50 protein-coding genes (2 of these 50 running past the window's edge) are annotated in these 57,671 nt (G+C 44.4%); 20 read left to right on the forward strand and 30 right to left on the reverse strand.

Annotation, left to right across the window (positions count from 1 at the left end):
- Positions 1-497, forward strand: the 3' portion of a protein-coding gene (locus tag ACLD71_RS03040; protein WP_137673447.1) for a divergent polysaccharide deacetylase family protein. The gene continues 295 nt to the left of window position 1, outside the view; 497 of the gene's 792 nt are visible here — the last part of the coding sequence; its start codon lies off the left edge, out of view; it ends in the stop codon at positions 495-497.
- 251 nt (positions 498-748) lie between these two features.
- Here ACLD71_RS03040 and ACLD71_RS03045 read toward each other — a convergent pair whose 3' ends face one another.
- The 8 genes from ACLD71_RS03045 to ACLD71_RS03080 form a co-directional block, all read right to left on the reverse strand.
- Entirely contained in the window at positions 749-982 is a 234-nt protein-coding gene (locus ACLD71_RS03045) for a YkgJ family cysteine cluster protein (RefSeq protein ID WP_137673446.1), read from the reverse strand.
- A 124-nt stretch (positions 983-1,106) separates the two neighbouring features.
- Positions 1,107-5,537, reverse strand: a complete 4,431-nt coding sequence (locus tag ACLD71_RS03050; RefSeq protein ID WP_411992909.1) for a pilus assembly protein — start codon at positions 5,535-5,537, stop codon at positions 1,107-1,109.
- Between the two features lie 288 nt (positions 5,538-5,825).
- Complete coding sequence (locus ACLD71_RS03055; protein ID WP_137673444.1) at positions 5,826-10,298, reverse strand: pilus assembly protein; 4,473 nt, start codon at positions 10,296-10,298, stop codon at positions 5,826-5,828.
- The gene (locus tag ACLD71_RS03060; protein ID WP_411992911.1) at positions 10,298-10,696 is read right to left on the reverse strand and encodes a type IV pilin protein; all 399 of its coding nucleotides are present in this window, start codon (positions 10,694-10,696) and stop codon (positions 10,298-10,300) included. The genes ACLD71_RS03055 and ACLD71_RS03060 overlap by 1 nt, the downstream gene beginning before the upstream one ends.
- A gap of 4 nt (positions 10,697-10,700) precedes the next feature.
- On the reverse strand, positions 10,701-11,240 hold the full coding sequence (locus ACLD71_RS03065) for a hypothetical protein (protein WP_137673442.1): 540 nt from the start codon (positions 11,238-11,240) through the stop codon (positions 10,701-10,703).
- Positions 11,241-11,242: 2 nt separating this feature from the next.
- Positions 11,243-12,019 (reverse strand): PilW family protein, encoded by a 777-nt coding sequence (locus ACLD71_RS03070; protein ID WP_161985149.1) that lies wholly within the window; start codon positions 12,017-12,019, stop codon positions 11,243-11,245.
- Positions 12,007-12,519 (reverse strand): type IV pilus modification protein PilV, encoded by a 513-nt coding sequence (gene pilV / locus ACLD71_RS03075; RefSeq protein ID WP_161985148.1) that lies wholly within the window; start codon positions 12,517-12,519, stop codon positions 12,007-12,009. Before pilV ends, ACLD71_RS03070 begins: the two co-directional genes overlap by 13 nt.
- Complete coding sequence (locus tag ACLD71_RS03080) at positions 12,488-13,036, reverse strand: GspH/FimT family pseudopilin (RefSeq protein ID WP_137673460.1); 549 nt, start codon at positions 13,034-13,036, stop codon at positions 12,488-12,490. The genes pilV and ACLD71_RS03080 overlap by 32 nt, the downstream gene beginning before the upstream one ends.
- A 359-nt stretch (positions 13,037-13,395) precedes the next feature.
- On the opposite strand from ACLD71_RS03080, the gene ACLD71_RS03085 reads away from it, so the two are divergent.
- Together ACLD71_RS03085 and ACLD71_RS03090 are read left to right on the forward strand one after the other, a co-directional pair.
- On the forward strand, positions 13,396-13,818 hold the full coding sequence (locus tag ACLD71_RS03085; protein WP_411992914.1) for a hypothetical protein: 423 nt from the start codon (positions 13,396-13,398) through the stop codon (positions 13,816-13,818).
- Between the two features lie 20 nt (positions 13,819-13,838).
- Positions 13,839-14,213, forward strand: coding sequence for an acetyl-CoA sensor PanZ family protein (locus ACLD71_RS03090; protein WP_411992916.1), 375 nt, complete (start codon positions 13,839-13,841; stop codon positions 14,211-14,213).
- Positions 14,214-14,259: 46 nt separating this feature from the next.
- On the opposite strand, the gene glpX is transcribed toward ACLD71_RS03090, so the two are convergent.
- Together glpX and ACLD71_RS03100 are read right to left on the reverse strand one after the other, a co-directional pair.
- A complete protein-coding gene (gene glpX, locus ACLD71_RS03095; protein WP_137673438.1) occupies positions 14,260-15,267 on the reverse strand; it encodes a class II fructose-bisphosphatase in 1,008 nt (335 codons plus the stop codon).
- Positions 15,268-15,337: 70 nt separating this feature from the next.
- A complete protein-coding gene (locus ACLD71_RS03100) occupies positions 15,338-15,943 on the reverse strand; it encodes a DUF4202 domain-containing protein (protein ID WP_303511748.1) in 606 nt (201 codons plus the stop codon).
- Between the two features lie 169 nt (positions 15,944-16,112).
- Here ACLD71_RS03100 and ald point away from each other — a divergent pair, with 169 nt between their 5' ends.
- Positions 16,113-17,228, forward strand: a complete 1,116-nt coding sequence (gene ald / locus ACLD71_RS03105; protein ID WP_411992918.1) for an alanine dehydrogenase — start codon at positions 16,113-16,115, stop codon at positions 17,226-17,228.
- A 59-nt stretch (positions 17,229-17,287) separates the two neighbouring features.
- Here ald and ACLD71_RS03110 read toward each other — a convergent pair whose 3' ends face one another.
- Both ACLD71_RS03110 and rpoH read right to left on the reverse strand, forming a co-directional pair.
- Complete coding sequence (locus tag ACLD71_RS03110) at positions 17,288-17,770, reverse strand: DUF4357 domain-containing protein (RefSeq protein WP_137673436.1); 483 nt, start codon at positions 17,768-17,770, stop codon at positions 17,288-17,290.
- A 98-nt stretch (positions 17,771-17,868) separates the two neighbouring features.
- The gene (rpoH, locus tag ACLD71_RS03115) at positions 17,869-18,717 is read right to left on the reverse strand and encodes an RNA polymerase sigma factor RpoH (protein ID WP_137673435.1); all 849 of its coding nucleotides are present in this window, start codon (positions 18,715-18,717) and stop codon (positions 17,869-17,871) included.
- 345 nt (positions 18,718-19,062) lie between these two features.
- Here rpoH and cobA point away from each other — a divergent pair, with 345 nt between their 5' ends.
- The 6 genes from cobA (at position 19,063) to ACLD71_RS03145 (ending at position 27,691) form a co-directional block, all read left to right on the forward strand.
- On the forward strand, positions 19,063-19,911 hold the full coding sequence (cobA, locus tag ACLD71_RS03120) for a uroporphyrinogen-III C-methyltransferase (protein ID WP_137673434.1): 849 nt from the start codon (positions 19,063-19,065) through the stop codon (positions 19,909-19,911).
- 10 nt (positions 19,912-19,921) lie between these two features.
- Positions 19,922-22,471 (forward strand): nitrite reductase large subunit NirB, encoded by a 2,550-nt coding sequence (gene nirB / locus ACLD71_RS03125; protein ID WP_303511743.1) that lies wholly within the window; start codon positions 19,922-19,924, stop codon positions 22,469-22,471.
- 11 nt (positions 22,472-22,482) lie between these two features.
- Positions 22,483-22,827, forward strand: coding sequence for a nitrite reductase small subunit NirD (gene nirD / locus ACLD71_RS03130; RefSeq protein ID WP_411992920.1), 345 nt, complete (start codon positions 22,483-22,485; stop codon positions 22,825-22,827).
- A gap of 84 nt (positions 22,828-22,911) precedes the next feature.
- Positions 22,912-24,378, forward strand: coding sequence for a NarK family nitrate/nitrite MFS transporter (locus tag ACLD71_RS03135; RefSeq protein ID WP_411992922.1), 1,467 nt, complete (start codon positions 22,912-22,914; stop codon positions 24,376-24,378).
- A gap of 67 nt (positions 24,379-24,445) precedes the next feature.
- A complete protein-coding gene (locus tag ACLD71_RS03140) occupies positions 24,446-26,251 on the forward strand; it encodes a protein kinase domain-containing protein (RefSeq protein ID WP_411992924.1) in 1,806 nt (601 codons plus the stop codon).
- Positions 26,252-26,341: 90 nt separating this feature from the next.
- A complete protein-coding gene (locus tag ACLD71_RS03145; protein ID WP_411992925.1) occupies positions 26,342-27,691 on the forward strand; it encodes an MATE family efflux transporter in 1,350 nt (449 codons plus the stop codon).
- Between the two features lie 299 nt (positions 27,692-27,990).
- Here ACLD71_RS03145 and ACLD71_RS03150 read toward each other — a convergent pair whose 3' ends face one another.
- From ACLD71_RS03150 to ftsY, 5 genes are all read right to left on the reverse strand, one after another.
- Positions 27,991-29,145: a lipase family protein gene (locus tag ACLD71_RS03150; RefSeq protein ID WP_411992927.1), complete on the reverse strand. Its 1,155-nt coding sequence runs from the start codon at positions 29,143-29,145 to the stop codon at positions 27,991-27,993.
- 2 nt (positions 29,146-29,147) lie between these two features.
- Positions 29,148-29,774, reverse strand: coding sequence for a DUF6795 domain-containing protein (locus ACLD71_RS03155; protein ID WP_411992929.1), 627 nt, complete (start codon positions 29,772-29,774; stop codon positions 29,148-29,150).
- 428 nt (positions 29,775-30,202) lie between these two features.
- Entirely contained in the window at positions 30,203-31,162 is a 960-nt protein-coding gene (gene ftsX, locus ACLD71_RS03160) for a permease-like cell division protein FtsX (protein WP_137673425.1), read from the reverse strand.
- The gene (ftsE, locus tag ACLD71_RS03165) at positions 31,162-31,842 is read right to left on the reverse strand and encodes a cell division ATP-binding protein FtsE (protein ID WP_137673424.1); all 681 of its coding nucleotides are present in this window, start codon (positions 31,840-31,842) and stop codon (positions 31,162-31,164) included. Before ftsE ends, ftsX begins: the two co-directional genes overlap by 1 nt.
- Before the next feature lie 36 nt (positions 31,843-31,878).
- Positions 31,879-33,240: a signal recognition particle-docking protein FtsY gene (gene ftsY, locus ACLD71_RS03170; RefSeq protein WP_411992931.1), complete on the reverse strand. Its 1,362-nt coding sequence runs from the start codon at positions 33,238-33,240 to the stop codon at positions 31,879-31,881.
- Positions 33,241-33,344: 104 nt separating this feature from the next.
- Here ftsY and rsmD point away from each other — a divergent pair, with 104 nt between their 5' ends.
- The 3 genes from rsmD to ACLD71_RS03185 are packed head-to-tail and all read left to right on the forward strand — an operon-like array spanning position 33,345 to position 35,527.
- Positions 33,345-33,959, forward strand: coding sequence for a 16S rRNA (guanine(966)-N(2))-methyltransferase RsmD (rsmD, locus tag ACLD71_RS03175; protein ID WP_411992933.1), 615 nt, complete (start codon positions 33,345-33,347; stop codon positions 33,957-33,959).
- Between the two features lie 12 nt (positions 33,960-33,971).
- Entirely contained in the window at positions 33,972-34,238 is a 267-nt protein-coding gene (locus ACLD71_RS03180; protein ID WP_303511728.1) for a DUF1145 domain-containing protein, read from the forward strand.
- Positions 34,199-35,527: a BamA/TamA family outer membrane protein gene (locus ACLD71_RS03185; RefSeq protein WP_411992935.1), complete on the forward strand. Its 1,329-nt coding sequence runs from the start codon at positions 34,199-34,201 to the stop codon at positions 35,525-35,527. The genes ACLD71_RS03180 and ACLD71_RS03185 overlap by 40 nt, the downstream gene beginning before the upstream one ends.
- A gap of 72 nt (positions 35,528-35,599) precedes the next feature.
- Here ACLD71_RS03185 and ACLD71_RS03190 read toward each other — a convergent pair whose 3' ends face one another.
- The 7 genes from ACLD71_RS03190 to ACLD71_RS03220 all read right to left on the reverse strand — a co-directional run bounded on the left by ACLD71_RS03190 (position 35,600) and on the right by ACLD71_RS03220 (position 41,326).
- The gene (locus ACLD71_RS03190) at positions 35,600-36,190 is read right to left on the reverse strand and encodes a YhgN family NAAT transporter (RefSeq protein ID WP_137673418.1); all 591 of its coding nucleotides are present in this window, start codon (positions 36,188-36,190) and stop codon (positions 35,600-35,602) included.
- Positions 36,191-36,280: 90 nt separating this feature from the next.
- Complete coding sequence (locus ACLD71_RS03195; protein ID WP_411992937.1) at positions 36,281-36,691, reverse strand: phosphate ABC transporter substrate-binding protein; 411 nt, start codon at positions 36,689-36,691, stop codon at positions 36,281-36,283.
- Positions 36,692-36,702: 11 nt separating this feature from the next.
- Positions 36,703-37,911, reverse strand: coding sequence for a hypothetical protein (locus ACLD71_RS03200; RefSeq protein WP_411992939.1), 1,209 nt, complete (start codon positions 37,909-37,911; stop codon positions 36,703-36,705).
- Between the two features lie 42 nt (positions 37,912-37,953).
- Positions 37,954-39,573, reverse strand: coding sequence for a methyl-accepting chemotaxis protein (locus ACLD71_RS03205; RefSeq protein ID WP_303511722.1), 1,620 nt, complete (start codon positions 39,571-39,573; stop codon positions 37,954-37,956).
- A gap of 346 nt (positions 39,574-39,919) precedes the next feature.
- Positions 39,920-40,165 carry a YecH family metal-binding protein gene (locus ACLD71_RS03210; protein WP_411992941.1) on the reverse strand — a complete coding sequence of 82 codons (246 nt, stop codon included), beginning with the start codon at positions 40,163-40,165 and terminating at the stop codon, positions 39,920-39,922.
- A 70-nt stretch (positions 40,166-40,235) separates the two neighbouring features.
- Complete coding sequence (locus ACLD71_RS03215) at positions 40,236-40,916, reverse strand: flagellin (protein ID WP_137673413.1); 681 nt, start codon at positions 40,914-40,916, stop codon at positions 40,236-40,238.
- Positions 40,917-41,011: 95 nt separating this feature from the next.
- Positions 41,012-41,326, reverse strand: a complete 315-nt coding sequence (locus tag ACLD71_RS03220; protein WP_137673412.1) for a DUF2007 domain-containing protein — start codon at positions 41,324-41,326, stop codon at positions 41,012-41,014.
- A 497-nt stretch (positions 41,327-41,823) separates the two neighbouring features.
- Here ACLD71_RS03220 and ACLD71_RS03225 point away from each other — a divergent pair, with 497 nt between their 5' ends.
- The gene (locus tag ACLD71_RS03225; RefSeq protein WP_137673411.1) at positions 41,824-43,026 is read left to right on the forward strand and encodes an ammonium transporter; all 1,203 of its coding nucleotides are present in this window, start codon (positions 41,824-41,826) and stop codon (positions 43,024-43,026) included.
- Between the two features lie 42 nt (positions 43,027-43,068).
- Here ACLD71_RS03225 and ACLD71_RS03230 read toward each other — a convergent pair whose 3' ends face one another.
- The gene (locus ACLD71_RS03230) at positions 43,069-44,574 is read right to left on the reverse strand and encodes an exopolyphosphatase (protein WP_411992943.1); all 1,506 of its coding nucleotides are present in this window, start codon (positions 44,572-44,574) and stop codon (positions 43,069-43,071) included.
- Positions 44,575-44,627: 53 nt separating this feature from the next.
- A complete protein-coding gene (locus ACLD71_RS03235) occupies positions 44,628-46,655 on the reverse strand; it encodes a methyl-accepting chemotaxis protein (protein ID WP_137673409.1) in 2,028 nt (675 codons plus the stop codon).
- Between the two features lie 230 nt (positions 46,656-46,885).
- Here ACLD71_RS03235 and ACLD71_RS03240 point away from each other — a divergent pair, with 230 nt between their 5' ends.
- The 3 genes from ACLD71_RS03240 to ACLD71_RS03250 all read left to right on the forward strand — a co-directional run bounded on the left by ACLD71_RS03240 (position 46,886) and on the right by ACLD71_RS03250 (position 50,787).
- A complete protein-coding gene (locus ACLD71_RS03240; protein ID WP_411992945.1) occupies positions 46,886-48,151 on the forward strand; it encodes an esterase-like activity of phytase family protein in 1,266 nt (421 codons plus the stop codon).
- A 135-nt stretch (positions 48,152-48,286) separates the two neighbouring features.
- Positions 48,287-49,447: a GGDEF domain-containing protein gene (locus ACLD71_RS03245; RefSeq protein WP_411992947.1), complete on the forward strand. Its 1,161-nt coding sequence runs from the start codon at positions 48,287-48,289 to the stop codon at positions 49,445-49,447.
- Positions 49,448-49,572: 125 nt separating this feature from the next.
- Positions 49,573-50,787: a M24 family metallopeptidase gene (locus ACLD71_RS03250; RefSeq protein WP_411992949.1), complete on the forward strand. Its 1,215-nt coding sequence runs from the start codon at positions 49,573-49,575 to the stop codon at positions 50,785-50,787.
- A 71-nt stretch (positions 50,788-50,858) separates the two neighbouring features.
- On the opposite strand, the gene ACLD71_RS03255 is transcribed toward ACLD71_RS03250, so the two are convergent.
- Positions 50,859-52,472: an HD domain-containing phosphohydrolase gene (locus ACLD71_RS03255; protein WP_411992951.1), complete on the reverse strand. Its 1,614-nt coding sequence runs from the start codon at positions 52,470-52,472 to the stop codon at positions 50,859-50,861.
- A gap of 154 nt (positions 52,473-52,626) precedes the next feature.
- On the opposite strand from ACLD71_RS03255, the gene ACLD71_RS03260 reads away from it, so the two are divergent.
- Positions 52,627-53,157 (forward strand): NUDIX hydrolase, encoded by a 531-nt coding sequence (locus tag ACLD71_RS03260; RefSeq protein WP_411992953.1) that lies wholly within the window; start codon positions 52,627-52,629, stop codon positions 53,155-53,157.
- On the opposite strand, the gene ACLD71_RS03265 is transcribed toward ACLD71_RS03260, so the two are convergent.
- Entirely contained in the window at positions 53,149-53,589 is a 441-nt protein-coding gene (locus ACLD71_RS03265; RefSeq protein ID WP_137673403.1) for a PACE efflux transporter, read from the reverse strand. The two genes, ACLD71_RS03260 and ACLD71_RS03265, sit on opposite strands and share 9 nt — an antisense overlap.
- A gap of 98 nt (positions 53,590-53,687) precedes the next feature.
- On the opposite strand from ACLD71_RS03265, the gene ACLD71_RS03270 reads away from it, so the two are divergent.
- Both ACLD71_RS03270 and ACLD71_RS03275 read left to right on the forward strand, forming a co-directional pair.
- Positions 53,688-54,116, forward strand: coding sequence for an XRE family transcriptional regulator (locus ACLD71_RS03270; protein WP_411992955.1), 429 nt, complete (start codon positions 53,688-53,690; stop codon positions 54,114-54,116).
- 224 nt (positions 54,117-54,340) lie between these two features.
- On the forward strand, positions 54,341-55,081 hold the full coding sequence (locus ACLD71_RS03275; RefSeq protein ID WP_411994820.1) for an HNH endonuclease: 741 nt from the start codon (positions 54,341-54,343) through the stop codon (positions 55,079-55,081).
- A gap of 4 nt (positions 55,082-55,085) precedes the next feature.
- Here ACLD71_RS03275 and recD read toward each other — a convergent pair whose 3' ends face one another.
- Both recD and recB read right to left on the reverse strand, forming a co-directional pair.
- The gene (gene recD / locus ACLD71_RS03280; protein WP_411992957.1) at positions 55,086-57,143 is read right to left on the reverse strand and encodes an exodeoxyribonuclease V subunit alpha; all 2,058 of its coding nucleotides are present in this window, start codon (positions 57,141-57,143) and stop codon (positions 55,086-55,088) included.
- Positions 57,136-57,671: the 3' portion of an exodeoxyribonuclease V subunit beta gene (gene recB / locus ACLD71_RS03285; RefSeq protein WP_411992958.1), read on the reverse strand. 3,190 nt of this gene lie beyond the right edge of the window; 536 of the gene's 3,726 nt are visible here — the last part of the coding sequence; its start codon lies off the right edge, out of view; the stop codon is at positions 57,136-57,138. Before recB ends, recD begins: the two co-directional genes overlap by 8 nt.

Genomic DNA, 57,671 nt, shown 5'->3' on the forward strand with positions numbered 1-57,671 from the left:
AACAGCGAGTACAAGCCGCGATTAATGACTACCCCGAAGCCACCGGTTTAAACAACCATATGGGTAGCCAGTTAACCCAACTTCCCACTGAGATGCACTGGCTAATGCAAGTATTGGCAAAACAGCAATTGTTTTTTGTGGACAGTCGTACTCATTTAGCCAGCATTGGCAATAAAGTTGCCAGCCATTACCAAGTGCCCAACCTGCGCAGACATGTATTTCTAGATCACCAAGATAATCCCGCTGCAATAGAAAAACAGTGGCAGCAGGCAATTAACATTGCGCGTAAATACGGCCATGCTGTGCTTATTGCTCACCCAAGACCACATTCGGTAAATCAACTGGCTAAACTTGCGCTACCAGAAGATGTACAGCTAGTTGGTGTGGCCCAGCGATTAGCGCTCAATAACATTCCCAAAACAGAATCACCACTGCTCCAACTAGTGGATGCCACAAGCTTACAAACTGCTGAAGATATTGAAACATCCACCTATTAGTAAACATAGTATTAAGCGCTTAGCCAAGGTTCATGACTGCGTAGTTCGTATCTTCCTTTTCCTTGAAGCGCTCTCTTGTTGCTAGGCTTTGGGGCGGCTTCTATCTGCTCATGCCTGTTCACAATTATTATACGGCACTGGTTTGGCACTTGTGCTGTGATTTTTGTATTACTACACCAAGTCATAGATTCGAAATAGAAAGCAAACGACACTAATCTGCGACTACGTAATTGATGACTGAACCTTAGGATTTAAGCCGTTTGCTGCTCGAGGTGAATAAGATTATCCAAAGCTTGCTGCTGGGTATCACCACATAGCCACTTAGCGGCTTTAAAATCACTACATACTTGTGGCCGCTTGGCTTGACCAAAAATTTTGCACAAGTTATCAGCATTGAGATGCACACAGCGCTCACCGGCAGGTTTGTGTAAAGAACTAATCGAAGGCGCAATACAACAAGCACCGCAACCGATTCGGCATTGCATAGTCAGTGCTCACGAAATTGAAGGGGCGCTAGTGTAGCAAAAAACATCTATAAATATATGAGTAAAACAGCAACAAAAAATGGCAGCCAAAAGGCTGCCATTTTTATCTTTTTAAGCCAAAGGTTTAGTGAAGCCTGCGTAAGCTTAGTCGCCCTGTTGGCGAGAGGAAATCATCAAAACACAGCATCGTTCCGTTACTCAGGGTAATACAGTTTTTCTGATTCACTGACCCATCATGCTCTGAACCATCACTAGGTAAGTTAGGATCAATAATCACGCCTGGCGAAGAAGGTATACCGTCTTCCACTTTTTGGTGTGAACTGTCGTTGTTAATGGTGTCGCTATCATCGTTAGGATCGGTGTTTCCATCAGTACCGGTATTCCAAGTTCGACCAGAGTGCAGGTTAAGCTCCATATACCAACCGCTACCACCTGATGCGCATGTATCAGTATTGGGTAGCATGGTAGTAAAACTTAACTTGTTTGATAGCAACAAGCTATGACTCACCTGCCGCTCTCCATAGTTGTTAGTATTTTTGTTTTGAGTGTTAACAAAGTCTAAATACCAACCACTTTGACTAAACCAATCAATCGGGTAGTCAGTTAATAGGCGATTGCGGGCGTCTTCTTCAATTATCGCTTGGCGCAATAAATTTGAATCATAAACCTCTTGGCCATCTACCCGTGAGCGAGAGCTCTCTACTGCAGTACCGTTTAAACGGTCCCAAATAACGTAAATACTCTGAGTATCTTGATTATCAGCATCGTTGTCATCCACCTCAATGTACTTGCCTGTGCCAAAGGCCACCAATACCCCTTTACCTATACCCTCGGGGTGGACACCCACAGATGGCTTAGTCGTAATGGGCTGAGCTTGATACTGGTAACTGGTTCCCACCACCTTTTTACTAGGGCTTACAGCACTAAATAGAGGCGGTTGTTTACCGCCGCTGCTGGTTGTAGCTAAGCCCCAGTCACTGGTAGATTTACTTGAGACATCAAACACCCACATGTTGCCGAATAAGTCGCCTGCATAAATCCTATCGGCTACGCCATCACCAGTTAAATCAACTACCGCAGGAGACGCTAAGCCATTTGGTCTCGCTTTACCAGTGGGGTCTTGTTCACTACCTATCCCTGTTTTTAAGCTCGCAATTAAACTGCCGTCTTTTAAATCAGCAATGAATAACATCCCTTCATCTTCAGAAGCGTTATAGCCATTAGAAAATATGACTCCAGTTTTACCATTAGGTAACTTAGCTATTGTAGGTTGTTCTCGGCTATAACCTAAGCCTTCGAAGCCCCTAGTGTTGCTATCAATTTCCCACTTGATATTGTTTTTAGATGGCCAGTTCATATTAGTAACATCAATGGCATACAAGCCTTTAACGCCAGTGCCTAAAGTGCCAACTACCGTGGTTTTGTCTGAATCGTCGGTATAAGCGCTAATGGCTCCATCAACAAAGTATTTATGGGTATAAGTGCTTCTACTTAGGCTGTTAAGGTGTTGGTAAACTTGGCTTGGGATATAGGCCATTAGTTCTTTGCCCGTCTTCGCATCGATAACATGTACCATGCCGTCATTAGCACCAAAGACTAATACTGGTTTATTCACCTTATGACCTGTTGCCACATCAACGTAATAGGGAATGGAGTTGATCACATCGCCCAGCGCGGTAGAGCGTTTACGCATGGCGTAGGCTAAGTCACTTTGCTCATAGGTTCGATCACCGCGAAGGTAATTAACCACGGCCTCCAGATAAGCAACCTTGGTAGCTTCAGAGCCGTTTTGCCCACCAAGTAAACTATTGATTTGCGCCAGGCTTAAGCCATCGCTGTCACCACCCAAGTTATTTGGCGCAACAAAGTCTACGATTCGATTCGATTCTGGGTTGCGCGTAAAAATCGTTCTATTTTCTGGCAACATAGCGTCTAATTCTTTAGCCGCGCTCCACGTTTCAGTTGAGCTAAAGCCGCCGCCACTGGCAGCTTTATAAGCTTTCACATCACCACTCCAGTATTCCCCATCAAAAGCAGATTGATATAGAAACGAGCTACTGGTTAAAAAGTTATTGTTAAATACCGGTGGACTCGCTGATTGACTGCCACTGGCGATTTTCTCTAAAGCTTTACCAATTTGAGCTCCCAATTGACCCGCATTTGTCACAGGAAAGTAGTTATCCGGTGAGCCGGGTACTTCTTCATCCCATTCACCGTCATCAGGTATACCGTTATTGTTGGTATCGGTGAAGCCCCCCCACTTCGCCGCGTACCACAGTGGCGATGGTAGTAGGGTGGCGGCAGCAGAATCAGAGCTAGGGAAGAAGTTTCGCTTACGGATGAGCGGTAAATCATTGGCGTTATTGCTCACTTCGCGCGAGTTATATGGAAATGCCGCTTCGTTTTCTAAAGGCGTATCTAAATAGTACTCACGTTTGCTACCACTTTTGTCTTTCACGTCGAGGTAGATACCGTCTTTATCAGTACCCGAGATAACGTATCCAGCATGTTGATCGATACTGCCCGCGGCATACAGCGAGTCTAAGGTTAACTGCACACCTTTGCGCTTTGTACAGGTAGCTTCGTTGTCATAAGCACTGTTGCAAAGCTCTTTCACTTCATAGTGATACTTAACGATCATGTCCATTTCATGGTCGGCACCTTGCTCAACATCCTCAAAATTGATCCTAAAGGTGCCTTTCGTTGGTGAGAACTCTTCTACGTAATAATCCACAATGGTATTGGTAGGCTGAAAATCGCCTTTTTTGGTGCTAATACATTTTCCACCCACACAGCCGCCTACTGATTTAGCAAAGGGCACAATAATGATTTTTTCACCCGCAACCTCTACTTCAACCTCAGGCAAAGGGGAAGATACAGCCACTACGGTAGTTTGGATGTTTTGCTTACCGGGTTTCGTTGGGAACATATCTGTTTTATGCCCATAATGCGCTACTGCGGCGACGGAATAACTACCTTCTTTAGTCGGCTCCTGTGGAGACAAACCACGAATTTCCGATAAGCTAGTCACCATTTTTGCGGTTGGCGCACTCGTTGTGCCAGAGTTATCACCGACCGATTCACCAATAAAGTAATCTCCTTTAATGTTCTCGTGAGTAGAAATATTATCGAGTAAGTTCTTTAAGTGAAAACCATCTAGCGTGGACCCCGAATAGCTACTCGCAAAACTCGGATGTGCGTTCGGTAATTCGTCTGAATCGTAAGAAGGGCTAATATCACTAATCACCAAATTAAACGGAGCAGCGCAGTAATCCCGATTTTCGTAAGGGTCATCCCAGGTAGCAAAAGGTAAGCCTAAATAACCATCTATCGTGCCTTTACCACTTGAATATGAGCCGCTGGCTGAGCCTTCCCCGTGAAAATACCGCAAACTCTCATAAAGCATTTCACCAATGGGGTTGCCCCAAGAGGTACATTCGCCATTGCGAATAGCTCGGTCTGTGATCCAACCGCAGCCATACTCATAGCTGCCATATTTAAACCCATAAATCCGCAGCTTATTAATGGTGCTAACAATACCGTCAGTGTTAGTTTTAAACTGACCGCTGTTGGTAATAATCTCATCGCCAAAATGAGACACCGCTTTGCGCAACACGCCACCGGAGAGGTTTTTATCATAACTGCCTGTGAGTAAGCCAAACTCTATGCTGCCATCTTCGCCGTAATCATGTAGCAGACCGGTAGGTTTAAATTGCTTATTGGGGTATTCCTTACAGTTAGCCTCGAGCTTGTCTTTCACACATACTTCAACACGGATCTCATAAGACTCGCTAACATTACCAGCTAATACCGGACGCTCGGTTGTGGCCCACTCCCAAATCTCTTTGTTCATATTCTTTTTAATGCGGAGCTCTGGTGCACCGCCATCAGACCAAGAAGCGCTACCAAAAAAGTGTTTTCTATTTGAATTTGGTTGAGACAAAGGGGTGTAGCTATCGATACGATAACCGTTTACAGCCTCAGAGGTATAACTCTTCCCCCAAGAGTGAGCGTCTTGAGGAATGAAAACTCGCTCAAGTACCGTTAAGCCTTCGCTATCCACTGTGCGATAGCCGCCGTATAACACCGTGCGTAAAACATCCATGCGCGACATGGTTAAGTAGTTAAGGAAATCTCCACTCCATTCACCAGAACCGCTACACGTTTTGGTAGTCGCTTTTGCGCCCACGCCCGGTGAAAAGCGTTTTTGCGCAGTATTGTAGGTATAACAGCGTTGGCTGTTAAAGTAGCCAGCATAATCAACAGCAAGAGGATTATAGTTAATGTCTAAATCATCGTTACCGGTTAAGTCGGTAGCGTCATTATAAGCTTCATAATAAAGCGTATGATCCCGCCCCATCACCAACATCACCATTGGTGCTGGCGTGGTAGCCACATATAAAGGGCTATCGGCTAAGTTAAGGTTTGCCGCTGATAAGGCAGGGGCAACGCAACAGCTAATAAAACTAAAACTAAGTAAACGGCGTTTTATATCACTATCGGTTTTAGATAATAAACGCCATCGCATTTGATGTATAAACACAGAGAATTTCATTAACGCTTCGCTTCCAACAACATAGCTCGCCAGTCTTTTTCAAACCCTTTGAAAAAGTAATAAACGACCATAGAAAACCTGTTGGAATTTTAAGCTGAAAAGGATGAAATTTCAGTGAAGTCTTAGACAATTTATTTTAGTAATATCTATTAAAAACATATATTTAAATAAATATCTCACCAAAAGAAATACACCACATATAAAAATAATAAACCAGCAAAGAGAGGCTGACCATAAACAAAAAAGGGAGCTGCAAGCAGCTCCCTTTCATCATCTATCATCTTACGTTTAGTGTAAGGTTCTTAAGCTTAAACGACCCGTTGGGGATTGGTAGTCGTCATAGCAAAACATAGAGCCATTACTTAAGGTAATACAGTTTTTCTGGATAATACCGTCTTCACCGACCACACCTTCATTAGTCAAATTAGGGTCAATAATCACTGATGGTGATGATGGAATGCCATCTACTTTTTGATGAGAGCTTTCATCATCAATCGTATTGGTATCATCATCTGGATCAGTGAAATCTTCATTTCCTGAATTCCACGTTACTCCAGAATGTAGGTTCATTTCCATGTACCAACCACTTCCTCCCGGCGTACAAGCATCTTCATTGGGGAGAAGTGTCGTAAAGCTCAACTTATTTGCCAACAATAAACTATTTGTTACCTGCCTCTCGCCATAATTAGTTGTATTGTCATCTTGAGTATTGACTAAATCCAAGTACCACCCTTTATGTACCCCCCAATCTATTGGGTAACTTGATACTTTTCTGTTTCTTGCGTCTTCCTCAATAATAGACTGACGTAGTAGATTGCTATATACCTGCTCACTATCGACCTGAGTTCTGCTTGTCGTGTAGTAACTTTCATCCAATTTATCCCAAATTGCATAAATTGACTGGGTAGGCTCAGCTAAATAATTGTTGTCATCTTTCTCAATATATTTACCTGTTCCAAAAGCGACTAAAACTCCTTGTCCAATCCCATAAGGGTGAACTCCAACCGAAGGGCGCGTTGTAATAGCTTGGGAAATATATGTAGCCGGAGAACCCGATTTATCTAAGCTAACGGCTGTAAATAAAGGTTTATCATCTTCATTAGCAATCTTCCAGTTTCCTACGTTGGAATCTGAAATATTGAAAACCCACATATTTCCATACAAATCACCGGCATAAATACGGTCGGCAATACCATCACCATTTAAGTCTACCACCGCAGGGCTGGCAAGCGCATTAGGTCTGTTTAGACCGGTAGGATCAACCACAGTACCTACAGTTAATGATTTAATTAAGCTCCCATCGTCGAGGTTGGCTATATATATTGTTCCAGCATCTTCAGATGAATTATACCCATTAGAGAAGATAACCCCAACGTCTCCATTTTTAAGCTTAGCTATCGTAGGCTTTTCCCGAGTAAAGCCTAATCCGCTATAACCAGTATCAGAACTATCAATTTCCCACTTAATTTTGTTTTTGTTAGCACTTCTCATATCGCTAACATCAATAGCATATAACCCTTTAAAGCCAGTACCCAAGGTGCCTACAACAATGGTTTTATCACTATCATCTGTATATCCAGCGATTTCCCCATCTACGAAGTACTTATGGGAATAACTACTCTTAGTTAGGCTATTTAAATGTGAATAAACCTGACTCGGTATATAAGCCATGATCTCTTCGCCGTTAGCAACATCTATAACATGCACCATCCCATCGTTTGCACCGAAAACTAACACTGGTTTATCTACACTGTGCCCATTAACTTCGTCTACATAATAGGGAGTCGAGTTAACTATATCGCCCAAAGCCGATTCGCGTTCACGCATACTATAAGCTAAATCAGCGGCTTCATAGGTTCGCTCTCCGCGTAAATAGTTAATTACTGCAGTTAAGTAAGCTAACTTTTCGGCGTCTGTACCATTCAGCCCGCTTAGCAATGCTTCGATTTGAGTAACACTTAAACCATCATCAGCACCTAACAAGTCAGAGGGGACCACAAAATCAACAACTTCGTTGCTAAAGCTGTTTCTAGTGTAAATAGTTCTGCTGGAGGGGGTTACAGCATCTATTTCTTCTGCAGCTTGCCAGGTAGGGGTATCACTAAAGCTGCCACCATTACTGGAGTATGCTAATACGTTCCCACTCCAAGTATCACCTTCAAAGCGAGTTTGATACAAAAATGCCCCACTATTAAGAAAAGTATTGTTAAACACAGGTGAAGTAGATGATTGGTCATCTCCAAATGTACTTTCCAAAGCTTTGCCAATTTGAGCCTCTAACTCTCCAGCATTCGTTACAGGAAAATATGAATCCGGTTCCCCAGAGTTATTTTTGTCCCACTCACCAGCGTCGGGGAAATGGTTAGTGTTGTCTTCTGCTTCTTCAAAGCCCCCCCATTTTGCGGCATACCATAAAGGGGAAGGCAATAGATTAGCCGACGAGCTATTAGGGAAGAAATGCCTAGTCCGAGTTAACTCTAGGTCATCTACATTTGCATTTAGTGTTCGATTTCTGGAATTAAGTGGAAAGGCTGAATCTGACTGCTCTGGTGTATCTAGATAGTAGTTAACTTTGCTGCCACCGATATCTTTAACATCTAAGTAAATACCATCCTTTTCAGTACCAGAGATAACGTACCCAGCGTGCTGGTCAATACTGCCAGCTGCATACAATGAGTCTAAGGTGAGTTTTACCCCAGGAGTTTTGGTGCAATCGTCTTCATCGTCATCCACATTTGGACAAAGATCTTTAACTTCATAGGTATATTGAACAATCATGTCCATATCATGATCAGCCCCCTGCTCTACATCTTCGAAGTTAATCCTAAATATCCCTTTAGTACTAGAAAACTCTTCCACATAATAGTCAACAATTGTGTTTGTTGGCTGAAACTCACCTTGAGCGCGATTAATACTGTATCCACCTACAGACTTAGCGAAAGGTACTATTTTAATAACATCGTCACCAACCTCAACTTCCACTTCTGGTAATGGAGAGGAAATTGCTACAACCATAGTATTAATATTCTGCTTACCTTCTTTAGTAGGAAATAAGTCAGTTTTATGCCCATAATAAGCCACCCCGGCTACGGAATAGCTCCCCTCTTTAGTGGGTTCAGCGGGTGACAAACCTCGAATAGCAGACAACGAGCTAACTGTTTTGGCCGTAGGGGCACTCTTAGTATCTGAGATATCTCCGACTGACTCACCTACAAAATAACTACCAGAAATACCTTCTTTTGTAGAAATAGTATCGAGCAAATCGGTTATATCGAAATCAGTAAGTTCGCTACCCTGGTAAGGTAAAGAGTTACCTGAAGCATCAAGTTTAATGAAATCATTCAGAGCTCCAGGAAGCTCATCAGAGTCATAAGAAGGGTTTATATCACTAATAACTAAATTATAAGGCGCCGCACAATAAGAGCGCTTCGCTATGGCGGGATCAGCCCAATTTTCGTAAGGATCATCCCAAGTTGCATACGGCAGGCCTAAAGATGCATCGATAGTTCCACTCCCTGCAGAGTAACTAGAGCTAGCACTATTTTCACCATGAAAATAACGAACACTTTCATAAAGCATTTCACCGATTGGGTTACCCCAGGATGTACACTCCCCATTGGCAATTGCTCTAGTTGCTACCCAACCACAACCATACTCTTCCGAACTATAGTTATAGCCGTAAATCTTGAGCTTGTTGATCGTACTCACAATGCCATTAACTGCGCTATCAAATACTCCAGAACTTGGGTCAACTTCAGTCGAAAAATCTCCAACAGCTTTACGGAGCACACCACCAGATAAGTTTTTATCGTAACTTCCGGTGATTAGACCAAATTCGATACTGCCATTCTCGCCGTAATCGTGAAGTACACCGGTAGGTTTATAATTACCTTCTGAGTATTCCTTACAATTGTCTTCCAAGCTATCTGCCACACACACCTCAACTCTAACATTAAAAGTGTTGTGAATAGTTCGACCACTGCTGCTTAATACTGGGCGTTCAGTACTCGCCCACTCCCAAATGTTACCTGTCGGTTCTTTAGGGCTAGTTGCGCTAGGAGCCACCTCTTGTCGCACTCTTAACTGAGGAGTTCCTCCATCGGCAAAAGATGCGGTTCCAAAAAAGTGTTTAGTACCATCACTAGGTAAAGAGAATGGTGAATACATTCTAATGTTGTATTTATCAACCGCAACTGAGGTATACATCTTTCCCCAACTGTGAGCATCTTGAGGGATGAACACTCTCTCTAACACCGTTTGACTATTTTCAGTTCCGCTAGCGGCGGTATCGGTTGAGCGATAGCCGCCATACAAAACTTTTCTTAAAACATCCATACGCGACATAGTCAGATAGTTTAAAAAGTCACCACTCCAAGAGCCAACACCAGATTGAGCACAGGTTTTGTAATTAGTTGTATCGCTATCTGATTGAGCAATACCAGAATGAACAACAGATTGTTCGGGGGAGAACTTGCCCGATGCGTAGGAGTAGCAGCGATTACTATCGAAGTAACCCGCATAGTTAATCTTGTTAGGCGAGTAACGAATATCAAGTTCACCGTCACCATCTAAGTCCGAGGCATCATTATAAGCTTCGTAATAAAGTGTATGGTCTCGCCCCATTACTAACATTACCAGTGGAGGTGGGGAGCTTGCAGTATATAAAGGCGCATCAGCTAAATCTAAATTGGCCGCTTGTGAAAGCAAAGACACTGAGCTAAAGGCTAATGAACTAATGGTTGTTTTTAATAAAAATTTCATTACCAACACCCTCCAGTTGCAGCTGTAGTGCTACCAGTACTAGATATAGTGAGCGCACCGCAAGAGTCCCCACTTTGAGAACCTTTAGGGGTAGCCGTTAGCGTATAAGAAGTACCAGTAGAATTAGCCACTGCAGTTAAAGTATAAATTTCGCTAAAATCGCTACTTGGCGTATAGATACTTAAGGATGTTGAGCTTACTGCACCGCTATAATTAAGGTGCATCGCATAGTAACTTTCCATATGCTGAGCGGCTTCGACTAAAGTTCGTTTACCTTCTTCGCGCTTGGTGCTTTGCACATGGCTTAAATAACTCGGGTAGGCAATACCCGCTAGTATGGCTACGATGGCGACTGTTATCATCACCTCTAGTAACGTAAATCCTTTTACTTGTTTCACTCTATTACTCCATGAACGCTACATAAGATTGTAAATAAGTTACTGCTCCACCAGTACCTTCTGCTTTCGAGGTAATTCTTAAGAAACGACGTTTAGGTACGTTTACCCCAAGAACTAAGCCAGAATCGACACCACCATCCTCAATGATATAACGAGGTTCTCCAGCAAGAGAACTCCCTGCAGAATCGGTTACTGATGTCATTTTATTACCAACAACCCAATTATCTTTGTCTTGCCACCATTCGTCATTACTAACCACTACACCACCTTGAGTATGAGTAAAAGCAGGAGTAACCAAATTGTTTGCTGTATCTGGATTCAATAGAGCATCTTCGTGGTACGCCTGCTGGCGAACAACGAACTCCGCCTCATGAATACCAGAGGTTGCACGCGAAAAACTCATTGAATGATCTTGGTGAACGGCAGAACTTTTTCGCCCACTGGACACCTGCTGAGCAATAGCAATACCGATCATTGCGATGATAACCACCATCACCAAGGACATAATCAGCGCCATTCCACGCTGCGGAATATTGGTAGGCATTTCTAGCTTCCTTGATTGAGTAATAAGATGGTTTCGTTCACCACTTGACGAAGCCGCTTGTCATTCGCAGCGGCTATCGTTTGATCAAGTACGTTATAGCTCTTTGTATTGCTTAAGTTCCCCATAGAAACTTCTTGCGAGACCAATAAGCCTACTTTTACACGGTTAACCAGATTCCAATCAGGTACTTCATTGGCTTTATAATATTTGAACGTAGTGTCATCAACACTGCCGTAAAGCAGTTGTAAATTATCCATATCTTCATCAAATATAGTGTTGCCACTGCTGTCACGACACATCAGTTGGTTACTTGTAGAAATGTAGAAAATAATGGTTGTAACTGTATCGGCAGCCAATACTTCGCCGTCGCATTTATAGATACTTGCATTGGGTGCAGCCGCGCCATAAAAGCGAATACCGACGACATCAGTACCAGCCTTCGCGTCGGTGAAAGTACCCCGATTATCGATCCCTTGAACCATTTGACCTTCTTCCCAGGTAAACCCAAAAGCGTCAGTATTAGGCACCAAAGGTAGTAAGGTATTCTGGTAGAGTTGGTTATAGTCTCGAAAACCTGCCTGCTGTAAGTAAAGGCGCAGTGTTTGTATGCTCATACGATTTTTGCCCACTAGAAGATGGCTAGCTCTAGTGGCTTCATAGCTTTTTTGATCGCCAATTAGTGCCGCGTACAAACCGCCAACGACAATCAGAGACAGTATCAAAGCGATCATTAACTCAACTAAGCCAAAACCGGCTTGTTTTCGTATTATCTTACCCATACCGCCACCTCGCTGCATTGATGAGCGTTACCACTAGCGTCGGCTGTACAATCTTCGGCTCCTACACCACTTAAATTTGCATCCCAGGTCATTTTTACAGTGACTAAATTACTGACGTGTTGAACAGAAAAACGTAATTGGGGAATGTAAACTTTATGACTCATGAACCATTCTCGAATTTCATATTTAGCAAAATTTGAACGAGAACAAGCAGATGTAAGACAATCCATATCATCAGGCGCACTGCCATCAGCCAAATTGCTAAAATTGAACTCATTATTAATAGTAGCTTCTGGCATCGCGCTAAAACGCTGCACTAAATCCAACATAGCAACGTTAGCTGTTTGCGCAAAACGAGCTTGATGTGCAGTATTTACAGACTGAATTTGCAAAGCAGCGTGACCAAGCAAACCAATGGCAACGATAACCACCGCAATCAATAGCTCAATTAAAGTAAAACCTTGCTGTCTATGGGCAATATGTTGTTGATGGCGCAGCATATTCAATCCTCCCCATTCGTGACACAGCGATACGCTGGTCGTCATAATCATTTGAGGGGGCGCAAACGGTTAGTTCGCCCGCTAAAGCATGGCCTGTCGGAAAAAATCTGACCAAGGTACTGGTACTGCCACTGGCCGACGGGCTGTACTTGAGCTCCGCAGATTTAGGGCTAGGATATGCGACAATAATGGTATCATTAGACTCTAAACTTCCGGAACGAGTCTCATCTAAAAACACTAACCAGCCTTTATTTGCACCCCAAGCAGTTTCGCATGAAGAGCCATTTGTTGTAGGGCAAACATAAGTTGAGAGGTTACTTCGAATAGCTTCTTGCTGAGCCACCATTAGACTGTTAGCCAACAAGTCACGGGTGACTTTTTGCTTATTGTCTTGCATAAAGCCTTGAAGGGAGGGTACGGCCACCACCATCACAATTACCAATATGGCAACGGCAATCATTAACTCGATTAAGGTAAAACCTCGAGCGGTATAGCGTTGTTTGGGTATACCAAGCATTGCTTATCATCCATAACAGCGAATAATCTCACTTAACTTCCGAAAAGCAAGATGCATAGCAACTACTTAGAAACCAGTAAGATTATATATAAAAAATCAATATATAAGCCGAACAGTTTGACAAACATCAATGACTTACACAATAAGCAAACAGGCAATAGTTGACAGATATCATATTTCCAACTACCACTTCTGTAATGCTAGCTTGACAGCAAAATTTTTTGTCTCAAATACCCAACACTTTTTCGCATAAGCATCGGCTTTAACTGATAATTATTGGCCAATAATACGCTAAAACCATTGGTGAAAAATCGTTAAAATGTGTACTCTAAATTCACGATTAATTACCGCTACTTTTTATGAAACTTCAGTCCTTACCCAGCTACGTTGATGACGCTTATGTTAATGATGTTGTCAGCGAGTGCATCAGTTTTATGAAAGGTACTGCCCCTTGGTGGGTGAAGCAGTCTTGTTTGGAATGTCGCGAATCTAAACGCCTATTACATATCTTCTTAATTGCTTTTAGCTCTTGGCGAAAGCGACAGGCTCAACCTTCTCATAAACGAGGCGCTGGCCCAAATAACCGCTTTGACCTAGGCCCGCTTATTTATGATTTAAGTTACACGATCAATCAACTGGTCAATCAAGATATTAGTTTACTTAACGATCAACTAAAAACGTCTCTCACTGCAATTTGCCATGACTCTCAGCAATTCCTTAAAGACTGGCACAACTTAGACGTTGAACAGTTTACCGAGACTCCTCTGTCTAACGTTTCATAACTTAACAATACACAGGTACTATGCGCTTATCTTTTCAGGCCATTGAAAACTGGCCACTTTACAGCAACGACTTAGCTAAAATCTCACCAAATGTTGAACAGCAGCAATGGCTTAGCTGGCAACAATCGAACCAACTCTACGTGGCTATTTTTAATCAGCGAGTTGTCGCTTATTGTGTCTTGAGCGAAACCGATTCTTTACTGCAAATCAGCAAGTTTATTGTGCGGGATGTTACTCAGCGTCGCGGCATTGGTTTGTTTATGTTCCAGCAGTTATTACAAGTCTCTAAAAGTCGCCAACTAACAGGTCTACAGTTTCCTCATAGTAACGACCCAGTGGTGCTGAGTTTTTACCAGCACTTAGGTTTAAATAATCAGTTCATATTTCAGCTATAAAAAAACCAGAGCCTAGGCTCTGGTTTTTTTAATCGCATATTCAGACTTACAGAATAATCGACTTAAGGTTGTCGTTCTTACGGTCTAAATAGTGAGTTGATTGAATCTTACGGATAGTACGCGTTTTACCACGAACCAATAAGGTTTCGGTGGTCGCAATGTTACCTTGTCGGTTAATCCCTTCGAGTAAATCGCCTTTGGTAATACCGGTAGCCGAGAAGATTACATTGTCATTTTTGGCTAAATCACCCAGCTGTAATACGCTGTTCACTTGAATGTCTTCAGCTTCACAACGGCGAGTTTCTTCTTCGCCAATTGCACGGTTTTCTGGCGTATCTTCTTTCACTTGATGACGAGGAATCAAACGCCCCTGCATGTCGCCACCTAATGCGCGAATAACTGCCGCAGAAATCACCCCTTCAGGTGCACCGCCCACACAGTACATCATGTCCACTTCACTCAATGGCATACACGATAGAATCGAAGCTGCTACGTCACCATCAGGAATAGCAAATACACGCACACCTAAGGTTTGCATCTCTTTAATTACGGCATCGTGACGCGGTTTAGCCAAGGTGATAACCGTCATATCACTCAACTCTTTGCCTAATACCGACGCCACCATTTTGATGTTGTGTTCTAAAGGCATATTTAAATCAATACAGCCTTTAGCTTCTGGGCCAACAACCAGCTTTTCCATGTACATGTCTGGAGCACGTAAAAACGCGCCTTTTTCGCCTACAGCGAGCACAGCCACTGCGTTGTTTTGACCCATCGCGGTCATGCGAGTGCCTTCAATAGGATCAACGGCAATATCTACGCCTTCGCCGCCGGTGCCTACGTGCTCACCAATGTACAGCATGGGCGCATCGTCGATTTCACCCTCGCCAATTACCACTTCGCCATCAATATCAATATCATTAAGCATGATACGCATAGCTTCTACTGCTGCATTATCAGCAATATTTTTGTCGCCACGGCCCAACCACTTGTAGCCAGCTAATGCTGCGGCTTCAGTTACGCGGGAAAAACGAAATGCCAGATCTCTTCTCATCGGAAACGCCTAATCAACTTAAAATCGTGGCGAATTCTAGCACACAATTACGTTTTATTCAGCCGAGATACTAAGCTAAAGCTTGTTGGACCAAGCTAAGTGCTTCGTCAGATAAATCCAAGGCTAATGCGGCTTGCTGCCCTTCAGGAGACATTTTCCCCCAGGTTTTTTGTACAATGCTAATGATTTTTTCGTGCTGGTGTTTGTTAGCAAATTCTACGAAGTAAAACTTCAAAAATACCAAACAGATAACATCTTCTAGAGCTTGAGTTAAGGGGTTACGTTTTAGCTTTTCTTTACGTAACAAACTGCAAGTATCGTCAATAAAACTTTCTGCCAACTCATGTTTGCGCATAATCTCGGCAGTCAACTCTGCATGTTTCTTACCTAAATCAGTGCGCCATTTCAGATAACCCGCTCTTCCCTCGGGATAATCACTACGTAACGACAACCAACGGCCAATATGCTGGGCACGAGCGGCAATTTGCAACTCTGCAGGTGGGTTCAGCATGAACTCATGCAAGCAATTGGACATTCGCTTACCATACAAAAACTCCTTAGCATGTTCATCGCCGAGCTCATCAAAGTCTTTATTTGGGTCGTTGAGGTTAAATTGATCAATATCGTTTAATACTTGATTCAGAATATTTTGCTGCATGATTCCGGTGTTTCCCATAACTTTGTTTTATCCTTTAACATGCGCACAACATATCCTACCAAAACCACAAAAACAACACAGACAGTTAAACCAAAAAAGCATTGCAAAAATAGCTTATTTAACTATATGTTAAATAACAGAGCGGCATATATGACCAACATATATATCAATAAAGGAGTTAATCGCTATGCTGATTGGTGTACCTAAGGAAATAAAAAATCACGAATATCGTGTGGGCATGACACCCGCTAGTGTTAACGAGCTGGTTCAACACGGGCATCAGGTTGTTGTAGAAACCCATGCCGGCGAAGGCATTGGTTTTAGTGACGCGGATTACCAAGCCGTTGGAGCGAATATTTCTAGCACCGCTGCTGAGGTGTTTGCCGCAGCAGAAATGATAGTGAAAGTGAAAGAGCCGCAAGCGGTTGAGCGCGCTATGCTGCGCGAAGATCAGCTGTTGTTCACCTACCTTCACCTTGCCCCCGATCCAGAGCAGACCCATGATTTAATAGAATCGGGCGCAGTGTGTATTGCCTATGAAACAGTCACTAGTCCGCGTGGTGGTCTGCCATTACTGGCACCGATGTCAGAAGTAGCGGGGCGTATGGCGATTCAAGCTGGAGCCCTGGCGCTAGAAAAGTCTAAGGGTGGCCGCGGCGTATTACTGGGCGGCGTGCCCGGTGCAGAGCCCGCTAAAGTGACAGTAATTGGCGGTGGGATGGTGGGCAGAAATGCCGCGCAAATGGCAGTAGGCATGGGCGCAGACGTTACCATACTAGACCGCAGCATTGATGTGCTTCGTAGCATTGATGCCGAGTACCATGGCAAGCTCAAAACCGTTTACTCAACCAGCTCGAGCATTGAGCAGCATGTACTTGAAGCAGACTTAGTAATAGGCGGGGTATTACTGCCCGGTGCAGCAGCACCTAAGTTAATCACCAAAGACTTGGTCAAGCGTATGAAAAGTGGCAGCGCCATCGTTGATGTAGCCATCGATCAGGGCGGTTGTGCAGAAACATCTAAAGCAACCACTCACCAAGATCCTATCTACATTGTCGATGACGTAGTTCACTATTGTGTTGCCAACATGCCGGGCGGTGTTGCCAGAACCTCAACGATGGCGCTTAACAACGCCACCTTGCCTTACATCATCACCTTAGCCAACAAAGGCTACAAAAAGGCCTTATTAGATGATGAGCATCTACGTAATGGCTTGAATGTGATGCACGGTAAGTTAACCTGTGCTGAAGTGGGCGAAGCCCTCGCGTTAGCCTCAGTCGATCCACTTAGCCTGCTGGCTTAAGCTTTATCGCTACAACAAAAAAGAGCGCCTCGGCGCTCTTTTTTAATCGCTAATTTTTATTAACGCTTTTTGCCGTAGCCACGATCTTTAAGACTGCGACCCCATTTATCAAGCCAAGCATCCAAACCGCTACGGGCATTGCCGGCGATTAAACATGCCGCCGAACTAGGGCTAGAAAATTGATAATCGCGCATAAACTCGTAACCTTCGCCTTGGCGACACACTACATGCTCTTCGAGTAACTGCTCACGCAATGCCAGCACTGCCGGGCGTAATGACTCTGCACCGCCGCCGTTAGCGGTTGACCCCTTCACTACCATAAAGCCAGGCTTGTTTTTCGCACCTACCGGATAACCATGCGCCACTGCTTGTTTAACACTAAAAGAATAATCAGCTGTAATGGTATGAGCGCTACTCTCTACCACCAATTCACGCAGCGAAAGCAATTGTTGGTATAACTCAATAGGCAAGATAGCAGCGGTTTTTCGACCATCACTGTCTATAACAAAGTTAACTTTAGAGAGTTCGAAAGGACCGTCCATGTCAGACCTAGTGTTGAAAAGTTTGTGCAAATTTAACACAAGCAACAGGCATATTTGAATATAAAAAAACCTCGCTAGGCGAGGTTTTTAATAAGTTTCTATTCCATGGCTGCTTTGAGCTTCTTCATGGCATTTTTTTCTAACTGCCTAATCCGCTCTGCTGAAACTTGATACTGATCAGCCAGTTCTTGCAAGGTGGCTTTATCTTCATCTAACCAACGGCGTTGCACAATATGCGCATTACGCTCGTCTAAGGTCGCTAAAGCAGAACGCAAGCGATTTGCCGCGGCCACTTCCCAGTTCTCTTTCTCAACAAACTGGGCAACATCTGAAGACTTATCTTCTAAGTATTGAATTGGCGCAAAGCTGCCTTCACGTTCATCATCGTCGGCGGCCAGATCAAAGGCTTGATCTTGGGCACTCATACGAGATTCCATTTCCAATACATCCTTAGTGGTAACACCAAGGTTTTCTGCCACCATGTTCACTTCATCGTTACTAAACCAACCTAAGCGCTTTTTAGACTTACGTAAGTTAAAGAACAATTTACGCTGCGCTTTAGTGGTGGCAATTTTTACCATCCGCCAGTTACGCAATACGTATTCGTGAATTTCCGCTTTAATCCAATGCACAGCAAAAGATACCAAACGAACGCCTACATTAGGGTCAAAACGTTTTACGGCTTTCATTAAGCCTACGTTGCCCTCTTGAATCAAATCGGCTTGAGGCAGGCCATAACCTGCATAGTTTTTAGCTACGTGGGCCACAAATCGCAAGTGCGACATCACTAATTCACGTGCGGCCTTTAAGTCACCTTCTTCAAACAGGCGAGTAGCTAATGCTTTTTCACGCTCAGGCGTGAGCATCTCAATCCGATTAACTGATTGGATATAGGCTTCAATGCTCCCTTGTGGGACTAGCGCCATAGATGCATTTACTTGATCCATATCAACCTCAAAATATTACTCGATTAGCGAGTCTATCATAGCGTTTAGCCAAGATCTAACCCCTTCATTACTGGACCCAAGGCCTATGCGTTGGCTCACTGGGTTCCACTTGTATGACGCTCTAAATAAGAGATAGTTCACACTTTTAAGCACTTTCTAGGTGCGCTATTTTACCAAATAGGTGCAAGTTATCCCTTAAGGAGTATAGAGCGTTAATCTTCAACAAAAATTTCAAAAAAGGCTAAGTCGTTGAATAAAAATGACTTTGATCAACTTTTAAGGTTTTTTTTGCTACTGGCATCATGATTGCGTCATAGCTGACATAAGCAGTTTTAGGGTAGTGACATGAGCATACAAAGAATTAGCCAACATCCAAATAAGCACCACAATCAACAGGTTAAAGCAGCCATGGTTGATTTAGTAGGCGCTGGGCCTGGCGATCCGGAGCTGCTCACACTCAAGGCTTTACGCAGTATAGAGCAAGCCGACTTAGTGCTTTACGACCGCTTGGTAAGCCAAGACATCTTAGCGTTAATTCCGGCGACCACTAAAGCGATATACGTGGGTAAAGCCAAAGCCAATCACTGTATTCCGCAAGACCAACTTAATTTATACATGGTAGACAAAGCCAAACAAGGTTTGCGTATTTGTCGCCTTAAAGGCGGTGACCCTTTTGTATTTGGCCGCGGCAGCGAAGAATTAAGTGTATTACATGAACACGATATCCCTGCTCGAGTCATTCCTGGTATTACTGCCGCATCTGGCTGTACCAGCTATGCCGGTATTCCACTAACCCACCGCGGGTTAGCCACTGGCTGCAGCTTTATTACCGGCCACAAACAAGATGGCAAATTAGATATTGATTGGGCTCAACTCGCCCAGTTAGACCACACCTTAGTTTTTTATATGGGGCTGAGCAGCTTGCCTGAAATCAGCCAACAGCTACAACGTTTTGGTAAGAGCGCCCAGACACCCGCCGCACTAATAGAAAAAGGCTGCCAAAACGATCAACGCGTTGTTACCGGCCAATTAGACCAGTTACCTACGCTCGCCAGTGAACATCAATTGCAATCCCCTACATTAATTGTAATTGGTGAAGTTGTATCACTGCGCGAGCAACTCAATTGGCTAGCTAAGTTAGACGCGAATCAGAACCAATTTGAATTAGAAAATAGCGCTGCTTTAAGCGCATAGGAGAGAGTACATGGAACGTATCATTGTTGTCGGCAACGGCATGGTGGGTCACCATTTTATTGACCAACTGATACAGCAAGACAAGTTAGGCCAAGTTCAAGTAACAACGTTTAGCGAAGAGTCACGCTTGGCTTACGACCGAGTGCAGTTATCAAGTTACTTCTCGGGTAAAACCGCAGATGACTTGATGATGACCTCTCCTGAGTACTACGACGAACACGGCGTGCAATACTTTGTAAATGACAAAGTGATTGAAGTCCTTCCTGAAGAAAAGATTGTGGTAACCGCTAGCGGTCGTCGCGAAAGCTACGACAAATTAGTATTAGCCACTGGCTCGTATCCATTTGTACCGCCAATCCCTCGCCCAGAAGACAAAGCCGCTGAAGAAAACATTCTGGTTTACCGCACCATCGAAGATTTGGAAGCAATGACCAAATCTGGCGAAAATTCAAAAGTAGGTGTGGTAGTGGGTGGTGGTTTATTAGGTCTAGAAGCAGCTAAAGCACTTAAAGACCTAGGCATGGAAACTCACGTAGTGGAATTTGCCCCTCGCCTAATGGCCGTACAAGTATGTGACGGTGGCGGCGCAATTCTTCGCACCAAAATTGAAGAGCTGGGTGTAAAAGTTCACACCGAGAAAAATACCAAAGAAATTGTGGCAGGCGAAAATACCCGTTACCGCATGAACTTTGCCGACGGTAGCAGCCTAGATACCGATATGATTTTGTTCTCTGCTGGTATTCGTCCGCAAGATCAGTTGGCTCGAGAAACAGGCTTAGAGCTTGGTCCTCGCGGCGGCATCGTTATTAACAATCAGTGTCAAACCTCTAACCCAGACATCTACGCAATTGGCGAATGTGCTTTATGGGAAGGTAAAATTTTCGGTTTGGTCGCTCCAGGTTACAGTATGGCAAAAGTCACTGTAGACCATATTGCGGGTGAACAAGCTAAAGAGTTTGCTGGTGCCGATATGAGCACCAAGCTTAAATTAATGGGTGTAGACGTAGCCAGTATTGGTGATGCACATGCCAATACCGAAGGCGCATTAAGCTACAGCCTGAGTGACGAAGCCCGTCAGGTATACAAAAAAGTAGTCACCAATGCTGCTGGCGACCGCTTATTAGGTGCCGTGCTAGTCGGTGACGCAGATGACTACGGCAACTGGTTACAATTGTTCTTAAACGACATGCCACTGCCGGTTGCACCAGAGTATTTATTAGTACCGTCTTCTGAAGAAGGTGCCGCCGCGGCAATGGGCGTAGATTCGCTGCCAGATAGCGCTCAAATATGTTCATGTTTCGACGTCACCAAAGGTCAAATTTGCCAAGCAGTACGTGATGGCGCCACCACCATGGGCGACATTAAAGCCACCACTGGTGCAGCCACAGGTTGTGGTGGTTGTAGCGCATTAGCGGTGCAAGTAATGAACGCCGAGCTAGAAAACTTAGGCGTAGAAGTTAGTAACGACATTTGTGAGCACTTTGCTCACTCGCGCGCCGAGCTCGCCGACATTGTTCGCGTGAAAAAGATTAAAACCTTTGAGCAGCTACTTAGCGAACATGGCAAGGGCCACGGGTGTGAAATCTGTAAACCAGCAGTGGGTTCAATCTTAGCCACCTTCTGGAATGACTACGTTCTAAAAGACGACCACATTAGCCTGCAAGATACCAACGACATCTTCTTAGGTAATATGCAAAAAGACGGTACCTACTCTGTAGTACCACGCATTGCCGGTGGAGAAATCACTCCAGACAAATTGATTGTGCTGGGTGAAGTTGCCAAAGAATACGATCTTTACACCAAAATCACTGGTGGTCAGCGGGTAGATTTATTTGGCGCGCAACTGCACGAGCTACCAAAAATTTGGAGCAAATTAATTGATGCCGGTTTTGAAACAGGCCACGCCTATGGTAAGTCTTTACGTACCGTTAAGTCGTGTGTTGGTTCAACCTGGTGTCGTTACGGCGTACAAGACAGTGTAGGCATGGCGATTCTATTAGAGAATCGCTACAAAGGCTTACGCGCGCCACACAAGATTAAGTTTGGTGTGTCAGGGTGTACTCGCGAGTGCGCTGAGGCACAAAGCAAAGATATCGGCATTATTGCTACTGAAGGCGGTTGGGGTCTTTATGTATGTGGTAATGGTGGTATGCGCCCTCGACATGCCGACTTATTCGCCACCGATTTAGACGACGTAACCCTAATGCGTTACATCGACCGCGTATTAATGTTTTACGTGCGTACCGCAGACCGTTTACAACGTACTTCTGTTTGGCTAGAAAACCTTGAAGGCGGCGTAGACTACCTAAAAGAGGTGGTTATAGAAGACAAGCTAAACATTTGTGAAGAGTTAGAGCAGAACATGCACCACGTAGTTGAAAGCTACCAGTGCGAGTGGAAATCAACGGTAAACGACGAGAAGAAACTTGCCCGCTTTAGCCAGTTTATTAACGCCGATGAACCAGACAACAATTTGCAATACGTTCGTGAGCGTGGCCAACGTCGCCCTGCTACCGAAGAAGAGCGTATTCAAACCATCGAAATTGTAGAAGCACCATAACAAGGAGAGTAATGATGAGTGAATTAGTAACTGAAACATGGACTGAAGTTTGTCGCAAATCGCAGCTTAGCCCAGGAACTGGTGTGTGTGCCTTGGTCAAAGGCAAACAAATCGCCATCTTCTGGGAAGGCATTAGCGACCAAATATTCGCCCTGAGTAACTACTGCCCATTTGGCAAAGTAAATATGTTGTCACGCGGCTTAATTGGTGATTTCAAAGGCGAATTAATGGTGGCATCACCGTTATACAAGCAACGCTTTAGCTTGCAAACAGGCCAGTGTTTAGACGACGAAAGCGTCTCTATCCCCACCTACCAGGTCAAGATTGAAGGCGATGCGATAAAAATCGCCGCTTAAAAAACACCATAAAAAAACAATGATAAACCACGTCGAATATCGACGTGGTGAGAGACGCTTTAACTTTTTTTACGAGACATTACTATGAGCGCAGAACGATTTAACCTGTTTTCCTTCACCGGAAAAATGAAGATTCTCCACATGAGCTGGGTAGCTTTTTTCATTACCTTTTTGGTGTGGTTTAACCACGCACCGTTAATGGCCAGTATTGCGGCCAGCTTGGGTTTAACCTCTAGCCAAGTAAAAACGCTACTCATTTTGAACGTAGCCTTAACCATTCCAGCGCGAATTGTGATTGGCATGTTCACTGACCGTTTTGGTCCACGTATCACATACTCAACCTTGCTTGCGGTATGTTCCATCCCTTGTTTCATGTTTGCTTTTGCTAACAGCTTCGAGCAAGCCGCCCTAGCCCGTTTTCTTTTAGGCTTTATTGGTGCAGGTTTTGTTGTAGGCATTCGTATGGTATCAGAGTGGTTCCCAGCTAAAGAGCTTGGCACCGCAGAAGGTATTTACGGCGGCTGGGGTAACTTTGGTAGCGCCGCTGCGGCAATGTTACTACCAACTCTTGCAGTGATTTTGGGCGGTGAAGACGGATGGCGCTACGCGGTAGGCCTTACCGGTTTAATTAGCCTACTGTTCAGTGTAGTTTTCTATAAGAACGTGACCGATACACCAAAGGGTTCGACTTACTTCAAACCTAAAAATGTTGGTGCAATGGAAGTCACTACAAAGGCCGACTTTGTACTACTGCTAATCATGAAAGTGCCTATGTATGCCACCTTAGCACTACTGGCATGGAAGCTTTCGCCAGCGGGTGTAAGCATGTTAAGCCAAGAAGTCGTGTATGCATGTTACGCAGGTTTAGCAGCGCTTTACGTACTGGACTTTTGGAAAACCTATCAAGTAAACAAAAACATCTTTGTTACGCCAGTTCCAGAGATTGAACAGTACAAATTTAAACAGGTAGCCGTACTTAACGTATTGTACTTCGCCACCTTTGGTTCAGAGCTTGCTGTAGTGTCTATGCTGCCACTGTTTTTCAGTGACGTATTTGAATTAGACATGGTTTACGCGGGTTTATTAGCCTCTGCTTATGCCTTCATGAACTTAGCGTCACGCCCAGGTGGTGGTTGGATTTCTGACCGCGTAGGCCGTAAGAAAACCCTATTAGTATTAACTGCTGGTTTAGCCTTAGGTTATTTCGGTATGGGCCAAATTGATGGCACCTGGCCACTATTCTTAGCGGTAGGTATGGCTATGGCATGTTCGTTCTTTGTACAAGCCGGTGAAGGCGCAGTATTTGCTGCAGTGCCACTTATTAAGCGTCGCTTAACCGGTCAAATTGCGGGTATGACAGGCGCATACGGCAACGTAGGTGCAGTATTCTACTTAACCGTGCTTAGCCTAGTGAGCTACCAAACCTTCTTCTACGTGATTGGTGCCACTGCGGTACTGGGTTTCTTTGCCTTGTTGCTTCTAGAAGAGCCGAAGGGCACTATTGCAGAAGTTGGTCCAGACGGCGAAGTAACGCTTATCAACGTAAGCTAAGCCAGCCCCGTAAGGCAGTGTGTGCCTGCAAGGGCCACATTGCTTTTACCCAAGGAACGCAAGCTTAATGACAGCAAGTCAACAAACTACAGTGGCAACACCCACCACTGAAAACCGAGTTAGTAACAGCGAAAAAGCAACCACCTCTGTGGCTAGCAATAAGTTAGAGGCGTCCTTTGGGGGCGCCTCTATCTCTGGCCCCAAACCAGAGAACCAAGATGCCTGTGTAGCCAAAATACCCGAGCCTTGGACTCGCTATTACAAAGGTGTTGTCGCCATTTTGGCCGACGGCTTAAGCAGCGCCGAACACGCTAAAGTAGCCGCACAAATCTCGGTCACTCAGTTTGTACAAGATTATTACGCCACGCCCGAGAGTTGGTCGGTAAACAAGTCCACAGCCAAAGTCGCCAAGTCACTCAATAACTGGCTATTTCAACAAGGCAAGCAAACCGGCTCTTACGCCTGCACCCTTTCTACACTGATTATTAAATCTCGAGTTGCTCACTTGTTCCATGTTGGCGATAGCCGTATTTATCGCTTCAGGGAGGGTAAACTTCGCCAACTCACCCGCGACCATGTACAAATTCGTGGCAAGCAAAAAAACCACCTCACTCGTGCCATGGGAGTGGATTCAAGCTTAGAGTTAGACTATTCCACCCATGCTGTAGAAACCGGTGATTTATTTATGCTAACCAGTGATGGGGTGCATGATGCATTAAGCGAACAACAGCTGATCAAGTTACTCAAACTTGAATTTGATAGCTTAGAAGAACACGCCAACGCCATCGTAAACGCCGCCGAATTTGCTGGCAGTGATGACAACATCAGTGCAATGTTAGTCAAGGTAGATAATGTACCCGAAGCAGAGTTAGACGAGAGTCGTGCTCAGTTACTGCATCTACCCGTGCCGCCGGTAATGGCCATAGGTAACAAAATTGACCGTTATCGAGTTAGCGAGATATTGCATACCTCGCCGCGCAGCCACGTTTATTTAGTCGAAGAGTTAGACGAAGCGGGCCTTAGCACCAACAAGGTTCGAATACTCAAAGCCCCCGACAGCAGCATGAGTGGCGACCAGGAATACTTTGCTGGTTTTGCCCGCGAAGAATGGGTCGGCCGCGTGGTAAATAACCCCAATATTATGCGCACCTTTGAACCCGCCGGCACGCGCCGGTTCTGCTATTTAGTGGCCGAATATGTACCGGGTATCACGCTGCGCCAGTGGATGGACAAACATCCTCACCCGCCAATAACGCAAGTGGTGCGCATGCTTGAAAAGCTCGCCAAAGCGCTACGAGCCTTACGCCGTTATGAAATGGTGCATCGCGACTTAAAACCTGAAAACATTATTATTACCCCAGACGACCAACTTAAACTGGTCGACTTTGGCACTGTACAATCAGCCGAACAACTAGAGCAAAACGAAAAAACCACCACGCCTGTAGGCTCTGTGCAATATATTGCACCAGAGTATTTAGTGGGGGAAACTGGCCGGCATCGCAGTGACATTTTCTCTTTTGCAGTGATCGCCTACGAAATGCTCTGCGGCAAATTACCCTACAAAACTGCTCGTCGCGAACAAGTAGCACAACGAACCTATAGCGATTGGCATTACCAAAACATTCAGCATTACCGTAACGACATGCCCGATTGGCTAGACGCCGCGTTAGAGCAAGGCTGTAACCCCAAACCCCAGCTGCGTTACCAAAGTTTGTCGGAGCTAATTCACGACTTACAACACGCAAACCCCAAGCTCAAGGCCAGCTACGAAGCCAAACCCTTAATTGAACGTAACCCAGTACGTTTTTGGCAATCAACCAGCCTGCTATTGCTGATAGTGGTGATTTGGCAATGGGTCAGCCAACTTAGTTAATTTTCATTAACAAAAAGTTGATTTACATAAAAGCCGCGATAGTGTGAAGTGCCTAGTATAAGCTCAGTTTCTTGCTAGCTAGTGGTCAGCATGCCTTCTACGACTCAAAGTAAAACCTTACAAAAAGGCCTATTTGGTATGGCCTTGCCGATCTTTGGCGAGTTTATGCTAAACATGTCGGTACCGGTGTTTGACGCACTCTTTCTTAGCCAAGTATCAGACCAAGCTGCGGCTTCGGTAGGCGCGGTAATGCCGTGGTTTTCCATGGCCATTGTGTTCTTTTCCGCCACTGGCATTGCAGGTGCCAGTTTAGCCTCACAATACATGGGCAAGCAAAACTACCTTCGCGCAAATTTAATGCTGGCAGGCCTGCTTATCTTAGGAGTGTTAGCGGGTTTACTGTGTGGCCTATTTTTTGTTACCCAAGCCAATAACATCGGTCATTGGATGAGCCTACCACTTGCAATGAGTGACTTGGCCGCAGAGTACTTGGTGTTAGCTGGCGCAGGTGTCGGCTTTATGGGCCTACGCATGACGCTGGCCAATATCTGTAATAGTTACGGGCAATCCCACTGGAACACTATCTCCGCAGCGCTGATGCTGGTTACCAACATCGTGGGTAACGGCATATTAGTGCTGGGTTGGTTTGGTGTAAGCCCAATGGGCGTAACCGGGGTGGCCATTGCGAGTTTAATTGCTTGGGTACTTAGCTTAAGTTTTAGTTTAGTGGTGGTGCTATTTCTGATTAAAGTGAAACTGCCATTGGCTGACGCCTTAAAACAGCCCAGCCTTAGCTTAAAGCCTATTCTAAAAATTGCCGTGCCCTCGGCGCTAGAGCCATTTTCTTACCAAAGCTTTGTTATGATTATGAACTTGATGATTGTGCAACTAGGCGAAACCTCTCTCACTGTGCGCATTTACGCACTCAATATCTATGTTTACTGCACCATGATGCTAGTGGCATTAGGCATTGCCAATACCATGCTGGTAACCCAACTTGCTGGTGCTGGCCATTTCGAACGCTGCCACCAACAAATGCGCCAAGGCCTGCGCTGGGGGCTTATTGCCGTTAGCATTGTGGCCACGATTATTTTTGTTTTTCATCAGCCACTGCTGGGCATTTTCACCGATAACCCGGAAGTACTGGCCTTAGGCCTAGTGGTTTGTTTGATTCACAGTATCAACGAGCCCTTAAGAGGCATTAACATTATCAGCGGTAACGTATTGCGTGGCTGCGGCGACGCAGTATTTGTGACCGGTAACGCCATTGCTGTCACTTGGCTATTCTCGGTACCGCTGGCCTACTTTACGGGGATTTATTTAGGCTGGGGCTTGTACGCTATTTTACTGGCAGGCGTAGCCGATGAGTTTATTCGTAGCCAAATTAACTGGCGACGCTGGAAGAGCGACAAGTGGAAGCGAAAGCTCGCACCGGACTAGGTTTAATGTTGGAGTGTGATAACGATTAAACGTTTGAAGAGTGACAAAAAAGCCATAAAGTGAAGACATCGTTTAATCACTTTCTAACTCACCTTTGGACAAAAGCTTGTTAGCTATTTTGCTAAATTAGTATCATATGGATTAATTGGTGTATGGCAGAAAATTTTAGCGATACCTTAGCGAACTCGGTGTTGGTTACTTTCGTATTACCGATATACCGAGCTGCTCTTTTAGGTGGATTGTTAATTCGAAGAATCTAAGTGAGTTGTCCATTCACTAATAATGACTCTAAACAAAAACTATTGCTGCTTTAACGCTTGCCTTGCGGCATCGTAGATTCTAGCAATGGTGATGTTAAACACCCAACGAATAAATTGTTCTGTGTATTTAATAGCATAATTTGCGCCCTTGCCTGCGTAAACCAACATACAGCCTAATAAGCCTTTTACTCGCTCTTGAAGCTCTGCGCTCATTTTGGCAATACTCACAACAGACTTAGCCATAATGTCATACACCGTACCAATACTTGCACCGCCAGTTTGCAGCGCGCCTACAGTTGCAGCAAAACCTCCATCAACCAACAATGTGATAATTGCGGCTCCAATTTTATCTGCCCATCCAGACGAGTAAGTGGTTTGTATTCGGTTCTGATAATTTAATACCACGCGCTTAGTCATACTTGATGCAACTTGGCTATATACATTATCCCAAGAGTTACTATGTGCAGTATTAACATAACCTGGTCCTGAAGCCATTGAGTGCGCAGAAGGGCGAATACCTTGGCTTCGCTCCAACAAGTATTCAGCTCCTGCTATTGGTGCATGATAGAAAGGCCATACCGGGACTTTAGGAACCGGGTCAGCCCCATGAACACAGCGGAAGATTTTGTCTACTCGCCCAGACGTTTTGGTTGCAAAACCATTTAAGCCAACGCGTGGAGCGCCAAAAGTGTATAAATACACTTTTCCCTTAAATTCAGGGCTAGCTTTTATCCAGTCAGCGGTAAGTCCGGCTAAGGCTCCACCTAAACTATGACCTACACAATGAATGACGCCGCTGCCACTGGTTTTAGCTTGACGCAAGTACTTGGCTAGCTCAGGTTTAAAAGAAGCAAAACTACGTTGAAAGCCGATATGAACAGTGCTACCAGAGTCATTACCTGTAGTGTGTGAGCTAATATCGGTAAGACCATCTGCTGCGCTAGCGGTCCCACGAATAGCTATCACATGGTCATTTTTATGTTGCTGACTTTTGCCTTTACCTAACAGCACAAAGCCTGTTTGTTTGCGCCAAAATAAGCCTCCAGAGGTGCCTTCAAGAATAGAATTAAAAGTAAAATCTTTGGTTACTGAGCCATCGATGGTGCGCTCTAGATCTGCAAAGCTACTCTGAGCTTGAACATCATATGAAACTAGCGCAAGTTGAGAAGCTTGTTTAGGTGATATCGCTGCCATCTTTATTCCGTTAAAGTTGAAAAAGAACTAATTAATTCGCCGTTGAAATAAGCGACTTCTTCGTATCCTTCGAAGTAACAAATTGAACTAACAATTTGCTGCATTTCTTCGGAATATGGGCTTGTGTCGAATTGATATTTGATTTCTTTATTACTTAAATCCGTATTAAGTTTTTGCAGAAGAGCTGCGATAGGTTCAACAAAAGGCGCATGACTACTAGATGAAAACCAAAGATAGTAATTAGTGTCTTCATGCTCATAATACACCCTTAGGTTAACCCTAGCATTCTGACCAAATATATCCTTGGGGTAGCGGGATTTAATTATAAGCTCAGGGAAAGAAAAGGCTCCGTTAGCATCTGTTGTACTATAATCCAGCTGCTCCTCACCTTTCTTGTAACCTTCGTAAGCAAATCGACGAGTGATGGTAACTCCTGATAAGGGAACACCATCTTCTGTTAAACGCCCTTTAATTTCAGGTGACATTTCTACGTCTTGTTTAATAATCCCAATACCGAACACAGCTTGAACCTCCTTATGCTGAAAAATAACTAGAGCAAGAATAACTAGAGAGCCTAGCCAAACTGTCTTCTTAACAGAACCAAATAGTGAGCGTTTTATCCATATCAAGTGAAGTACTTCCAATATCGTTGATATTTCAAGAATAAGTGGGTGAAGATGCTATTTTATGATGTCTTAATTGTCAATAAGGCTTCTAGGTGTAGTCACGAAAGTTAGTTACACAAAAGCTGAATAACTTTTAGCGGTCTAACTCGTCTTGGAGCTGGTATAGGTTAGGTTTCATTGCTCCCTTCATTATCGCCGAATCGCAGAAATGGCAAGCGATAAAGCTGGGCACTATTAAAGCATAGCGAATTACGCATGCGCGCTAGTCACTGAGCAGCGAAGGATAAAGATAATGCAGAGCGGCCTTTCTTTTTACTTCGCTAAGCTTTGGCTGTTAAAGCTAAATGACGTCGTGAAAGATAAAACTATTCAAACACTTAAGGGATTATCTTAATATTATAGTGACTAGCCCCGCATTAGAACAACAACGCTTAGCTCGGCTCAATTTGTTTAATATGGCGATTTACCGAAAACCACGAAGCGATTAATCCTAGCAAGGTTGCAAACAACATCAGCGAGCCGAACTCTTGCAGATCTAAGCCTGATAGGTAAATGTCTTGCTGGTATAACAAACCTATTTGCTGAAGGGCATATTCTGTCCAAATCAACAAAATGTTGCACAGTACCCAAGCCATTAAGCCGCCCACTAAACCAAACCAAAAGCCGGTGTATAAAAATGGCCGCTGAATAAAGGCATCGGTGGCCCCTACTAGCTTCATCACTTCTATTTCACTGCGTCGGCTAAGAATATTCAGACGTAGTGTATTACTTACAATCAACGCTACTGCGGTAAGCAGCAGAATAATCAGTAACCAGGCAGCTTGTTGCAACATGCTTACAATGGTGTCGAGGCGTTGCAGCCATTCAACGTCTAAGCGACCTTCGTCTACTAGGCTGTGTTCTTGCAAGCTATCGAGTAACGTTTTGGCAGCACTTGCGCTGTTAAAGTCTTGGCTGGGTAGCACTAACAATACATCTGGTAGCGGGTTGTCTGGCAGCAGCGCTAACACATCTTCAAAGCCGCTATTTTCTTGAAACTCGACTAAGCCTTGTTGTTTAGTGACTAGCTCAACACTGGCCACTTGGCGCATGCTAGCAATATTTTTTTGCAGGGAATCGCGCTGTGCTTCACTGATATTTTGTTTGAGGAACAAACTTATCTGCGCATCACTTTTCCAATAACTGGTGAGTTGCTGCACGTTCTTGGTGGCAAGGTAGAAACTGGCAGGTAGCGCTAAACAAACACCAATAACTGCTAAGGTAAGCATAGAGCTGGCAGGTGTACGCCACAATTCGCCAAGGCTAGCAATGCCTTGTTGCAAGTGCCTTACCCAAAACATCATGAAGCGTACATGTAGGGCAACTTTAACTTGTGGTTTTGCTCCGGCCATTATGGTGCCTCCGCAGCTTGGTGAGGGGAATCAAGCAGCTGACCATTTTTTAGCACTAAGCGTTGATGGTGCAATTTGGCAATTAAACTTAAATCGTGACTGGCAATAAGAACCGCCACACCCACTCGGTTAAACTCTTCAAACAAACGGAAGATGTCTAACGATAAAGCAGGGTCTAGGTTACCGGTTGGTTCGTCGGCGATTAAAATAGCGGGTTTGTTTACCACTGCGCGAGCAATGCCCACGCGTTGTTGTTCACCACCAGAGAGTATTTCTGGGGTGCAGTTGGCTTTATCTAACAGGCCCACTTTATCTAGCGCGGCGGCGACTCGGCGTTTGATGTTACCCATGCTGTAGCCTTCAATAACCAGTGGCAGGGCGACATTGTCAAACACGGTGCGGTCCATAAGCAGTTTGTGATCTTGGAAAATCACACCCATTTGGCGACGTAAATAGGGAATTTTACGGTGGCTGATACGGCTAATGTCATCGCCATTTACCCATACTTTTCCGTCACTAGGGCGTTCCATAGCGGTAATCAATTTGAGCAAGGTACTTTTCCCCGCACCAGAGTGGCCGGTTAAAAATGCCATTTTTCCCTGTTCCAACTGAAAGGACACTTTTTGCAAAGCGCGCTGACTGCCGGGGTAAATTTTACTTACTTGCTCAAACCGGATCATTCCTAGACCTTTTATTACTTTCTAAGCAGTGTTGATTTATTTCTCGTTGCTATCTTCGCTGTCGTCATTGCTAAATAGCGCATCTACAAAAGGTTGAGCTTCAAACTCTCGTAAATCGTCAATCCCTTCGCCCACACCAATGTAGCGGATCGGCAAACCAAACTTGTCAGCCAAACCAAAAATAACACCACCTTTAGCAGTACCATCTAACTTGGTTAATGTTAAACCGTTAAGTCCAACCGCTTGATTAAACAAGTTAGCTTGGCTAATGGCGTTTTGCCCGGTGCTTGCGTCAATGGTTAACATAATTTCGTGAGGCGCTGCATCGTCGAGCTTTTTCATTACTCGTACAATTTTTTTCAGCTCTTCCATCAAGTGCGCTTTATTTTGCAAGCGGCCTGCTGTGTCGGCAATCAATACATCTACGTTTCGTGACTTAGCTGCTTGAAAAGCATCAAAAATCACCGAGGCGCTATCGGCCCCCGTATGTTGAGCAATCACCGGAATCTGGTTTCGCTCACCCCAAACTTGTAGCTGTTCAACCGCAGCAGCACGGAAGGTGTCACCCGCAGCAAGCATTACCGATTTACCTTGGCTTTGATATTGTTTGGCTAGCTTGCCAATGGTGGTGGTTTTACCCACGCCATTTACGCCAACCATTAAAATAACAAAAGGCCCCTCTGCACTATCTAAATCTATTGGCGCTTCTACTTTGCTCAGAATACCCGCCATATCTAACTTAAGTTGCTGATAGAGCGCTTCGCCATCTTGAAGATCGCGGCGTTTAACGTGGCTAGTGAGGTTTTCGATAATTTTGAGTGTGGTGTCCACACCCACATCTGCCACTAACAACTGCTCTTCTAGCTCTTCGAACAGCTCATCATCAATTTTTCGCCCTTTGAACAGCGAAAAGAAGCCCCAGCCTAAGTTTTTACGGGTGCGTTTTAAGCCTGCTCGTAAGCGCGCAAACAGTCCCATTTTCTTTACTGGTTCTGCGGCTTCTGAGCTAACTTGCTGTTCGGCTTCGGCGGCTGCCTCAGTGTCTGCTTGTTGCTGGGCAGCTAACTCGGCTTGCTCTTGAGCGTCACGCTCTGCTTGGGCTTCGCGTTCTGCTTGGGCTTCGCGTTCTGCTTGGGCTTCGCGTTCTGCTTGGGCTTCACGTTCTGCTTGGGCTTCACGTTCTGCTTGAGCTTCGCGTTCAGCTTGCGCTTCGCGTTCTGCTTGGGCTTCACGTTCTGCTTGAGCTTCTCGTTCGGCTTGCGCTTTGCGTTCTGCTTGAGCGGCTAACTCAGCATTTTGCTCATTGTTTGTTTGTTCTGCGGCGGGATCGCTGGATTGTTGTTGCTCATCGTCTTTTTTTCGGCCAAACCAAGAAAATAGGCCCTTCTTTTTTGCCATTACTGCAAAACCTTTTTTACCAGTAAACGACGTTGGCTGTTACAATGCCAACGTCCAGTCAATATTGCTCGGATATTATCACAGTTTCACAATGGTCTAAGTAAATGGCACGGCTTTCCTCAAGAAAACATGCAAATCAAAGCAACAAATCCTCCAACGGTAGTGGCCAAGTGCGAATTATCGCGGGTCAGTGGCGCGGTAGAAAACTTAAAGTACTGAATAGTGAAGGCTTACGCCCGACTACCGACAGAGTGAAAGAGACCGTTTTTAATTGGTTAAATCCCTACTTAACTAATAGCCACTGCTTAGATTTATTTGCGGGTAGTGGCAGCCTAGGTTTTGAGGCCTTATCGCGCTTTGCTAGTTTTACCACCTTTGTGGAAAAAGATGCACAAGCAGCGAAACAATTGAAGGCAAACCTACAACTACTCGATTTGCCTAGTGAGCGCGCCAAGCTGGTGAATGGTGATTCCTTGCAGTGGCTTAAACAAACGCCCAGCGAAGGCTACGACATTGTGTTTATCGATCCCCCTTTTCGCTGCGATTTATTAGAACCAAGCTGTCGTTTACTCAGTGAAAACGGCTGGTTAAAAGCCGATGCTTTAGTTTATATAGAATTTGAGAACGAAGGCGCTGAGCCTGAGTTACCCGCCAATTGGTCGTGCATTAAAAGCAAACAAGCCGGCCAAGTAAATTACCGTTTATATCAATTAAGTTAAGAGCCCCAGATTATGTTCATTAAAATTGGCAAAGCCTTTATGGCTGCTATGTGGCTAGCCATGTTACTTAGCCCGATGATTTTTGTTCCTCCCTACAATTGGATTTTACCTTTAGTAGGTGCATTTTTATTACTACTGCATGGGGTGCAATTGCTGGCTATTCGCGGCACCTTAGTCGAAGCAGGTGTGCTGCAAAAAGGTGATAACCTACGAATATTATTCTTCGGTTTTTTTGCAATGTGGCAAATACACAAGCGAATGAAGAGCAAACAACCTTGATACTACGCCAGCTGTTTTTGCTTAGTGTTTGTGTACTAAGCCTACCCACTTGGGCGATGAGCGTTACCATTATTGATGACGCTAAACATCAACGCAGTGGCGCATGGACTCAAGTTTTACCTTACGCCTATTACACTGAGAATTTGCAATGGGGAGTGGGTGTTGGTGTAGGTGCCGCCGGGCATATTCAACCTAGTTCAAGCCTGGTTGCCACCGCGACAGTCACCTCCAACGACAGCTGGATGGGCTTTTTGTATAGCGGTGACTATCAACTACCGTTTGCCGATCGGGTATTTTTTGATACCACCTTGTACCAAACCAATTTTACCCGTGACCCGCAATATATTAACGGCAACGAGGAATATTCTGGCGAGCGCGCAGGCAGCAATGATTCTAGCCAGAGCAACCGAGTTTACACTCATTCAAAAGGCCAAGAATACCGTTTTAGGTTTCGCTACCTACTGCCTATAGGTCACGGTAAAGACTCTCCGGTACATACTTTTAGAGTTAAGCGCGGTGAAGTAATGGAAGGTTATGAAGCGGGCGCTAAAGAATGGAATCCGCTCACCAGTGGGCGCACCATTATCCAGTTAGAACCTTTTTATTGGAAACAAGACGTTGGTGAGTATAACCAATTACAAGATTCAAATACTTCAGCGGGCTTAGCCTTAGAGCTGGAATACGACAACCGTAACTACCATCAAAACCCCACAGCGGGCAGTCGCCAACGTTTCAATGTGACTCGTGATTGGGGTGACCCAGGCCGGCCTTCTTGGACAATGTGGGAATTTTCAGCATCTAAGTACATTAGCTTGCCACAAACATCTTGGGCACAAAGCCAAGTATTAGCTTTTGGTATGGCGACTTCTGATACGCCAACCTGGAATCACAGCTCTTACAACAATGGCGAACAGCAATACCATCGCCCAGCGTGGTTTGCTGGTTCTCGTTTAGGCGGAATGGACAGGTTAAAGGGTTACGAAACCGCTCGTTATCATGATCGCTCAATGATCTATTACTCTGCAGAATACCGCTTTACCCCTAACTGGAACCCCCTGCCTAAAGTGCCCGTTGTAAACTGGTTTAACGTGCCAGCGTGGTACTGGGTTGCCTTTGCCGAAATTGGCCGAGTAGCTGATGAATATAACTTAGCCACGCTTCACCAAGATATGAAGTACAGTATTGGCGGCAGTATTCGAGTGATGATGGAAGGCGTTGTATTGCGCGGTGATTTTGCCACCAGTGGAGACGACAGTGTATTTCGCCTAGGTATCAATCATCCTTATTAGACGCGATCTAAAATTGAACAATCTAGAGACGACAACCAACTTCGTCGCCTCAATATCAAACGCACTGATGACTTACAGTGATTGCCAGTAGTCGGCAATGCCATCTAAGAACATTTGTACTGCCAGCATAATCAGCAGCATACCCATTAAGCGCTCCATGGCTTTTAAACCTTTCTCGCCGAGCAACTTAAGCAATACACCGCTACTGAGAAAAATAACGACGCTGATTCCCCAAGCAATTAGCAAGGCTAAAGACCAATCGAGCATACGAGTATTGTCTTGGTTTGCTAACAGCATTAAGGACGCTAATACCGAAGGCCCAGCGATCATTGGAATGGCCATTGGCACCAAAAAGGGTTCTTCGCCAGCGGCTAATCCGGCCACGCCACCGGGTTGAGGAAAAATCATTTTTAAGGCAATCAGGAATAGGATTACACCACCGGCAATACTCACCGCTTCTTGGCGCAGATTAAGGAAACCAAGGATTTGCTCGCCGGCAAATAAAAAGGCGAACATGACACTTAAGGCAAACACCAGCTCACGCAGCAACACAATGCGCCTGCGTTTAGGGTCGAGGTGTTTTACCATGCTTAGGAACACGGGCATGTTTCCTAGCGGATCCATAATCAAAAACAGCATCACCGCTGCTGACAACATATCCATTTGTTAACTCGCTAACTTACGACAATTTTGTCTGGGAAATAAAAAAGAGCCAGAGCATAACACCCTGATTCTTTTTAAGCTTAGCTTTATTTACGGTTTATAAACTACTTTAACCGCATCAGTCACGTCTGCTTCGTCAACGTATGCCACGGCTGCGGCATTGCCTGCCACTTCCGATACTGCTACCGATGGAGAAGCCGCTGTTTTAGGTGGCTTAGCTTTACCTGTAAAGATCAACTTAGACCAATAAGCCTGCAGTTGAGCTTCACTTTTACCGGTGGCAGCATCATGAAAGCTAGCGCGTAAAGGGTCGCCCTCTTTGTACTCAATAACCACAGGAGCAGTGCCATTAGGCAATTTTTTAAGCTTACCTAAAAATAGCTTTTTCACTTCCGCTTTAGATAAAGCATCAGGGCCTGATGGGTTAGCAATTACCACTGGAGCAGCCAAGCTGCTAAGACTAAATGCGCTCAAAGAAAGAGCCAATAATAGATTTTTCATATGACTCCCTCCTAAAATACGCCGTCAAATACGATGCTATAAACTGTAGTACTATCTTCAGTGGCACCCGCTACTTTACTTGCCATTAGGCCGTTAGTATCGCCAAAACCATTAACGAGCGTGGCATCAAACTTAACTGCTAAGTTGGATAATAGCTCATAACGCACACCCAATGAGTAAGAGGTTCGCTTCCCGCTATAAATAAAAGATGAGTCAACAGGAACAACAGATGGGTTGGTAGGTCCTTCTGGAAGGGTAGGATTATACCCAGGATTAGATACGAATATATCAACTCGTTCGTCGTCATCTTGAGTTTTCATTCCAGCTACCGTGCCATAAGGCATGGCTTTACCGAAACGGTAACCCAAGGTGAGATAACCAGAATCTACATCTGAATAACCGCCTTCAACTGTTGCACGGGTTACTTCAGACACAACTAACAAAGAACCATTATCGTAGCTAAAACCAGCTCCTAAGAAGTCAGATTTATTTTTATCGTCTAGCACTTGAGTATCAGGTTGATTGTCATCTGCCACGGTGATCTTTGTTACACCGTATACGGCACGAACAGTAAAGTCGTCGATAGCCCACGTAAGGTTAGCCCCTAAAATATCATCGTATTTAGTACCATCTTCTTCAGATTGGCCCCAAAAGCCTTGTAGCGTTAAGGTTGAGTTATCAAACTCAAAGTCGTAACTGCCGTCTACACCCACAAAAGAGTTAAATGGTACAAAACCATAAACTTCTTCAGGCGGACGAGCCCACGGCTGAGCGTAACCTACTTCTAGGTAATCTGAGTACATGTACATAGGTAGGCGTAATTTACCGCCACGCACTGTAATGTAGTTGTCAAAGGTATGTTTTAGGTAAGCCCATTCAACGTCTGGGCTAAAGTCGTCTTCACCACGCGCCACTAATTGCACTGTTACACTGGTGCTATCGGCTAGGGCAAAGTCACCTTGCAAACCCACTAAAGTAAGATTATTAAAATCATACTCGTCGGTAGAGCCTGCGTAACCTAAGTTGTTGTTTGCTTGATTAATGCCCACGCTGTAGAACCCGTTAAAGCTGATTCTATCAAAGGCACTATCCTGATTTTGTTCACGAAGAACCTGCACCTCTTGCTCGAGATCATTTACTCGTTGCTCGAGAGCTTCGTCTGCCATTGCTGCGCTACTCAATAAGCATATTGGTAACACCTGCCACGCCCTTAAATCCATGGGGCATCTCCTTTATTTTTTTATTATATACAATTGGTTTTATTACACTTTAAACTGGCTAATAACCTCGCTTAAACGCTGAGTTACTTGCCTTACATCCTCGCTGACGTTATCTATTTCACTAGAGCTTTTCGCCACTGCGAGAGATATCTGTTGAATATCATTAACACTGTTATGAATTAAGTCAGAGGTTTTGGTTTGCTGCTCTGTTGCCGCTGCAATCTGTTCATTAACTGCATGAATTGATTCTACTTTGCCAGTAATATCCATTAACGATTTACCCGCCTGTGCTGATTGCTCAACACTTAAACCGGCTTGCTCAATACCACGGTTCATTGCTTCTACCGCAGAGCCAGAGCCTTTTTGAAGTTCTTCAAGTACTTGCTGAATCTCTTGGGTTGAGTCTTGTGTACGAGACGCTAGGGTGCGAACTTCATCTGCCACAACCGCAAAGCCACGCCCTTGTTCGCCTGCACGCGCCGCTTCAATCGCGGCATTTAGCGCTAGCAAGTTGGTTTGCTCGGCAATGCCACGAATTGCATCAAGAATAACCCCCACGTTACTGGTGTATGCTTCCAGCTGATTAATGGCCTTAGCGGTGCTGTTCACTTCTTCTGCTAAATCATTAATGACCGAAATGGTATTCTCTACAACTTGGTTCCCTTCTTGAGCCGTTCCATTAGCCGACGAGGCTTCTTCCGAGGCTTGCGACGCAAAATCTGCAATATGATGAACACTGCTAGTCATTTCTTGAATTGCAGCACTTACCGCATCTACCGAGTGATTTTGCGACTCAATGCTAGACGCCGTATGTTTACTGGTTTCCATTAAACGGGTAGACACATCTTGTAGGGCTTGAACGGTTTCAGTGGTAGTGGCAATGCTTATCTGCATTTTGCTAATAAACTGGTTAAACCAATGCACTAAAGTAGCAATTTCATCTTTACCGTCGTAATCCACACGCACCGTAAGATCACCCTCTCCCTCTGCAATTTCGCGCAAAGAAGAGGTGACTTGAGCAATCGAGTTAACAATGCTTTTGGTGGTCATAATGCCAACAAAAATCACTATCACTATGGTGACTACACCCAGCATAATACCTGTAGTAACCGCCGACTGAGAGCTAGAGATAGTGCCATCAATGGTTTGATTAAAAGCTTGCTCGGTATTAGCCCTTAAGTTAGCAATACCTGTGGTTAGTTCTTGCAATATGGCTGCTGAGCGCTCTGCTTTAGCTGGCAAAGTGGCGAAATCAGCACTGCCATCGACCAAACTTAATGCAATCGACCTTGCTTGGCCGTAATAGTTATTAAGCAAGCTTTGCAGGTGCGTTACCTCTTTTCGAGCACTAGGCAAGATCTCAAGTAACTCATTCAGCTTACTACTAAGTAGCTGTTGTTGTGTATCTGCACTTTCAAGAGACTCTTCCTCTCCTGTGGTTACTGCAGTTTGCAATAGCTGATCAATGTTATATAGGGTGTTTTGAGCAACAGTGGCGGTATCTAGAGCAGGGAAGTATTGATCTCTAATTTGTTCAATGCTGAACTGGCTCTGTTGCTGAACCAATATGTTATTTATAAGGTAAGCGGCGAACCCCAGTACAGCGATGGCTGCAAGAATTCCTACCTTATGGCTTATTTTTAGACGTCGAGCCAAATCCATTTATACCACTCCATGTGAATACAAGTATCGATAGCTTATATATCGTCACTTTTGCGTTTTTATTTAGATAACAATCTAGTTACGTAAAAGAAACCTGACACAATTAAAACACACGTTTAACTAATATCAGAAACCTTAATAGATTAAATGATTTGTTTTCCATTCCGACTAAAAATCTAGCTGCCTATGCAATTATAGGTGTATATGTCGATTTAATAGCGAATACAGCAAAGAAAGATGAATTAAACACCATAGAAGGGATGCATAGCAAGTTATTTCAGCTATAACTAAATTAATAGTGATTAATATAGATAAAGGGCCTGAGTAGGCCCTTAAAAAGAGGTGGCTATTTGTGCGAGCAGATTTTAGATTTACAAGTTGTGAAGCCTTGTTTGGCCTCAACAAACTTTCCGCGTTCAGCCAAAAATACAATTAGCTCTTGGGCGTTCATCTCTTTCTGGCGACAGGTATGGTATTTACTGTCTGCGCCGAAAGTAGTTTTCATTAATTCTTCAAGAGAAGCTGACGTAAAGCTACCACCTTGTTCCAACATCAACTGCATCACTTGATGCCCATGAATCGACTCACTCATTACAACCTCCATAAAAAAACGGCGCTCACTGTAACAGTGTTGCGCCGTTTAGATGTTGAGTTAGAACAAGCTAGATAAGCTTCTCGACATTCTTAGCAGCTAACTGCTGTTGGTAAGATTGTATAGAGCTTTGTAACAGGGCATCGTTTTGCGCTTGTTGGGAGGTAGACTGTGCATAATTAGTATCGAGAATACGAGAACGAGCGGCACTTTGCGCTTCAATAGCTGCTTGGGTAGAGCGATAAGCCGATTCGGCAGCGTTACTCGAGGCCCCTAATTGTGCTTGGTTAGCATCGGTAGTTTGCTGACCCCCTTGCAAAGCAGCTTGCGCAGTAGCGGGATCGTTCAAATCAATATTGTCTACGCCCAAATCACCAGCGTTAGGAATAGCCGCCGTGTTTGCATCAACTTGCGCCTGTAAAGCAGCAATATCATCAGAGTTGTATATACCGTTGCCGCTTTGCACAACCAAGGCCTGGTTTTGTTGCAGCAGGTCAGTAGTCCCTTGCAACTGAGCAGATTCAATGTTGTTGATACTTACCTGGTTTTGGTAAATATTTGCATAGGCTTCTTGCTCACTAATACCAGTGGTTAAGCGATTAGAGATCTGCAAGCCAGCAGGATCGTCAGCAGCGCTGTTTATCTTTTTGCCAGAAGCGAGCTTTTCATCTTGTTCTTCTTGGCGTTTTTTCGCCTGTTCCATATAAAAATCAGAAGGGGCGACAGAGCTGTTAACTTGACCAATAGCCATTGGATATCCTCACACAAACATGAATTAGAGCAGCCATCCTAGCTGTTTACTTTTTAAGCATAACATTAGTTGACTAAATCTGCATCTTTGAACGCTCATTTTGCGGAGAATTCATGCTGACAAGACCAGCAATATTCAAAGCTACCGGGATTGCCCTCTCCACAACTAGAGCACGTCCATTCTTGCTTATGATTGACTTCATAGTCTCTTACTGCTTGTTTGGCCTTATCCCAATGAGCAAGATCGACTTTTAACGACACCTCCACCACATCCATGGGTAATTCACCCGCACCAGCCATCGCGTATTCGCCATCTACACGACTATCAATCCCCATTTTTCCTAGCATACCTTGTAACAATTTAGCCTCTACAAAATTGGCTGCTCGATAAAACTCATGCCATTGGCTCATTCACTCTCCTTAATCCGTCGTATTAACATTTATTATAGGAAACTTGTTTGTAACTGCGTTACCTTCTAAATGCTTCACTTTGCCCCGCTCTTTTTAACAGACCTATAATGGCTCGATAAACACTCAATTAAACTAACTTTTTCATTGTTGGCTTCTATCATCGCCCAACAGCACTCTCTACCAGCAAACAAGCCACTCAAGCAGTTCCGAATAGCGCTTACAAAACAGAATGCCTTAATAGCTTACTGGTACTCATTCAAAACCAAGCACCAAAATACAGCGCCAGCGCACCAATATCGATCACAGCAAATATTGATCACACTAATGCGCGCACCAAACCAGAGCCAAAATATGTAACCCTATTGTTATCATCAAGTTAAAACCCTTGAAATGCATCAACTTAGTGCTTTAGCTCAATATAAAATTAACAAAAGGCCTGAAAATTGCTTCTTTTTGGCGCAAACCATATTAAAAGAAACAATTAGGGAGATTTTTTAATGGATAATATTAGTGACGCTATCGACGTATTGTCGCAAAGCGCAAACACTTTATTCATTTTGTTGGGCGCTATAATGGTGCTGGCAATGCACGCCGGTTTTGCCTTCTTGGAAGTAGGTACCGTGCGCCACAAAAACCAAGTAAATGCCTTGGTTAAAATTATTACTGACTTCGCTTTTTCCGGCGTCGCGTACTTTGTTATCGGCTACTACCTAGCTTACGGCAATCACTTCTTTAATAGCGCAGAAGTGCTAGCAGAAGGAAATGGCTATGAGCTGGTTAAATTTTTCTTCCTACTGACCTTTGCTGCGGCTATTCCAGCGATTGTTTCGGGTGGTATTGCTGAACGCGGTAAGTTTTATCCTTTCCTGATTGCTTCTTCACTGATTGTTGGTTTTGTTTACCCGTTTTTTGAAGGTGTTATCTGGAACGGTAATTTCGGCTTTCAGGCTTGGTTAGAAGTGCAGTTTGGCGCAGCCTTCCACGATTTCGCGGGTTCGGTAGTTGTACACGCCATGGGTGGCTGGTTAGCCTTAGTTGCCATTAAGATTCTAGGTGCACGTAAGGGCAGAAAACCAGGAGTTGCATTTGCACCGTCAAACATTCCTTTCTTAGCGCTTGGTGCTTGGGTACTCACCGTAGGTTGGTTTGGCTTTAACGTTATGTCGGCTCAAACCATGGACGGCATAAGCGGCTTAGTTGCAGTAAATACCTTAATGGCCATGGTTGGCGGCACAATTGCCGCATTAATTGTAGGCCGTAATGACCCAGGTTTTGTTCACAATGGTCCGCTAGCGGGTTTGGTTGCCGTGTGTGCAGGCTCAGACTTAATGCATCCTATTGGCGCATTAATCACTGGCGGTATAGCTGGCGCATTGTTTGTTTGGGTATTCACTTGGTTACAACAACGTTCAAACCTAGATGACGTATTAGGTGTTTGGCCACTACACGGCTTATGTGGTGTGTGGGGCGGCGTAGCTGCTGGTATCTTTGGTAGTAAAGCCTTAGGCGGTTTAGGTGGCATCTCACTGATGAGTCAAATAGTGGGTAGCTTAGCGGGTGTAGTGGTAGCACTAGTGGGTGGCTTTGTTGTTTACACCTTAGTAGACAAACTCGCTGGATTGCGTTTATCAGAAGAAGATGAATTCCACGGTGCTGACTTAGCAATTCACAAAATCAGCGCAACTAATAAAGACCGTTAATCCATTCTATTTTCGCCCTAGCGTACTAGGGCGAACCTCGCTCTATAACTCGATAATATCTAATTTGTAATCAATCTGGCTTAGGTACTGCTGCTCGTTTTCTAAATCAGCACGAGTAAGAGGGTTGTTTTGCAGCCATTGTTGATCCAACAATAAGCTCATCTGTTGTCCCGCGGCTCTAAATTGCAGTTCAGGCAAGGTTTGTCGGCGCTTACCACGATTGAAAATAACCGATAAGCGAAGAATCAAACAGGCTTTTAGTAAATCAGTATTTTGTAATGGGAATTGCTTTACCGGAAAACGACGGCGATGAGCCAACACTAATGCAGCTAGCTGCTGTTGCTCTAAACGAGAGAAACCGGCTAAATCAACATGCTCAACAATGTAAGCGCCGTGTTTATGATAGTCACTATGCGCCACATCTAAACCTACAAGGAATAGCTGAGACGCCCATGTTAGTAGTTTGTTGGTTTCAACTTCATCCAACGACCAAGTCTCAGCAACTTGGTTTAGCAGTAACTGACAGGTAGTGTCTACTCGTCCACTAAATTGGCTGTCTACATGATAACGCTCGGCCAAACGTTGCACACTGGAAGGGCGAATATCGCTATGCTCTAAACGACCTTTCAGTTCGTATAACAAACCTTCGCGCAGAGCCGACTCAGCGGCGTGCATAGACGTAATACCTAAGGCCTGAAACAAAGCTTGAAGCACTAAAACACCGCCTAAGAACACCGGCTGGCGTTCCTCAGACAAACCTTTAAGTGGCAAGTTGCATTCGCCCGCTTCAAGGTAATGCTCAACAATGGCGTCTAGTCCGCTTAGCTGAATCTCATTTTCACAGAAATTGTTGTCTACACATACTTTAGCAACCGCTTTAATCGTGCCCGAGGCACCTAAGCATTCGTTCCAGCCTTGTTCAAGGAAATCGTCGGCTACCGGCAATAGTTGCTGAGAGCAGTATACGCTGGCTTTAAGTAAGCGGTTTTTGGTGACTCGACCACTTTTGAAAAAACGTTTGGTGATTGATACACAGCCCATATCTAAGCTTTCTTTAAGCTTAAGATCCATGCCTTCGCCTAAGGTCACTTCGGTACTGCCGCCGCCAATGTCTATCACCATTCGAGGGCCATTGGTTGGCGCTTTGTAATGCGCAACGCCAAGGTAAATTAGGCGAGCTTCTTCTTCACCAGAGATCACTTCTACGGGGTGCCCAAGCCGCTGTTCAGCGGCTTGTAAGAAAACATCTGCGTCAATAATACTGCGGAGGGTTTTAGTGCCGACAACACGCACGCTGCCGGGCTTAAACTCACGTAAACGTTCGCCAAAACGTTCTAAGCAAGCCTGGGCGCGATTCCAAGCAGCGGCATCTAAACTGCCATCATCTTGTAAGCCCCAACCCAGACGAACCATTTCTTTGACTTTATCGCGAACTTTTAACTCGCCATCTTCCCAATCAGCAATAATTAAGTGAAAACTATTACTGCCTAAATCGAGAGCAGCCAGTTGTTGAGACTTAGGACTCAACAAACGCGATAAATTGAACATAAATTAACCTCAGCGATTTACTCGCAAAAGACCAAGCCAAAAGGCTCTCTAATTTACTTCAATATAAAACGTTTTAACATAGTTTCGATGTCATTTACCTGTTGTTGCAACTCTTCACTTGAATGCGCCACTTTACCAATTTGCTCAAAGTTATCTTCAGCAACTTCGGCAATCACATTCACGTTTCGAGTCACTTCACTGGCAACGTGATGCTGCTCTTGCGCTGCCACACTAATTTGATCGGTCATTTCACGCATCTGAGTCATGTCGGTACGAATGGTCATAATCGCTTCGCGTGATTTCTCAGCGAGGTCTTTGGATTCGCTCATTTGTTCACGGCTAGAGGCCATTGCATTATAAACTTGAGTCGATTCACGTTGCAGGGTTTCAATCATCGCCCTTACTGACTCAGTACTTTTGGTGGTTTGGCTGGCTAAGCTTCGTACTTCATCTGCTACCACAGCAAAGCCTCGGCCTTGCTCACCTGCTCGCGCAGCTTCAATCGCCGCATTTAAAGCAAGTAGGTTGGTTTTTTCAGCGATACCGTCAATCACTTCAATAATAGAACCAATTTGCTTGCTTGCATCAGCCAGTTTATCCACTTGGCCAGAAGTACTTTGCAAAGCACTATCCAAACTTTCGATAGTTTCAATATTTTGATTCATCACCTGCTGGCCTTGATCAATATTGCTCTCTACCGACATCGACAACTCGCGGCTACTTTCAGTATTAGACGCCACTTCTTTAATCGCCGATTCCATTTCAGTCACAGCCGTAGCAACACTGCTAAGCTCTGCCGTTTGTTTATCTAACTTAGTTTTAACTACGCTTGCAGCTTCGTTATTTCGAACCGATACGTCACTTAATTGATGAGCGGCAAGTTGAATTTGGCTAAATACCTCTCGCGCTTGTTCAATCATTCTATTAATCGCCGCCACCAAAATCGCAAATTCACCAGAGTATTTGCCTTGCATAACTTGGCTATAGTCACCTTCTGCTAAACGCAGAATATGTGATTGAGTGTGCTCTAGAGGCTTACGAATTAAGCTGGCCAGCCAATACGCAACAGCAATAGCAAACAGTATTACGATAGGCACCACCACCGCGGTAGTCGCCCGCGAATTTTTAATAAGGCTTTGACCTTGAGCGCTAGCGGCATCACTTTGCTGGTTCGCTAAGTCAACAATCTTAATAATAATGCCATCTAAGGCTGACAACTGACGGTTAATTTCCGTCGTTTGTTTGCTAATGTTGGCAATGGTTTGTTGGCTTCCTATGTAACGCTCAACAATGCCCGAAGAGTCATTTACTTCGCGGTTAAACCAAGTTACTAAGTCTGTCACTTTAGGGTCAGCTAAGCCTTCCACCTCAAATGTCAGTGACTCAAAATCATCATTAAATACCTTGCTGTTATATTGAATCTTTTTAACTAGGTCAGCGACTTTTTCCGGGTCGCGAGTGTTTACCATGTTTGAAAGCAAAAATTCGATTAAACCAAAGCGATCCATTACCATCGTTAAAACGTCTTGAATATAACTATCTTCTGCGGCGCTAGGGCTGGAGACTTGGTTAACCATGCGCTTTAAATCAGAGAGCTGAAACAAGAAGCTACTAACATCATCACGAACTTTTTGGTCTTGTTGTAAAAAGATCCCTTGTTGGACAGCTAAGCCTTGTCCTTCTGTAGACAAGATCTTTTCAACTTGCTCTACGTTTTTTAGGTGCTGATTCAAACTAGTGATGTTAAATGCAGCAGCGTGCTCAGAAAGTGCCTTAACCTGATCTTCTAAAGATTGAATAGCAAGTTCTGCTTGGCTATTTATCTGTTGTAGCTCTTCAAGGTTAGTTGAATTGGGGATGCTGAGTAATTGGATTCCGGATCGAAGCGCTTGGCTACCGACACCGTTGGCCAACAGCTGCGTTTTGGCGCTGTTTTCCGTCAACATATTAAAGCTTGAGTTTATTTTTTGACCGAGTAACAACGCGCCGCCGCCGCCAAGTGCAATCACTATAGTGAGAACGGCAAATCCAATGTATAGCCGATGAACAACCGAGATCTGACTGATATTTTTTCCAAACATGCCTTGTTACCTTTCCCAAAGTTCGACATTACACCCACTAGTAATCCTAGTAAGGTTTTCGTTGATTAGCTTTTTTAGTAATTATTGTGAGATGTCCTGCACAATTAATAGGCTAAGCCATTATTAGATTTGGCTTTTTGGCTCACTACTTGTGCAAATTCATACGTAATAAAAGAATAATCTAATGGTTATATTATGTTTTTATAAAACATTATAGCAAGGAAGAAAACATGACCATAAGATTGATTTTGCCGATAACTGTGCTGGCTCTCACAAGCCTGCAAACACTCGCTAACGAGGTTAATACTTCGGCGACATTGCCTTATCAAGTATTAACCACATTAACCAACGGTACCGAGATCCGTAACGGCGGTTATGGCTCCGCAATGACCGCTCACCCAAGCTTCGGTGATCACTTTTATGCGCTTACCGACCGTGGACCCAATGCAAAATATCAAGGCCCAGAAGGTAAAGGGAAAATATTCCCTACCCCCGAATACACGCCACGAATAGGCTTATTTCGCTATTCAAATGGTCAAATCACTAAAGTAAAAGAAATTTTGCTAAAAGATCCACAGGGTAACGCCGTTTCTGGACTGCCTAACCCTAAAGGTATGGGTGATACTGGCGAAGTGGCTTATGCCAATGACAAATCAGTACTCGATGCAGACCCTTACGGTATCGACAGTGAAGGTTTGGTGGCCTTAAAAGACGGTGGTTTTTGGGTGAGTGACGAATATGGCCCACATATTGTGCATTACAATCAAGAAGGCCTAGAGCTAGAGCGCATCAACCCATTTGGCACAGGAACCGGCGGCCGCAAGCTGCCCGCAGTATTTGCTCATCGCCGAGCAAACCGTGGCATGGAAGGTTTAGCCATTACTCCAGACGAGAAAGTGCTGTTTGGAATCATGCAATCTACCTTGTACAACCCCAGTAAAAAAACCATTACCAATAAAAACCTTACTCGCATCGTAAGCTTTAATATTGAGACTGGTAAAACCCAGCAGTTTATTTATCAGCAAGAAGCCAACAACTTGTCTAACTCAGAAATTGTTGCTCTCAACCAACAACAATTTTTGGTGATTGAGCGTGATGGTGGTTTTGCCGGCGGAAAAGGAAAAAAACAAGCTAAATACAAACGCATCTACAAAATAGACTTACGCCAAGCCACAGATGTGAGCGGCGATGTTACTTCACCTAACGGTTTACGCGTTAACGGTAAGACGCTAGAACAAATGAGCTGGCAAGAGTTGGCTAATCAAGGCATTAAACCGGTAACCAAAATCCTGGTCAGCGACTTATTGGTCGATATGCCTACACCTTACCCTCACGACAAACTAGAAGGGCTGTGGATACGCAATAATAATCAACTAGCGGTACTTAATGATGACGATTTTTCGGTTGCAGCCATAGGCGAACATGTGATTCAAAAAGTACTTCCAGCCAACCAAAGTATTGATCAAAATACCTTGTACATCCTAGAACCCAAATAGGCCTATTTAAGCCATTCCGCGAAGCATCTTGGTGTTTCGCTGCTTCGCAATTTAATCACCATCTACATAATTCAATTTGTATAAATAAAACAGGCATCTACACTATTGTTGTAGCAATAAGGAAATCGCTCGTTAATGGTTGTTGATGGACTCACCTATTTTATTCTCACCACTTTAGTGACGGTGGTATCCGCTGTGGTACTCACTCTCATTCGACTTTTTCATGGGCAGAAAAAAGAGCTAGATTGCTGGATCATCGCTTCATACGCTCAGGTATGCGGTTTAGCATTAGTAGTACTGGCAGATATGCCATCGGCCACCGAGTTGATCTTACAAAACGGCCTGTTTGTAGGGTCTTTCTTATTAATTTTAGCTGGTCACCATCACTACCTTAAACAACGTTTAAACCGAACATTACTGGGTTTAGTGCTCGCAGTGTATTGCGCCTTTACCTTGTATTACATCATGTTTGAACCCTCTAGCAAGCACCGTATTATTTTATTTTCTAGTACTTTAGCGCTGTGTTGTTACTACTGTGCTTATCTATACTTTCGCTATTGGCGGCAACAAGACAACAACGCTTTGTGGTTGGTTATTAGCCTCTACCTGTTCTTTGGCAGTTGTCTCATGTTACGCATGTATATTACCTTGCAAGGCACTCCAGAAAATCGCGGGTTACTGCTAGGCGTGCCTACCCTGTTGTCCTTAGCCATTTTTGCCGGTAACGCCCTGCAAACCTACGTGTTTTATTTTTTGCTGCATTGGCGGCAAATTATCCAGCTGGAACAACTCGCCAACTACGACATAACGGGCGCTATGCGGCGCAGTTACTTTCTTAAACAGCTAGATAAAATGACCCAACGTGCGCAGTTTTCTGGAGGAGTGGTAACGGTAATCTTTATCGACTTAGATCGCTTTAAAAGCATCAACGATGTGTATGGGCACGACATTGGCGACAAAGCTTTAATGCATTTCTCCCAGATCGCCTCAGACAATCTGCGAGTGGGCGATTTATTCGGCCGCTTTGGCGGCGAAGAATTTGTGATTGCGCTAAACAACGCCAATGCCGAACAAGCTAATACCCTCGCCAATCGCATTCGTATTCAACTCAACCAACAAGAGTTAGCCACCAGCAAAGGCAAGCTATTTATGAGCGCCAGCTTTGGTGTGGCCAGTAATATTGATACTCCAGATTTGTCAGAGTTAATTAAGCAAGCCGACGAAGCCATGTACCAAGCCAAACATCAGGGGGGAAACAAGGTCAGTATGCATACCATGTTAGAGGCTACTAATTAACAAGCCATTCATTCTTCTAGTTATTAGTTAATATTCCACTTTACCTACTGCCCTTTTGTTCTTAATCTCTAGCAAACGCTGAGTAAGCTCATTATCTCAGCTAATCATGCAATCAAGGATTATCCATGACCATAGGTGTAGGTGGCAGTAACGCCAGTGAACAATTAGCCCTGCTAAGCAACATGTATAGCGATGTTGAAAAAATAGGCCTTGCAGAGTATCAACAGCGCCAAGCCAAGGCCTGCCAACTAATGCACCAACAGGGTATTAGTGCAATTTACCTTAACGCAGGTACCAACCTCTATTACTTTACCGGATTAAAATGGAACGCCAGCGAGCGCATGGTAGGCGCAATACTCAGCGCCAACGGCCAACTGCATTACATTGCGCCTTATTTTGAGCAGGATTCAATTAACGATTTTATGTTAATTGACGCGCCCTTTCATGGCTGGCACGAACATCAAAGCCCCTACCTATTGTTTCAGCAAGTTTGCCAGCAACATAAACTAGAGGGGAAAGTCGCCATTGACCCTAGTGCGTCATACTTCTTGGTAGACGGCCTAATTAAAGCTAACCCTAAGTTACAGTTTGTAAATGGTGATTCAATAAGCCAAGCCTGTCGTATGCAAAAATCGGCTAACGAAATAGCCTTGATGCAAAAAGCAAAAGACATGACCATGGAAGTGCAAAAAGCGGCAGCAAAAATATTGCGCCCTGGCATTAGCACTAGCGAAGTAACTGAGTTTATTCATCAAGCACACCAAAAAGTAGGCGCTAGCGGTTCCTCGTTTTGCATTGTGTTATTTGGTTTAGCCAGCTCTTTTCCGCATGGAGTAAAAGAGCCGCAAATACTGCAAGAAAATGATTGGGTACTTATCGACACCGGGTGCTTAGTAGAAGGTTATAACTCAGACATCACCCGCACCTATGCCTTTGGCGAAGCCACCGAGCACCAACGTAGCGCTTGGTTAAGCGAACAAAAAGCCCAACTAGCCGCCTTTGAAGCAGCCCAACTTGGCCAAGCTTGCGCCAATGTAGATGCCGCCGCTCGCCAAGCATTAGCCAATGATGGCTATGGCCCAGATTACGACTTGCCAGGTTTACCACATCGCACTGGCCATGGCTGCGGGCTCGATATTCATGAAGGGCCGTATTTAGTGGCTGGCGACAATACTCCATTGGCCGAGGGCATGGTATTTAGTAACGAACCAATGTTAGTGATTCCCGATCATTTTGGGGTACGTTTAGAAGATCATTTCTATATGAGTGCTAACGGCCCAGTGTGGTTTACTCAACCCAGCCCAAGTGTAGATGACCCTTTTGGCTATCATCTTAGTTAAGGCTATTTGTGCTACGAAAAACTAACCCAAGCCACGCGCCAATAAACGCGTGGCTTTCTAGTCACTCACGCTTAGGTTTTGCTGAGCTTAGAGCGGCTTTTTCGAAAATCATTTTCAAGAAAGTTAAATACCTGCACCAAGTAAGGGTCAAAGGCCTTGCCGCTAAGCTCATTAATAATGTCTTTAGACTTCTCAAAGGAAAAAGCCGGCTTGTAAGGGCGCACCGACATTAACGCATCAAAGCAATCCACTAAACTCACAATGCGGGCTTCAATTGGAATGTCTTCGCCAGCAATTTTTTGCGGATACCCTTCACCATCCCAACGCTCGTGGTGGCCACGCACAATATTCTCAGCTACTGGGCTCAACTCAAAGTCTCGCAATAACTGATAACCATTGTCTACGTGTTGCTTCATCACCTCCCATTCCTGAGGATCAAGCTTGCCCGGTTTACCCAATATCGCATCAGGCGTAGAAATCTTGCCAATATCATGCAGCGATGCAAACTGATGAATATCATCCACCAGCTGTTTATCTAAACCCAAGTGCTCAGCCATTAAGCGCGAATAGTAAGATACCCGTTGCACATGGCTGCCGGTTATTGGGTCGTCATTCTCATGCAAGCGCTCCAACATTTCGGTAACACTTTCCAATACCTTTTGCATCTTGGCTTTTTGTAAGCGTGCGTCTAATTGCTTTTGTAAATGCTCGTAGCTATAACAAACCCCCGCACTTAATAGCAGGCTCACCAACAATACCGCCCACCACAACATACTGCGACTAAGCACCGCAATGGTCGATAAAGGCTGAGTCAGAGCTGGCAAGTAACTCGACTTATAAGCCACCACCAGCTTGGAGCCACTCACCACAGGCCGAGCGGCACTGTCTAAATTCACCTCTGCCGCTAAAGATTGATCAAAATACACCCGTTGATGGGCTAAATGGCTTAACTGAGTTGCGCTAAAAAAAAGCTCACACTCTAATTCAGCGCAATAACGTAGCTCTGGTTGCGGGTGGGCTAAAAACTGGTTTTTATAGTCTACGATGTACAACTGCATATGATCAGGGATCAAGCTGCTCAGCTGGCTAAACACTACATTTACGTCATAGTTAAACATTAGCGAACCCATCACCTGCCCAGTATTTGGGTTAGTAATTTTTTGGGCAATGCGTAACACTGGGCGATAAGGCACTTCCACCACCCCATAATCCATATTTAAATCTACAGCAGACATATATGAGCGGGTGCTGGGTACGTCTAATAGTTGTTTAACGTAATAACGTTCTGATTTATCTTGTAGCTCTATATCGGCTAAACGCATTGGCACTCCGCCCCGAGTCACTAACTTAAATACTTCTCGGCCTTGAGGATCTAATAAACGACTTTGCACAATGCTGGATTTACGTTTCATCAGCTTGCGTAGCAATTCTTCTAACTGAGAATATTGGCCGCTTAACAGCGCTTGCTGAACTAGGCTTAAGTCTGCAAAATATTCCAGCTCTTGGCGATTTTGAGTTTCGGTATGTTTTAATAAAACTGACACCGCTGCGGCTTGTTTAGCAATATCACTGGATAGCGCATTCACCGATACATTTCGTTGATTAAGCAAAGTAATGCTAGTTATTGTCATCACTACCGCCAAAAACACCGCAGTAACAGCAAGGTAGAGCGTCATACGTGACATAACAAATCCTCCTAAGAACTCCTAAAACTATGTGCTAATTTGTCGGTTCTTGCGAGTAATTGACAAAATTATATATAAATTTGTCATTAATTTTAGAGCGCTCCCTTCATTTAAGTGCAGTAAGCTAAAAGAAATAAGCCTGAGGAGCCCTAAAATGGCAAAACAAACACTGTGTAAATGGCACTGCTTTGAAGTCGTAGAAGAACCACACCAACTGCCTGATCAACGCCAAGTTCAAGTCACTACCTTACACCACCCAGGCGCAGTGGTTATTTTGGCAATAAACTCGCGAGGTAAAATAATAATGGAACGCCAATACCGAACCGCGATTAAAGATTGGCTAGTTGAATTACCCGCCGGCACCATTGAAGCCAATGAACAATCATCACAGGGCATATTAGAATGCGCCAAACGCGAGCTTCAAGAAGAGGTAAACTTGGTGGCGGAAGAATGGCACAACTTAGGCAAGCTATACCCCGCTCCCGGTTTTTGCGACGAGATACAGTATCTGTTTGTAGCCAAAGGTTTAAGCGCTAAGGCTGGCCAATGTGACGAAGACGAATTTATTGAAGTATTTGAAATGGGCATAGAAGAGTTTGAACAAGGCATCGTTAACGGAACCATTAACGATGCCAAAACCATAGCTTGTTATAGCCGCGCCAAACTTAGTGGTTTACTAAGCTGAGCATGATTGAGTCTTTGCTTGGTCAAGCACAGGAAACAACTTGTCGTAAGCTAAGTTATAGCCGTAAGCAAAGAATAAGTAATATACAATCATCGCTGCATCCATAATCAATGCTTGCAGCAAGCTCACCTCAAACCACCACGCCATCACAGGAATAGTAATCACCAACAAACCTGCTTCAAACCCCAAAGCATGTATTATTCGTTGCTTCTGGCTCTTTTCGCTATTGCCTTGGCGGCGCTGCAAATATCCATCAAACCATGCGTTGTATTTATAGTTCCACAGCGTAGCCACCACAGAGAAAAACAAGCCCATAGCACCAGAATGCATTGGGTCTACCCCAAACAAAATGCTCATTAATGGCATTGCGCCTAACAAACCCACTAGTTCAAAACCAATAGCATGACGAATTCTGTCGGATGTTTGTCTCATGTTTATCTCCAGCTCAAATCAATAAGGCTATTTTATCGGCTTAATAGTCCTTATACTGGAACGAAACAACAGAATTTTTCCTCAATACGGGAATAGTTATGAGCACCTCTGAATGGGACAACATTGCCACTGGCAGTTTTGAATTTACCGACTGTAACGAACGAGAATACCGAGCAATGCAAATCGAGCGGGTTGAGTCACTAATGGCATATTACTCGTTAAATCGTAACCAGCTGGCAAAGCTAAGCGGCATTTCTAAAACCGCGCTCTACAACAAGTTAGACAAAGACGGTTCAGCCAACTTTAGCCAGATCGACATTTACAAATTAGCCAAAGCCATGGATTTGAGCATGGTGTATTTGCTCCCGCTAAGTCAGCAAGAGCGTGACCTAGTTAAAGGCTCCCCCATTCCTGCCAGTAGCCTTAGATTTGTCGATGATATGTTAGGTGCGCGCCGCGACGACATCGAATTTTTGCATGGCGTGCACAAGCTGTTTCAAGAGTATATGCAACAGAGGAAGAGCTAAAACTAAATATGGCCACAATCTAGGGGCTAATAAACTTCAGAGAAAAGTCACTCTCCTCTTAATAGTATTTGTAACATTAAAAGGTCTCGATTTGCGAAAGCCCCGCGAAGAAAAATGATATTGTTGATTCAATATAGAAATAATATAAACATGCTTATCTAGTCACTCATATAGAGAGAATAATAGCCCGAAGTAAATCAGATATTTCCAACAGTGCAATTAGAATATTCTTACAAGATGTCGGTAAGTATTATGACCAAGCTAGAGGTTTCGAGCCTTTCGGCCCTAAAGTCGGCCAGAAAGACGAGCTATTACAGTTCTTTAATTACGAGTGCTGCTTCTGCGGTGTAGGAATCGATCGCAAATCATTATCTCAAGATCATTTAATCCCAATGAACAAATCCGCTTTAGGGCTCAATGCTTGGGGCAATGTTGTTCCATGCTGCCAATCATGCAATAACGAAAAACAACAAGAATCATGGAAAGAGTTCTTAGCCGTCAAAGCTGGCATTGAAAAGCCAAATAAAGAACAAAGAATAAATGATTTCGTTTTATTAAAAAATTACGATCCCTCTCTAAATCTCAATGAATTTGCTGACAATTTGTACGAAGATGTAGGGCAAGTAGCTATGACGTTGATCAACTTGCGGTATAGACAAGCTCAAAAAGGAATCGAAAGGTTACTCGAGTCGCCCGTTGATAAAGCAGCTAAGCACAGCCAGTCTAGCAAGAAAAAAGTGTGGATGAATGGCTCAACTAAAACAACGCAGATTGGTTTTATCAACCGTAACAATCAAAAAAACTTAGGGACTCGTGGAATAGAAGGAACGGACCACGGTCAATCGTCATATAAGATTAAGTGTCAAATAACCAACTGTGGCCACGAATATGGTTCCAATGGAACTGATATTTTTCAACGTAAATGTCCCAATTGCCAAGGTGGAAAGCCAGGAATCAGTTACTAAATACTTAACTAACTCCCTTCGCCAAACGCTCTGCCAAACCCGAACGCCGCTGAGTCTTATTCCTGCACGCAGCACTAATACTTTCAGCATCGGCATACAAGCTAAACTGACTTTTCGCTCGAGTAATCGCAGTGTATAACAACTCTCGATTCACCAAACCTTGTTTAGCCGGCGGCAGTAACATGGCGACATGTTTAAACTCACTGCCTTGGCTTTTGTGCACCGTCATCGCATAAACACTTTGGTGAGCAGGTAGGCGGCTTGGCAGCAGCCAACGTAAGCCATTGGCCGACTCAAACGCTACCATTAGCTGGCCGTTTTCATCGCTAGCGCAAATACCAATGTCACCGTTATATAGCTGCTGTTCGTGGTCGTTTTGATCAATCATTACTGGCCTACCGGCATACCACAGGCTCTCGGTATTAGTAGAGCGCTCAATCAGGCCGTGTTTTTTAAGCAAACTCTCTATGCGCTGGTTTAAGCCACTGACCCCTAGCTCGCCATTTCGCAAAGCCACCAAAAGCTGGAATTGGTGAAATAATTCAAATACCTGCTGCATGTTTTGCCCTTGTTGCAGCGCGGTTAAATAAGGTTGATAACCTTGCACTACAGTATCAAGCAAGTCTTGATACGCCTCTTGGCTGAGGCTTTGATAAGGCAAATCTGAACGTTGTGAGTTAAGTAGCTCTAAAGCGTGATCAGCGCGCCCTTGGTTTACCGCCTTAGCTAACAAACCAATGCCAGAGCGCGCATCAAAGCGGTAGCTTTTGCGCAATAAACACAGCTTATCGGCAATCGCCAAAGGTGCTTGGGTTTGTTGCTGAGATAAATCAAAGCCACTACAGGCTTGTAAAAATTGGCTTAGCTCAGCGCTATAGCCGTGGTCGATAAAGGCACATAAATCTCCTAATACTGCACCCGCTTCTACCGAAGCGAGCTGATCTTTATCACCCAACAATATGATCCTCGCCTTGGCGGGCATCGCGGCCAACAGCTTAACCATTAAGGGCATATCAATCATCGAGGCTTCATCAACCACTAACATATCTAAGGTGAGAGGGTTGTCTGCATGATGACGAAACTCCGCTCGACCAGGAATAACGCCTAGCAAACGGTGAATGGTAGACGCTTGCTCAGGAATGGTGGCAATGGTTTGCTCACTGGCATTGAGCTGGTGCTTGGCACCAATAATCGATTCACTTAACCGAGCAGCGGCTTTACCGGTTGGCGCAACTAGCTGAATATTAAGCGCGGGTTTGCCAGCACTTAATTGTAAATCTTGTAATAACGCTAACAAGCGAGTCACAGTGGTGGTTTTGCCAGTACCTGGCCCACCGCTTATCACCAATCGAGCTTGATAACAGGCCTGCAAGGCTGCCAATTGCTGCCAATTTATTTTGCTAGCGTTTGCAATACTATTAACAAAGTCCGCCAATGCTTGAGCATCGGTAATAGCCGCTAACGCTTGTAACCACATTGCATTGTTCAGCAGGGCTGCATCGTTTACATCGAGAAATTGCTCGGCATACAGAGCCATTTGCTGAGATGAATAGTTAGCTTTTGCTTTTAACAACATCGGCCAATCGGGGCTAAATAATTGCTGCACTCGCTGGGCTATATCGTTGGCCGAAAACTCACTAGACACCTGAGCTTGCGAAAAGTAATAGGCAATTTGCTGCTCATAACGCCAATAGCGGTATAAATATACCCGCTGATATTGCAACACCAATGGTTTAGCACTTTGCTCAGCGTTATCGGCTTGCTGAACAGCCTCGGATTCACTGAGCACCTTCAACCAAAAATCACTATTTTGATATTGCTCGAGTGGGCAATGGCCTAATATTTCACAGCGCTTGGCAATGCCTACGATATCAATACACACGTGCCCAGCATTTAGCTCGTTACTCACCATGGCGGCGGCAATCATTAAGGCCTCTGCATTGTTATTGCTGGCGAAGGTCTTGGCAAAATGAAAATCTAAAGCACTAATGGCGCCATCTCGCTTAAGTTGCTGTAACCAAGTAAGGGCTGGCGAAGTGGCTAAGCTGGCTAAATCACTCATCGGCTAGTTCCTCACAGCTTGGCAACATTGGCAACTCGGTAGGCAAGCGCTCACCGGCAAATAGTTGGTCAAGGTGTTCTATAAACTCTGGCTCTGGGCGACTAAAATACACCCCTTGGCGATCGGTGATTGGTGAATCATCAGCGCCACTCATGCCACGTAAAAACAAGTAATACACGCCACCAAAATGCTGCTGGTAATCATAATTCGGCAGGCGTTGGCCTAACCAACGGTGTAAAGCCAAGCTATAAAGCTGATACTGAAAGTCGTAGCGATGCTCAATCATGGCATTCTTCATTGCTTGCTGTTGATATTCGGCGACATCATCACCCAAGTAGTTAGACTTATAATCCAGCACGTAATAGCGGCCATTGTGTTGGTACACTAAATCAATAAAGCCTTTAAGCATGCCTTGCACGCTAGCAAAATCGAGTAAGTTAGCTCGGCGACTTAAAGGGTCAAAATGACGAATAAGTCGATTTACTTGGTTAGCTTGCAGATCGGCAATTGGTAAGAAAAACTCCATCT

The sequence above is a fragment of the Agarivorans sp. DSG3-1 genome (assembly GCF_046774965.1).
Classification (GTDB): Bacteria; Pseudomonadota; Gammaproteobacteria; order Enterobacterales; family Celerinatantimonadaceae; genus Agarivorans.

Coding starts and splice junctions, on each gene's coding strand:
- ACLD71_RS03045 (WP_137673446.1), bottom strand. CDS start 982: ATGCAATGCCGAATCGGTTGCGGTGCTTGTTGTATTGCGCCTTCGATT.
- ACLD71_RS03050 (WP_411992909.1), bottom strand. CDS start 5,537: ATGAAATTCTCTGTGTTTATACATCAAATGCGATGGCGTTTATTATCT.
- ACLD71_RS03055 (WP_137673444.1), bottom strand. CDS start 10,298: ATGAAATTTTTATTAAAAACAACCATTAGTTCATTAGCCTTTAGCTCA.
- ACLD71_RS03065 (WP_137673442.1), bottom strand. CDS start 11,240: ATGCCTACCAATATTCCGCAGCGTGGAATGGCGCTGATTATGTCCTTG.
- ACLD71_RS03070 (WP_161985149.1), bottom strand. CDS start 12,019: ATGGGTAAGATAATACGAAAACAAGCCGGTTTTGGCTTAGTTGAGTTA.
- pilV (WP_161985148.1), bottom strand. CDS start 12,519: ATGCTGCGCCATCAACAACATATTGCCCATAGACAGCAAGGTTTTACT.
- ACLD71_RS03080 (WP_137673460.1), bottom strand. CDS start 13,036: ATGCTTGGTATACCCAAACAACGCTATACCGCTCGAGGTTTTACCTTA.
- ACLD71_RS03085 (WP_411992914.1), top strand. CDS start 13,396: ATGAAACTTCAGTCCTTACCCAGCTACGTTGATGACGCTTATGTTAAT.
- ACLD71_RS03090 (WP_411992916.1), top strand. CDS start 13,839: ATGCGCTTATCTTTTCAGGCCATTGAAAACTGGCCACTTTACAGCAAC.
- glpX (WP_137673438.1), bottom strand. CDS start 15,267: ATGAGAAGAGATCTGGCATTTCGTTTTTCCCGCGTAACTGAAGCCGCA.
- ACLD71_RS03100 (WP_303511748.1), bottom strand. CDS start 15,943: ATGGGAAACACCGGAATCATGCAGCAAAATATTCTGAATCAAGTATTA.
- ald (WP_411992918.1), top strand. CDS start 16,113: ATGCTGATTGGTGTACCTAAGGAAATAAAAAATCACGAATATCGTGTG.
- ACLD71_RS03110 (WP_137673436.1), bottom strand. CDS start 17,770: ATGGACGGTCCTTTCGAACTCTCTAAAGTTAACTTTGTTATAGACAGT.
- rpoH (WP_137673435.1), bottom strand. CDS start 18,717: ATGGATCAAGTAAATGCATCTATGGCGCTAGTCCCACAAGGGAGCATT.
- cobA (WP_137673434.1), top strand. CDS start 19,063: ATGAGCATACAAAGAATTAGCCAACATCCAAATAAGCACCACAATCAA.
- nirB (WP_303511743.1), top strand. CDS start 19,922: ATGGAACGTATCATTGTTGTCGGCAACGGCATGGTGGGTCACCATTTT.
- nirD (WP_411992920.1), top strand. CDS start 22,483: ATGATGAGTGAATTAGTAACTGAAACATGGACTGAAGTTTGTCGCAAA.
- ACLD71_RS03135 (WP_411992922.1), top strand. CDS start 22,912: ATGAGCGCAGAACGATTTAACCTGTTTTCCTTCACCGGAAAAATGAAG.
- ACLD71_RS03140 (WP_411992924.1), top strand. CDS start 24,446: ATGACAGCAAGTCAACAAACTACAGTGGCAACACCCACCACTGAAAAC.
- ACLD71_RS03145 (WP_411992925.1), top strand. CDS start 26,342: ATGCCTTCTACGACTCAAAGTAAAACCTTACAAAAAGGCCTATTTGGT.
- ACLD71_RS03150 (WP_411992927.1), bottom strand. CDS start 29,145: ATGGCAGCGATATCACCTAAACAAGCTTCTCAACTTGCGCTAGTTTCA.
- ftsX (WP_137673425.1), bottom strand. CDS start 31,162: ATGGCCGGAGCAAAACCACAAGTTAAAGTTGCCCTACATGTACGCTTC.
- ftsE (WP_137673424.1), bottom strand. CDS start 31,842: ATGATCCGGTTTGAGCAAGTAAGTAAAATTTACCCCGGCAGTCAGCGC.
- ftsY (WP_411992931.1), bottom strand. CDS start 33,240: ATGGCAAAAAAGAAGGGCCTATTTTCTTGGTTTGGCCGAAAAAAAGAC.
- rsmD (WP_411992933.1), top strand. CDS start 33,345: ATGGCACGGCTTTCCTCAAGAAAACATGCAAATCAAAGCAACAAATCC.
- ACLD71_RS03180 (WP_303511728.1), top strand. CDS start 33,972: ATGTTCATTAAAATTGGCAAAGCCTTTATGGCTGCTATGTGGCTAGCC.
- ACLD71_RS03190 (WP_137673418.1), bottom strand. CDS start 36,190: ATGGATATGTTGTCAGCAGCGGTGATGCTGTTTTTGATTATGGATCCG.
- ACLD71_RS03195 (WP_411992937.1), bottom strand. CDS start 36,691: ATGAAAAATCTATTATTGGCTCTTTCTTTGAGCGCATTTAGTCTTAGC.
- ACLD71_RS03200 (WP_411992939.1), bottom strand. CDS start 37,911: ATGGATTTAAGGGCGTGGCAGGTGTTACCAATATGCTTATTGAGTAGC.
- ACLD71_RS03205 (WP_303511722.1), bottom strand. CDS start 39,573: ATGGATTTGGCTCGACGTCTAAAAATAAGCCATAAGGTAGGAATTCTT.
- ACLD71_RS03210 (WP_411992941.1), bottom strand. CDS start 40,165: ATGAGTGAGTCGATTCATGGGCATCAAGTGATGCAGTTGATGTTGGAA.
- ACLD71_RS03215 (WP_137673413.1), bottom strand. CDS start 40,916: ATGGCTATTGGTCAAGTTAACAGCTCTGTCGCCCCTTCTGATTTTTAT.
- ACLD71_RS03220 (WP_137673412.1), bottom strand. CDS start 41,326: ATGAGCCAATGGCATGAGTTTTATCGAGCAGCCAATTTTGTAGAGGCT.
- ACLD71_RS03225 (WP_137673411.1), top strand. CDS start 41,824: ATGGATAATATTAGTGACGCTATCGACGTATTGTCGCAAAGCGCAAAC.
- ACLD71_RS03230 (WP_411992943.1), bottom strand. CDS start 44,574: ATGTTCAATTTATCGCGTTTGTTGAGTCCTAAGTCTCAACAACTGGCT.
- ACLD71_RS03235 (WP_137673409.1), bottom strand. CDS start 46,655: ATGTTTGGAAAAAATATCAGTCAGATCTCGGTTGTTCATCGGCTATAC.
- ACLD71_RS03240 (WP_411992945.1), top strand. CDS start 46,886: ATGACCATAAGATTGATTTTGCCGATAACTGTGCTGGCTCTCACAAGC.
- ACLD71_RS03245 (WP_411992947.1), top strand. CDS start 48,287: ATGGTTGTTGATGGACTCACCTATTTTATTCTCACCACTTTAGTGACG.
- ACLD71_RS03250 (WP_411992949.1), top strand. CDS start 49,573: ATGACCATAGGTGTAGGTGGCAGTAACGCCAGTGAACAATTAGCCCTG.
- ACLD71_RS03255 (WP_411992951.1), bottom strand. CDS start 52,472: ATGTCACGTATGACGCTCTACCTTGCTGTTACTGCGGTGTTTTTGGCG.
- ACLD71_RS03260 (WP_411992953.1), top strand. CDS start 52,627: ATGGCAAAACAAACACTGTGTAAATGGCACTGCTTTGAAGTCGTAGAA.
- ACLD71_RS03265 (WP_137673403.1), bottom strand. CDS start 53,589: ATGAGACAAACATCCGACAGAATTCGTCATGCTATTGGTTTTGAACTA.
- ACLD71_RS03270 (WP_411992955.1), top strand. CDS start 53,688: ATGAGCACCTCTGAATGGGACAACATTGCCACTGGCAGTTTTGAATTT.
- recD (WP_411992957.1), bottom strand. CDS start 57,143: ATGAGTGATTTAGCCAGCTTAGCCACTTCGCCAGCCCTTACTTGGTTA.